Origin of the sequence: Pseudomonas sp. UBA4617 (assembly GCF_002386445.1) — a bacterium.
In the GTDB taxonomy this organism is placed as follows: Bacteria; Pseudomonadota; Gammaproteobacteria; order Pseudomonadales; family Pseudomonadaceae; genus Aquipseudomonas.
On sequence record NZ_DGIR01000005.1, the window covers coordinates 55,889 to 112,203 of the forward strand.

At 62.8% G+C, this 56,315-nt stretch carries 52 protein-coding genes (2 of these 52 running past the window's edge); 17 read left to right on the forward strand and 35 right to left on the reverse strand.

Features of this window, described 5'->3' with window-relative positions:
• Positions 1–803 carry the 5' end (the start) of a TonB-dependent receptor gene (locus B4L76_RS01310; RefSeq protein ID WP_296229952.1) on the reverse strand. It extends 1,237 nt beyond the left edge of the window, so the window shows 803 of its 2,040 coding nt (coding positions 1–803); the start codon lies at positions 801–803; the stop codon falls past the left edge of the window.
• Positions 804–967: 164 nt separating this feature from the next.
• On the opposite strand from B4L76_RS01310, the gene B4L76_RS01315 reads away from it, so the two are divergent.
• Complete coding sequence (locus B4L76_RS01315) at positions 968–1,189, forward strand: VF530 family protein (protein WP_296229953.1); 222 nt, start codon at positions 968–970, stop codon at positions 1,187–1,189.
• 1 nt (position 1,190) lies between these two features.
• The gene (locus B4L76_RS01320) at positions 1,191–1,832 is read left to right on the forward strand and encodes a Pr6Pr family membrane protein (RefSeq protein WP_296229954.1); all 642 of its coding nucleotides are present in this window, start codon (positions 1,191–1,193) and stop codon (positions 1,830–1,832) included.
• A gap of 90 nt (positions 1,833–1,922) precedes the next feature.
• Here B4L76_RS01320 and B4L76_RS01325 read toward each other — a convergent pair whose 3' ends face one another.
• The 3 genes from B4L76_RS01325 to B4L76_RS01335 form a co-directional block, all read right to left on the reverse strand.
• Positions 1,923–2,684, reverse strand: a complete 762-nt coding sequence (locus tag B4L76_RS01325) for a siderophore-interacting protein (RefSeq protein WP_296229955.1) — start codon at positions 2,682–2,684, stop codon at positions 1,923–1,925.
• Positions 2,677–3,222, reverse strand: coding sequence for a PadR family transcriptional regulator (locus tag B4L76_RS01330; RefSeq protein WP_296229956.1), 546 nt, complete (start codon positions 3,220–3,222; stop codon positions 2,677–2,679). Before B4L76_RS01330 ends, B4L76_RS01325 begins: the two co-directional genes overlap by 8 nt.
• A gap of 88 nt (positions 3,223–3,310) precedes the next feature.
• Positions 3,311–6,460, reverse strand: coding sequence for a transglycosylase domain-containing protein (locus B4L76_RS01335; protein ID WP_296229957.1), 3,150 nt, complete (start codon positions 6,458–6,460; stop codon positions 3,311–3,313).
• A gap of 162 nt (positions 6,461–6,622) precedes the next feature.
• On the opposite strand from B4L76_RS01335, the gene B4L76_RS01340 reads away from it, so the two are divergent.
• On the forward strand, positions 6,623–6,832 hold the full coding sequence (locus B4L76_RS01340; RefSeq protein ID WP_296229958.1) for a hypothetical protein: 210 nt from the start codon (positions 6,623–6,625) through the stop codon (positions 6,830–6,832).
• A gap of 20 nt (positions 6,833–6,852) precedes the next feature.
• A complete protein-coding gene (locus tag B4L76_RS01345; protein WP_296229959.1) occupies positions 6,853–8,271 on the forward strand; it encodes an amino acid permease in 1,419 nt (472 codons plus the stop codon).
• Positions 8,272–8,311: 40 nt separating this feature from the next.
• Here B4L76_RS01345 and B4L76_RS01350 read toward each other — a convergent pair whose 3' ends face one another.
• Entirely contained in the window at positions 8,312–9,931 is a 1,620-nt protein-coding gene (locus tag B4L76_RS01350) for an FMN-binding glutamate synthase family protein (protein WP_296229961.1), read from the reverse strand.
• A gap of 139 nt (positions 9,932–10,070) precedes the next feature.
• Positions 10,071–14,345 (reverse strand): Lhr family helicase, encoded by a 4,275-nt coding sequence (locus tag B4L76_RS01355; RefSeq protein ID WP_296229962.1) that lies wholly within the window; start codon positions 14,343–14,345, stop codon positions 10,071–10,073.
• 132 nt (positions 14,346–14,477) lie between these two features.
• Here B4L76_RS01355 and B4L76_RS01360 point away from each other — a divergent pair, with 132 nt between their 5' ends.
• On the forward strand, positions 14,478–14,891 hold the full coding sequence (locus B4L76_RS01360; RefSeq protein WP_296229964.1) for an NUDIX hydrolase: 414 nt from the start codon (positions 14,478–14,480) through the stop codon (positions 14,889–14,891).
• Here B4L76_RS01360 and metR read toward each other — a convergent pair.
• Positions 14,875–15,792 (reverse strand): transcriptional regulator MetR, encoded by a 918-nt coding sequence (gene metR, locus B4L76_RS01365; protein ID WP_225779011.1) that lies wholly within the window; start codon positions 15,790–15,792, stop codon positions 14,875–14,877. The genes B4L76_RS01360 and metR overlap by 17 nt on opposite strands.
• Positions 15,793–15,988: 196 nt before the next feature.
• Here metR and B4L76_RS01370 point away from each other — a divergent pair, with 196 nt between their 5' ends.
• The gene (locus B4L76_RS01370; protein WP_296229967.1) at positions 15,989–16,984 is read left to right on the forward strand and encodes an alpha/beta fold hydrolase; all 996 of its coding nucleotides are present in this window, start codon (positions 15,989–15,991) and stop codon (positions 16,982–16,984) included.
• 42 nt (positions 16,985–17,026) lie between these two features.
• Here the strand turns inward: B4L76_RS01370 and B4L76_RS01375 are convergent, their stop codons facing one another.
• The 7 genes from B4L76_RS01375 to B4L76_RS01405 all read right to left on the reverse strand — a co-directional run bounded on the left by B4L76_RS01375 (position 17,027) and on the right by B4L76_RS01405 (position 23,900).
• Complete coding sequence (locus B4L76_RS01375; RefSeq protein ID WP_296229969.1) at positions 17,027–17,362, reverse strand: GlpM family protein; 336 nt, start codon at positions 17,360–17,362, stop codon at positions 17,027–17,029.
• Between the two features lie 26 nt (positions 17,363–17,388).
• Positions 17,389–18,717 carry a sigma-54-dependent transcriptional regulator gene (locus tag B4L76_RS01380; RefSeq protein ID WP_296229971.1) on the reverse strand — a complete coding sequence of 443 codons (1,329 nt, stop codon included), beginning with the start codon at positions 18,715–18,717 and terminating at the stop codon, positions 17,389–17,391.
• Positions 18,714–20,618, reverse strand: a complete 1,905-nt coding sequence (locus B4L76_RS01385) for a sensor histidine kinase (protein ID WP_296229973.1) — start codon at positions 20,616–20,618, stop codon at positions 18,714–18,716. The genes B4L76_RS01380 and B4L76_RS01385 overlap by 4 nt, the downstream gene beginning before the upstream one ends.
• A 72-nt stretch (positions 20,619–20,690) precedes the next feature.
• Complete coding sequence (locus tag B4L76_RS01390; protein WP_003258023.1) at positions 20,691–21,425, reverse strand: amino acid ABC transporter ATP-binding protein; 735 nt, start codon at positions 21,423–21,425, stop codon at positions 20,691–20,693.
• Positions 21,422–22,093 carry an amino acid ABC transporter permease gene (locus B4L76_RS01395; RefSeq protein ID WP_296229975.1) on the reverse strand — a complete coding sequence of 224 codons (672 nt, stop codon included), beginning with the start codon at positions 22,091–22,093 and terminating at the stop codon, positions 21,422–21,424. Before B4L76_RS01395 ends, B4L76_RS01390 begins: the two co-directional genes overlap by 4 nt.
• Positions 22,094–22,840 (reverse strand): amino acid ABC transporter permease, encoded by a 747-nt coding sequence (locus B4L76_RS01400; RefSeq protein ID WP_296229976.1) that lies wholly within the window; start codon positions 22,838–22,840, stop codon positions 22,094–22,096.
• Between the two features lie 142 nt (positions 22,841–22,982).
• Positions 22,983–23,900, reverse strand: a complete 918-nt coding sequence (locus B4L76_RS01405) for a glutamate/aspartate ABC transporter substrate-binding protein (protein WP_296229977.1) — start codon at positions 23,898–23,900, stop codon at positions 22,983–22,985.
• 336 nt (positions 23,901–24,236) lie between these two features.
• On the opposite strand from B4L76_RS01405, the gene B4L76_RS01410 reads away from it, so the two are divergent.
• A complete protein-coding gene (locus B4L76_RS01410) occupies positions 24,237–28,529 on the forward strand; it encodes an NEL-type E3 ubiquitin ligase domain-containing protein (protein ID WP_296229978.1) in 4,293 nt (1,430 codons plus the stop codon).
• An 18-nt stretch (positions 28,530–28,547) separates the two neighbouring features.
• On the opposite strand, the gene glpD is transcribed toward B4L76_RS01410, so the two are convergent.
• The 4 genes from glpD to B4L76_RS01430 form a co-directional block, all read right to left on the reverse strand.
• Positions 28,548–30,086, reverse strand: a complete 1,539-nt coding sequence (gene glpD / locus B4L76_RS01415; RefSeq protein ID WP_296229979.1) for a glycerol-3-phosphate dehydrogenase — start codon at positions 30,084–30,086, stop codon at positions 28,548–28,550.
• A 252-nt stretch (positions 30,087–30,338) separates the two neighbouring features.
• Positions 30,339–31,094, reverse strand: coding sequence for a DNA-binding transcriptional repressor GlpR (gene glpR / locus B4L76_RS01420; protein WP_186685127.1), 756 nt, complete (start codon positions 31,092–31,094; stop codon positions 30,339–30,341).
• A gap of 185 nt (positions 31,095–31,279) precedes the next feature.
• Positions 31,280–32,779, reverse strand: a complete 1,500-nt coding sequence (glpK, locus tag B4L76_RS01425) for a glycerol kinase GlpK (RefSeq protein ID WP_296229981.1) — start codon at positions 32,777–32,779, stop codon at positions 31,280–31,282.
• 50 nt (positions 32,780–32,829) lie between these two features.
• On the reverse strand, positions 32,830–33,681 hold the full coding sequence (locus B4L76_RS01430) for an MIP/aquaporin family protein (protein WP_296229983.1): 852 nt from the start codon (positions 33,679–33,681) through the stop codon (positions 32,830–32,832).
• 303 nt (positions 33,682–33,984) lie between these two features.
• On the opposite strand from B4L76_RS01430, the gene ybaK reads away from it, so the two are divergent.
• The gene (gene ybaK, locus B4L76_RS01435) at positions 33,985–34,455 is read left to right on the forward strand and encodes a Cys-tRNA(Pro) deacylase (RefSeq protein ID WP_296229985.1); all 471 of its coding nucleotides are present in this window, start codon (positions 33,985–33,987) and stop codon (positions 34,453–34,455) included.
• A 36-nt stretch (positions 34,456–34,491) separates the two neighbouring features.
• Here the strand turns inward: ybaK and B4L76_RS01440 are convergent, their stop codons facing one another.
• Both B4L76_RS01440 and argF read right to left on the reverse strand, forming a co-directional pair.
• Positions 34,492–35,601 carry an ABC transporter ATP-binding protein gene (locus B4L76_RS01440; protein WP_296229986.1) on the reverse strand — a complete coding sequence of 370 codons (1,110 nt, stop codon included), beginning with the start codon at positions 35,599–35,601 and terminating at the stop codon, positions 34,492–34,494.
• The gene (argF, locus tag B4L76_RS01445; RefSeq protein WP_296229987.1) at positions 35,598–36,518 is read right to left on the reverse strand and encodes an ornithine carbamoyltransferase; all 921 of its coding nucleotides are present in this window, start codon (positions 36,516–36,518) and stop codon (positions 35,598–35,600) included. The genes B4L76_RS01440 and argF overlap by 4 nt, the downstream gene beginning before the upstream one ends.
• A gap of 378 nt (positions 36,519–36,896) precedes the next feature.
• Between argF and B4L76_RS01450 the strand changes: the two genes are divergently transcribed.
• Together B4L76_RS01450 and grxD are read left to right on the forward strand one after the other, a co-directional pair.
• Positions 36,897–39,005 carry a molybdopterin-dependent oxidoreductase gene (locus B4L76_RS01450; protein WP_296229988.1) on the forward strand — a complete coding sequence of 703 codons (2,109 nt, stop codon included), beginning with the start codon at positions 36,897–36,899 and terminating at the stop codon, positions 39,003–39,005.
• Between the two features lie 91 nt (positions 39,006–39,096).
• Complete coding sequence (grxD, locus tag B4L76_RS01455; RefSeq protein WP_003254949.1) at positions 39,097–39,432, forward strand: Grx4 family monothiol glutaredoxin; 336 nt, start codon at positions 39,097–39,099, stop codon at positions 39,430–39,432.
• Between the two features lie 54 nt (positions 39,433–39,486).
• On the opposite strand, the gene bfr is transcribed toward grxD, so the two are convergent.
• A complete protein-coding gene (gene bfr, locus B4L76_RS01460) occupies positions 39,487–39,960 on the reverse strand; it encodes a bacterioferritin (protein ID WP_296229989.1) in 474 nt (157 codons plus the stop codon).
• A 200-nt stretch (positions 39,961–40,160) separates the two neighbouring features.
• The gene (locus tag B4L76_RS01465; protein WP_003254947.1) at positions 40,161–40,379 is read right to left on the reverse strand and encodes a bacterioferritin-associated ferredoxin; all 219 of its coding nucleotides are present in this window, start codon (positions 40,377–40,379) and stop codon (positions 40,161–40,163) included.
• A gap of 223 nt (positions 40,380–40,602) precedes the next feature.
• Here B4L76_RS01465 and B4L76_RS01470 point away from each other — a divergent pair, with 223 nt between their 5' ends.
• Entirely contained in the window at positions 40,603–41,205 is a 603-nt protein-coding gene (locus B4L76_RS01470; RefSeq protein ID WP_051100332.1) for a peroxiredoxin, read from the forward strand.
• 92 nt (positions 41,206–41,297) lie between these two features.
• On the opposite strand, the gene rnt is transcribed toward B4L76_RS01470, so the two are convergent.
• Both rnt and pyrC read right to left on the reverse strand, forming a co-directional pair.
• Positions 41,298–41,972: a ribonuclease T gene (gene rnt / locus B4L76_RS01475; protein WP_296229990.1), complete on the reverse strand. Its 675-nt coding sequence runs from the start codon at positions 41,970–41,972 to the stop codon at positions 41,298–41,300.
• Positions 41,969–43,015, reverse strand: a complete 1,047-nt coding sequence (gene pyrC, locus B4L76_RS01480; RefSeq protein WP_296229991.1) for a dihydroorotase — start codon at positions 43,013–43,015, stop codon at positions 41,969–41,971. The genes rnt and pyrC overlap by 4 nt, the downstream gene beginning before the upstream one ends.
• A 130-nt stretch (positions 43,016–43,145) precedes the next feature.
• On the opposite strand from pyrC, the gene B4L76_RS01485 reads away from it, so the two are divergent.
• Complete coding sequence (locus B4L76_RS01485) at positions 43,146–44,099, forward strand: flagellar protein MotY (RefSeq protein ID WP_296229992.1); 954 nt, start codon at positions 43,146–43,148, stop codon at positions 44,097–44,099.
• A gap of 136 nt (positions 44,100–44,235) precedes the next feature.
• On the forward strand, positions 44,236–45,453 hold the full coding sequence (locus B4L76_RS01490; protein ID WP_296229993.1) for an argininosuccinate synthase: 1,218 nt from the start codon (positions 44,236–44,238) through the stop codon (positions 45,451–45,453).
• A 69-nt stretch (positions 45,454–45,522) separates the two neighbouring features.
• Here B4L76_RS01490 and B4L76_RS01495 read toward each other — a convergent pair whose 3' ends face one another.
• Positions 45,523–46,005, reverse strand: a complete 483-nt coding sequence (locus tag B4L76_RS01495) for a hypothetical protein (RefSeq protein WP_296229994.1) — start codon at positions 46,003–46,005, stop codon at positions 45,523–45,525.
• Positions 46,006–46,367: 362 nt separating this feature from the next.
• On the opposite strand from B4L76_RS01495, the gene B4L76_RS01500 reads away from it, so the two are divergent.
• Positions 46,368–46,991, forward strand: coding sequence for a response regulator transcription factor (locus tag B4L76_RS01500; protein ID WP_296229995.1), 624 nt, complete (start codon positions 46,368–46,370; stop codon positions 46,989–46,991).
• Between the two features lie 57 nt (positions 46,992–47,048).
• Here B4L76_RS01500 and B4L76_RS01505 read toward each other — a convergent pair whose 3' ends face one another.
• From B4L76_RS01505 to metG, 7 genes are all read right to left on the reverse strand, one after another.
• Positions 47,049–47,225, reverse strand: a complete 177-nt coding sequence (locus tag B4L76_RS01505; protein WP_225778990.1) for a PA3496 family putative envelope integrity protein — start codon at positions 47,223–47,225, stop codon at positions 47,049–47,051.
• 104 nt (positions 47,226–47,329) lie between these two features.
• Complete coding sequence (gene nth, locus B4L76_RS01510) at positions 47,330–47,968, reverse strand: endonuclease III (RefSeq protein ID WP_225778989.1); 639 nt, start codon at positions 47,966–47,968, stop codon at positions 47,330–47,332.
• Between the two features lie 4 nt (positions 47,969–47,972).
• A complete protein-coding gene (locus B4L76_RS01515; RefSeq protein WP_296229996.1) occupies positions 47,973–48,497 on the reverse strand; it encodes an Rnf-Nqr domain containing protein in 525 nt (174 codons plus the stop codon).
• Positions 48,490–49,092: an RnfABCDGE type electron transport complex subunit G gene (locus B4L76_RS01520; protein ID WP_296229997.1), complete on the reverse strand. Its 603-nt coding sequence runs from the start codon at positions 49,090–49,092 to the stop codon at positions 48,490–48,492. The genes B4L76_RS01515 and B4L76_RS01520 overlap by 8 nt, the downstream gene beginning before the upstream one ends.
• On the reverse strand, positions 49,089–50,063 hold the full coding sequence (locus B4L76_RS01525; RefSeq protein WP_296229998.1) for an RnfABCDGE type electron transport complex subunit D: 975 nt from the start codon (positions 50,061–50,063) through the stop codon (positions 49,089–49,091). Before B4L76_RS01525 ends, B4L76_RS01520 begins: the two co-directional genes overlap by 4 nt.
• Positions 50,060–50,593: an Rnf-Nqr domain containing protein gene (locus B4L76_RS01530; RefSeq protein WP_296229999.1), complete on the reverse strand. Its 534-nt coding sequence runs from the start codon at positions 50,591–50,593 to the stop codon at positions 50,060–50,062. Before B4L76_RS01530 ends, B4L76_RS01525 begins: the two co-directional genes overlap by 4 nt.
• Before the next feature lie 166 nt (positions 50,594–50,759).
• Positions 50,760–52,799: a methionine--tRNA ligase gene (metG, locus tag B4L76_RS01535; RefSeq protein WP_296230000.1), complete on the reverse strand. Its 2,040-nt coding sequence runs from the start codon at positions 52,797–52,799 to the stop codon at positions 50,760–50,762.
• 158 nt (positions 52,800–52,957) lie between these two features.
• Between metG and apbC the strand changes: the two genes are divergently transcribed.
• A complete protein-coding gene (gene apbC, locus B4L76_RS01540; protein ID WP_296230001.1) occupies positions 52,958–54,052 on the forward strand; it encodes an iron-sulfur cluster carrier protein ApbC in 1,095 nt (364 codons plus the stop codon).
• A 97-nt stretch (positions 54,053–54,149) separates the two neighbouring features.
• On the opposite strand, the gene B4L76_RS01545 is transcribed toward apbC, so the two are convergent.
• Positions 54,150–54,359: a cold-shock protein gene (locus tag B4L76_RS01545; protein WP_003254922.1), complete on the reverse strand. Its 210-nt coding sequence runs from the start codon at positions 54,357–54,359 to the stop codon at positions 54,150–54,152.
• Positions 54,360–54,686: 327 nt separating this feature from the next.
• Between B4L76_RS01545 and dcd the strand changes: the two genes are divergently transcribed.
• On the forward strand, positions 54,687–55,253 hold the full coding sequence (dcd, locus tag B4L76_RS01550; protein WP_003254920.1) for a dCTP deaminase: 567 nt from the start codon (positions 54,687–54,689) through the stop codon (positions 55,251–55,253).
• Positions 55,254–55,345: 92 nt separating this feature from the next.
• On the forward strand, positions 55,346–55,573 hold the full coding sequence (locus B4L76_RS01555) for a hypothetical protein (RefSeq protein ID WP_296230002.1): 228 nt from the start codon (positions 55,346–55,348) through the stop codon (positions 55,571–55,573).
• Positions 55,574–55,579: 6 nt separating this feature from the next.
• Here the strand turns inward: B4L76_RS01555 and pdeM are convergent, their stop codons facing one another.
• Together pdeM and B4L76_RS01565 are read right to left on the reverse strand one after the other, a co-directional pair.
• Positions 55,580–56,233, reverse strand: a complete 654-nt coding sequence (gene pdeM, locus B4L76_RS01560) for a ligase-associated DNA damage response endonuclease PdeM (protein WP_296230003.1) — start codon at positions 56,231–56,233, stop codon at positions 55,580–55,582.
• Positions 56,230–56,315, reverse strand: partial view of a ligase-associated DNA damage response DEXH box helicase gene (locus tag B4L76_RS01565; RefSeq protein ID WP_296230005.1) — the 3' end only. It continues 2,368 nt past the right edge of the window; the window shows 86 of its 2,454 coding nt (coding positions 2,369–2,454); its start codon lies off the right edge, out of view — the gene reads right to left on this strand; the stop codon is at positions 56,230–56,232. Before B4L76_RS01565 ends, pdeM begins: the two co-directional genes overlap by 4 nt.

The following is a 56,315-nucleotide window of genomic DNA, read 5'->3' on the forward strand; positions in this document are numbered from 1 at the left end:
CGCACGCCAGGCTCGGCCACCGAGCCATAGTTGCTGTCGTAACGGCTGTACGACAGGCCTGCATAACCGTGGTCCCAATGGTAGGCGCCACCCACCGCACCACCGTCCTGGCGGCCGTCGCTGTTTTCCAGTCGATGTTTGCTGCCCGGCTCGTCCATGTCACGCACCTTGGAGCTGCGGGCGTAACCGGGGATTCGCAGGTCATTGAAGTGGCGGCTATTGGCATCCAGGTGCAGGGCGAAGGCACCGTTGCCAGCCTCAAGCTTGCCGGCGCTGCTGCGGGTGGTGTCGGCGCCACCGTAGCGCAGTTCGCCGGCACCGTGGATGCCATCGATGGGGGCGTCCGGGATGCGGTTGTCGAACGTGTTGACCACGCCACCGATTGCGTTACCGCCGTAGAGCAGGGCGGCCGGACCGCGCACGATCTCGACCCGATCGACGGTGACAGGGTCCAGCGGTACGGCGTGGTCGTAGGACAACGACGAAGCGTCTAGGGCGCCGACGCCATTGCGCAGGATGCGAATGCGATCGCCGTCCAGGCCTCGGATTACCGGGCGACTGGCGCCAGGGCCAAACCAGGTCGAAGCGACACCAGGCTGCTTGTTCAGGGTTTCACCGAGGCTGCCGTGCTGCTGTTGCAGCAGGTCGTCACCTTCAAGCACGGTGGCGGGGGCGGCCAGTTGTCGGTTGCCAAGCGGGTTGGCGGTAATGACCTGAGGTTCGAGTTCGACGGCCTGGCTGGGCGAGGCGGCCAGCCAGAGGGCGACGGCGAGGGGCGAGAGGCGAAGCGGTGTGTACAGCATGGGATGGGGCGTTCCTTGGCGAGTGCTTATGTAATGTTACAACATAACATTTTAATTTCAGCACACCGCTTTTGTCCCTGGCCAGCGGTTTTTCAGTTGATACGACTGATCCCGCCCGCCACTACACTCGTGTAAGGTGCGCATCTTTCCCACGGAGCACTGGCATGAGCACGGCCCAACACAACGCGCTGCACGGCAAGACCCTTGAACAGATCCTCACTGAACTGGTGGCGCACTACCAATGGCAGGGCCTGGCCGAGCGCGTCGATGCGCGTTGTTTCAAGAGCAACCCGAGCATCAAGTCGAGCCTGACCTTCCTGCGCAAGACCCCCTGGGCGCGGGAAAAAGTGGAGCAGTTGTACGTGAAACTGCAGCGCAACGCCTGACATGCCGCGCCGTCCCTGGCTGACCGGCATGGCCGTGCTGGGCTGGTTCGGCCTGACCGTGCAGGTGTACCTGGTGCTGCTGGCGCGTTGGCAGGAACAGGCCAGCCTGATTGGCGGCTTGATCAACGTATTCGGCTACTTCACTGTATTGACCAATACCTTGGTGGCGACGGTGCTGAGTTACGCAGCGTTTGGTCGCGAAGGGGCTGGCAAACGCTTTTTCCTCTCGCCGTCAGTGAGTTCGGCGGTGGTCACCAGTATCGTCCTGGTGGCGCTGGCTTACAGCGTGTTACTGCGCCACTTGTGGCAACCGCAGGGTTGGCAGTGGCTGGCGGACGAGTTGCTGCACGACGTGATGCCGGCGCTGTTTGCCTTGTACTGGTGGGTTGAGACGCCCAAGGGCACGCTGCGATTATGGCACCTTGCGGCTTGGGCATTGTACCCGGCGGTATATTTTGCCTATGCGTTGTGGCGCGGCAGCGAGATTGGCGTGTACGCCTACCCGTTCATCGATGTGGCGGGCCTGGGATATGCGCAGGTGCTGCTCAACGCCCTCGGCGTGTTGGCGGGGTTCTGGGGCATCGGGCTTGTGGTGTTGGGGCTGGATCGGTGGATCGGCGTGCGCCGGCCATCAGCTGGGTGAGCCGGCTCCTGAGGGAAAAGCGCAGGAGCCAAGGCGTGCACGTCCGCATGGGGGCTTGCCCGCGAAGACGCCAGGACCGGCGACAACCCTTCAGTCGTCGTCCACAGTCCCATCGGCACGCCAGTAGGCCGCGGCCTTCAGTGCATTTTCAGGTACCCCCTTTTCCAGCAACAGCGCCTTGGCCTGGCGGGTCAGGGTTTTCTCAAGTGCCACCCAGCCGTACAACCGGCCTGGCGGCAAGCTCAGGTTCTTCACCAGGGCCAGCAGGTCCTCCTGGTGCCGACGTACCCAAATCACCTCCACCTGTGCCTTGCTCGGCAGTGGCTGGCGTTCCTGTTCGTCCTCGATCTGGATGAGCGCCAGCACCTGGCGACCTGCGGGCAATTCCTCCAACCGGCGGGCAATGGCCGGAATAGCGGTTTCGTCCCCAATCAGCAAGTAGCTGTCGAACATATCCGGCACCACCATCGACGCCCGCGGCCCGGCGATGTCCAGCGTATGCCCGGGTGCGGCCTGAGCGGCCCAGGTCGAGGCAGGGCCGTCGCCGTGCAACACGAAATCGATGTCCAGTTCGTTGGCCACCAGGTCGACGCGCCGGGGCGTGTACTCGCGCATGGTCGGCCGTGCTCCACCGTCCTTGCCGAGGCTACGGGCTTCGATGCTCTGCACTTGCTCGGGCGTTTCGGCGAACAGCAGTTTGATGTGGTCATCGCTGCCCACGCTGGTGAAGCCCTGCAGCTCGGCCCCGCCCAAGGTGATACGGCGCATGCGTGGGGTCAGTTCGGTGACCCGCAATACCTGCAGGCGGCGTTGGCGGATCTCGTGATTGACGCGATAGATGGTGTCACTCATGGGGTGTCTCCCTGACAGGCTCGGTCGGCCCGGAGGCGATGGCTTTGGCGGCGTGGTTGAGCAGGTCGCGGACCCGCTCGATTTCTTCCGGCGTCCAGCGGCCACTGTGCATGTGCAGTGCATGGCGCAGGTTGCCGACCGCTTCGTGGATCTCGGGCGGGCGGTCGTGGCCGCGCAGGGCGCGTTTGCTGACCTCGATGCGCATGCGTACGCCATCCAGGGCAACAGCCTGTTCGGCCAAGGCGGTGCGGCCGGCATCGGTGATGGCATAGAGACGTTTGCTGCCCTGCACCTGGCCGGCGATCAGCTCGGCCTCCTCGAGGAAATTCAGCGTTGGGTAGATCACACCGGGGCTTGGGCTGTAGCTGCCATCGAACAGATTCTCGATCTGGCGGATCAGGTCGTAGCCGTGGCCGGGCTGCTCGGCAAGCAGGGCCAGCATCAACAGTTTGAGGTCGCCAGGGGCGAATACGCGTGGGCCGCGTTCGCCGCGGCCGGGGCGTCGCTCGAACAGGTCGTGGGGGGAATGTTCGCGCATGTGGGCTGGGCTCCGTCGTTTGCGATATATCGCAAGATATTACTCAAGATATATCTAAAGACAAGCCATAACTGCGGATGATTATCATCTAATTATTCGATGTACTTTTATCCGACTGGCCGCGCTGCGCTGCCACCTGCGGCACTCTGCACTCGTTCGGATTACCTGGTTGCAGGTATGGCAGGAGGATGGGGGCCATGCCCTTGAGCACCTGCACCGGCAGTGCCGAAGTGAACGTGAATGCTTCTGCCGAGCGCCCGGGCACGAACGCGGTCAAGGTGCCGAAGTGGTTGTCGCCCAGGAAGAACACGAACGTGGCGGTACGGTTGAGCGAACGCGAGCCGATCAGGCGGCCACCGGCGCCGAAACTTTCGATGCGGTTGTCACCGGTACCGGTCTTGCCGCCCATGACCAGCGGCGTACCGTCCTGCAACTTGAAGCTGCCGGAAATACGCCGCGCAGTGCCTGCATCCACCACTTGTGACATGGCGCCTTTGAGGGCGCGCGCCACTTCCACCGGCAAGATCCGCACGCCCCGGTCCGGGTCGGTGATCAGCTTGGTCTCGTACGGCGTGTTGGCGGCGAAATGCAGGGTGTCGATGCGCAAGGTCGGCAGGCGTACGCCGTCGTTCTGGATGATGCCTACCAGTTCGGAGAGGGCGGCGGGGCGGTCGCCCGAGCTACCGATCGCAGTGGCCAGCGAGGGCACCAGGTGGTCGAAGGGATAGCCCACACGCTTCCAGCGCTGGTGAATGTCGAGGAATGCTTCGATTTCCACCATGGTGCGAATGCGGCTGTCGCGGGCCCCCTGGTGGCGGCTCTTGAACAACCAGCCGTACACCTCCTGGCGTTCGAAGCGGCTGGCGTTGACCATTTCAGTCAAGGTCGAGCTGGGGTTCTTCAGCAGGTAGCCGAGCAGCCACAAGTCCAGGGGGTGCACCTTGGCGATGTAGCCCTGGTCAGGCAAGTCATACTTGCCCGGCCCGTAGGCGTCGTACATCTCCGACAGCCGGCCGTCGGTCAGTTTGCCCAGGGCGGCCTTGTCACCCTTGAGGTGGGCGCGGACGAAGGCGTTGAAGGTTTCCTGCCCGGCCTCGGGGAACAGGTAGCGGTGCACCGCAGCCAGCCGTTGCGGGGTGACGCGCATGCTGTCGAGGAAGGTGTCCAGGCGTTGTTGCGAGGTCTTGCGCTGGTATTTCTTCCAGAAGCGCATCAGGTAGTTGGTGCCTTCCTTGTCGGCGAAACGGGCCAGGTATTCCTGGCGGCGCGGGTCGCTGTCGTCCTTGAGCAACGGCAGGCGGTTGTATGGCTGCTGGTAGGTCACGTAACGCACCAGGTCGCGCATCAGGCGGATGAACGGCAGGTTGATCGATTCGCGCAACGCGTCCTTGAGGGTCGGGTTGCGGCTGTTGTCTTCCTTGCGGAAGTTGTTGAATACATGCATACCCCCACCGGTGAAGAAGGCTTCGCCGGTGTTGGCCGAATACTTGCGTTCCAGCGCGGCATCGAGCATGGCGTCCAGGCTCTGGTTCTTGCTGTTCTGCGCGAGCCATTCCAGCGACCACTGGGTGATGCGGTCGAGTTCGGCGACTTCGACTTTCTTCAACTCGGCGGCAGGTTTGCCGGCGTACTTGTCGTGCAGCTCGGCGATGATTTCCAGGTAGGTGGTGAGCACGCGCAGCTTGGCGGTGGAGCCCAGCTCCAGCTTGCTGCCTTCGTTGATGTCGAAAGGCTGGTCGGTGCTGTCGGTTTGCACCCGTACCCGCGAGCCATCGGCAGTGCGCTCGAACAAAGTGAAGCTGTAGCTCACCTGGTCGGTGGTCTTGGTCGTCAGCAGGCGCTCACCAATCAGGCCAATCTGTGCGGCGAACGCGGGGTCGGCAAGGTTCTTCAGGTACTGGCTGACCTGTACCTGGAGGTCAGCCTGCAGGGTGCTGGTGGCCGACAGGTCGAGGCGGTCAAGGTCGTACAACGGGCGGTTGAGCATGGCCGCCAGGCGGTTGCGCGCCAGGCTGATGCCCTTGTTGGTGACGATCGGCACGATGGTCGGTTGCGCTACCCAGTCGCGGTAAACCACCTTGCTGGCCAATGCGGCGTTAGCCAGCGGCTGTTCGATGACCTTGTTGGCAGCCAGTACGCGAATGTGCGCATCGGTCAGCTCCGCCAGCTCGATCCGCCCCTTGGACAGGTAGTGCGAGGGGCGGCGCTGGGCAATCATCAATGACAGTACCTGGCGCAGCGCCAGACCGCGCGCGGCCATGCTTTCGGGGTCACTGGCGGTGGACATCAGGGCCTGGTTGACCTGGTCGAAATCGGCGCCGTACCACACCCGCAGGCCTTCGGCCATGCCATGCACTTCGCCATGCCCTGGCACTGCCGACAACGGCACACTGTTGAGGTAGTCACGCACGATACGCTGGCGTGCCTCGGTGGTGTCGGGGCCACCCTGGTAGGCTCGCACGCTGGCAGAAATCATCTGGCGAATCTTTTCGGCGCCCGAGACGGTCAGGCCGTCCGGTGAATGTCGGTACTTTTCCAGCTGCGTAGCCAGGGTGCTGCCACCCGCGGACTGGCCGGGCAAGGCCAGGTACTTGGCCACCTGGCTATAGGCAGCCTTGGCGAAGCGCGGCCAGTCCACGGCCGGGTTGTTGCGTGGGTCCTTGGTGTCGAGCAGGTCGCGGTTTTCGATGAACAGCAGGCTGTTGACCATTACCGGCGGTATCGCGGCAAAGTCCGGATACAGGTATTGCGGGTACTTGTACTGGTACAGCGTGTCGCCGCGGCAGTCGGTAATCGATAGCCCGGCCTGGATCTTCTCGATGTAAGGGGCGAACAAACCATGCTCGACGTAGTTCATCAGCGCCGGCGAGAACCGCACCTGCTCGCTGATCAGGTAGTCGCGCTTGAGCAGGCGCGGCAGGAACTCCCCCAGGGCGCTGTAGCCCAGGCGTTTGTCAAACGGGCCTTCACCAGGGTAGACGATGGCATCGCTGGGGCCTGGCTGCAGCGAATAGGTGAGGGTAGTGGCCAGCTTGCTGAATTCCCGCGACTGCAGGTTGGAGGTGCGGAACTCGTCGTACGCAGCGAAGCCAATGGCCACCAGCGCCACCAGCAGGATAAGAATGATCAGCCGCCACCATAGCCGGCGTTGACGGGGGGACTTGGGTTGTGGCGTCTCGGCCGGAGGTAGGTCGGGTGCTTCCGTTCTGGTTGGTTCCGATTGCCACAGTGCGCCCATAGTCTTCTATCCGGCCAAGTGTTTTCGTCTTGCTTGTCTGAAGCTTAGACGTTGAGCGGGGCAGGTGAAAAATTTGTAGGAAGCCGAGAAAAGTGCATTGGGACTATGCGGCTTTGGTGTGGGTTTCTTCGTCGGACGATGTTGCTATGGTGCCAGGCGGCGATGTCCAAGACCGCCGTATGCCCCGGAAAACTCGCTGATTATTTCGGTATATATAGCGAAAATCCCTACAGCGGTGTTCCTATACTGCTTGCCCCTTCGACCTGCCGGACGCTCTATTCCGGCACTCGAGCCGGCCCACAAGGCCAGTTCGGCAAGCCAACGCTCGGCCTATCGGCCTGGCCGGTGCTGCACGAAGGTCAAATCCAATAACAAAACGAGGTTGTATTGCTATGCCAGTCGGCAACCACCCTGCCCACGGCCATGCCACTGATGGCGGCCCGCTCAAGCGTGAACTGGGCGAACGGCACATCCGTCTGATGGCGCTGGGCGCCTGTATCGGCGTCGGTCTTTTCCTCGGTTCGGCCAAAGCCATCGAAATGGCCGGCCCCGCCATCATGCTGTCCTATATCATCGGTGGCTTGGCCATTCTGGTGATCATGCGCGCCCTTGGTGAAATGGCCGTGCACAATCCCGTCGCCGGTTCGTTCAGCCGCTATGCCCAGGACTACCTCGGCCCGCTGGCGGGCTTCCTTACCGGCTGGAACTACTGGTTCCTGTGGCTGGTGACCTGCGTGGCGGAGATTACCGCGGTAGCCATCTATATGGGCATCTGGTTCCCCGACGTACCGCGCTGGATCTGGGCCCTGGCGGCGCTGGGCAGCATGGGCGCGGTCAACCTGGTGGCGGTCAAGGCGTTCGGTGAATTCGAGTTCTGGTTCGCTTTGATCAAGATCGTCACCATCATCGCCATGGTCCTTGGTGGCATTGGCATCATTGCCTTCGGCCTGGGCAATGACGGCGTAGCGGTGGGTATCTCCAACCTGTGGAGCAACGGCGGCTTCATGCCCAACGGCGTGACCGGCGTGCTGATGTCGCTGCAGATGGTGATGTTCGCCTATCTGGGCGTGGAAATGATCGGCCTGACCGCTGGTGAAGCACGCAACCCGCAGAAGACCATTCCGCACGCCATCGGCTCGGTGTTCTGGCGCATCCTGCTGTTCTACGTCGGTGCGCTGTTCGTGATCCTGTCGATCTACCCGTGGAACGAAATCGGCAGCCAGGGCAGCCCGTTCGTCATGACCTTCGAACGCCTCGGCATCAAGACCGCCGCCGGCATCATCAACTTTGTGGTGATTACCGCCGCGCTGTCCTCGTGCAACGGCGGCATCTTCAGCACCGGGCGCATGCTCTACAGCCTGGCGCAGAACGGCCAGGCCCCGGCCGCCTTCGCCCGTACCTCGAAGAACGGCGTGCCGCGCAATGCGCTGCTGCTGTCGATCGGCGCGCTGCTGCTGGGCGTGCTGGCCAACTACCTGGTGCCGGAGAAGGTCTTCGTCTGGGTGACTTCGATCGCCACCTTTGGTGCGATCTGGACCTGGGTCATGATTCTGCTGGCGCAATTGAAGTTCCGCGCCGGCCTCGGCAGCGCCGAGCGCAACGCACTGCAATACCGTATGTGGCTATGGCCGCTTAGCTCCTACCTGGCCCTGGCCTTCCTGGTGCTGGTGGTTGGCCTGATGGCGTACTTCGAGGATACCCGCGTGGCGCTGTATATCGGCCCGGCGTTCCTGGTGCTGCTGACGGTGCTGTACTACGCCTTGCGCCTGGCGCCGAAAGAAGCGCAGGGCGCGGCAGGCACGGTTTCCTGATCCAGGGTTCCTGGGGGCGCTTTGCGGCCCCAGGGGCCCATCAGGCCGCCATTTCACTGTTCGGTTCAAAGCTGTCCGCGCGCGCCAGCTGCCACATGCGCGAATAGAACTGGCCATTCACCTCGCCGGTCAGCAGTTCACCCGGTTTCAGGAACACATGCATCTGCGAGAACAGCTTGATCTCGGTAGCGGAGATGCGCCGCACCAGGTGCTTGGCTTCCAGCTGTGCTGGATGCTCCAGGCCCGCTGCCGCGAGCATCTCGGCCAGCGCACGCAAGGTGTTGTGGTGGAAATTGAATACCCGCTGGGCCTTGTCCGGCACCACCAGCGCGCGCTGGCGCAGCGGGTCTTGCGTGGCCACGCCGGTCGGGCACTTGTTGGTGTGGCAGCTCTGCGACTGAATGCAGCCGATGGCGAACATGAAGCCGCGCGCCGAGTTGGCCCAGTCGGCACCGATGGCCAGCACGCTGGCGATGTCAAAGGCGCTGACAATCTTGCCGCTGGCGCCAAGCTTGATCTTGTCGCGCAGGTTCAGGCCAACCAGCGTGTTGTGCACGAACAGCAGGCCTTCGCGCAACGGTACGCCGATGTGGTCGGTGAACTCCACCGGCGCGGCGCCGGTGCCGCCCTCCTTGCCATCGACGACGATGAAGTCGGGCAGGATGCCGGTTTCCAGCATGGCTTTGGCGATGCCCATGAACTCCCATGGGTGGCCCAGGCAGAACTTGAAGCCCACTGGTTTTCCGCCAGACAGTTCACGCAGCCGGGCGATGAACTGCATCATCTCGATGGGGGTGGAGAAGGCGCTGTGACGTGACGGTGAAATGCAGTCTTCGCCCATCAGTACACCACGGGTCTCGGCGATTTCCCGGGTCACCTTGTGCTTGGGCAGGATGCCGCCGTGGCCGGGCTTGGCACCCTGGCTCATCTTGATCTCGATCATCCGCACCTGCGGGCTGCGTGCCTGGGCGGCGAAACGTTCGGGGTCGAAGCGCCCATCCGGCGTGCGGCAGCCGAAGTAGCCGCTGCCCAGTTCCCAGACCAGGTCGCCACCGTGTTCGCGATGATAGGGGCTGATGCTGCCTTCGCCGGTGTCATGGTGAAAATTGCCTAGCTTGGCGCCCTGGTTGAGCGCGCGAATGGCGTTGGCACTGAGCGAGCCGAAGCTCATGGCCGAAATGTTGAAGATCGACGCCGAATACGGCTGGCTGCACTGCGGCCCGCCGACCACAACGCGGAAGCTTGCCGGGTCGGCCAGTGGCGCCGGGCGCATGGAGTGGCCGATGAACTCGAATCCGGACGCGTACACGTCGATCAGGGTACCGAACGGTTTGTCCGAGGCTTCGTTCTTCGCCCGCGCATACACCAGCGAGCGCTGGGCACGCGCGAACGGCAGGGCATCGCTGTCGGCCTCCAGCAGGTACTGGCGGATCTCCGGGCGAATGGCCTCGACCAGGTAGCGGATGTTGCCCAGGATCGGGTAGTTGCGACGTACCGCATGGCGTTGCTGCAGCAGGTCGAACAGGCCGATCAGGCTGAGGACGGCGCTGGTCAGGGTGAATGGCCACAACCATTCATGGTGGATGAACGGCAGGCTCGCCAGGGTGAACAGCACACAGGCGGCGAAAAAGGCATAGCGGCTGAGAAGTGACAGGCTCATACAGGGTCCTTGCGATGGCGCGGTCAGGCTCGGGGCCTGGGGCAAACCCCGACCATAGCCAAGTTGCAAGGCTGTGCAAAATTAAATCGAGGTAGCGAGAAGCATTCCCGCGTTGCTGCAGATTGGTCCTGGCAACGCTTCAACGCGGGGCGCGCAGCAGTTTCTGCCGCCAGCTTTCCTGCTCCTGGGCTGGCGCCTCGACCAGGAACGAATAGCGTCCGGCCACCCGTACTGCCACCGCTACCCCATCGCGATACAGCAGGCGGTTGCCAGTGACCGCCGGCACCTTCGCCCCCGGCAACAATGACCCGATCAGGTTCAACGGGTCACTGGCACTTACTGCTACCAGCGCCCCGTCCTGCTCGCGGCGGCGTACCTGGCGCAGCTGCGCTACCGCCTCCGGCAAGGCGAACTGTTCCCCCGCCAGCCCGGCGATGAAGCGCCCGCCACGAATCTCGCCGCGCGCCTCGAGCCGGTGGTAGCAACGCAGCAGCTCGCGCCATGGCGGCAGCACGTCGCTTTCGCGCTCCAGCAGGCGCCAGCAGACCACACCATAGCGTCTCAACAGGGCCCGGGCGATGTGCTCCAGGCGCTGGCTTTCTTCCACTTCACCGCGGCGCAACAAGGCCCAGCGCCCGGCATCGGACATGCTGCTGGACAGCGGCGGGTGGCCACGTCGGCTGTTGCGGGATGTGCGCTTCGCCGCCGGGGTGATCAGGCTGCGCAGGCCGGTGAAGCTGTCTGCCCCGGCTAGACCGGCGCCCACCAGCTCCTGCAGGGCCGTCTCGAGTTCGCTGGGCAGCAGGTGGGCATCCTGGATCAGTTCCTCGAAGAACAGCGCGCCGTGTGCCTGCAATACTTCGTGCACGCGTTGCGCCCGCGCGCCGAGGCTTTCCAGGGCGGGCACCGGGGCGAGGCTGCGCCATACGTTCAGGTGCTGGCGTGGTAGCAGCACCAGCGGCGTGCTGGACAAGGTACTGCTCGACACCGTCGTCGCCAGGCGGCTCCAGGCAAACTGCCCGCTGCGGCAGGCATCGTCGAGCCAGTGCGGGCTGTAGTCCTCGATGCGGGCCGGCAGCAGTTCAGCCTCCCAGGCGCCAGCCGCGCTCGGAAAGCCTTGCAGCTGGCCCAGCACCTCGGCAACGGCGGCCGGTCCGCGCAGGCGGTGGCCATCGGCCATGTGCTGCCAGTCGAACAGAAAGCGCATGAAGTCCTGCAGGCTGACCGGCTCGATTTCCCGGCGCAGGCGTTTGACCGTGTAGCGGTGGATGCGCGCCAGCAAATGGCGCTCGCACCACTGCAGGTCGCTTGTGCCCGGGCTGAAATGGCCGCGCAGTACATAGCCTTCGGCTTCCAGACGGGCCAGGGCCTGTTCGATGGCCTGCGCCGGCTTGCCCAGCGGTGCGGCGATCTGTGCCTGGGTCAGCGGGCCGTGGCCGCTGAGACGGGCGCGCAGCAGTTCGGCAAGCGCGTCGTCCGCGTCGGTAGCCTGAGCGAAGCCGGGCAAAACCGCCAGCGCCGGCTCCAGCCGGGCACCGGGGTACAGCGTGTGCAACAGGCTCAAGCGTTCGCGCGCCAGCCACAGCCCTTCTTCCACCAGGCGCATGGCCCGCCCGGCTCTGGCCAACTGGCGCAATAGCATGTCCCAACTGGCGTTTTCCCGCACTTCGTCCTGGCTGATGGCGCCCAGCCCCATCAACGCTTCATGCATTTCGTCGGCATTAGCGGGCTGCGGCCAGGCCTCCGCGGCCACCGCAGCAATCGCCTCGGCATCCAGCGCGCCCAGGTCGTCGCCGCTGTGTACCTCGTTCCAGCGCCGACTGAGCACGGCCTGGGTGCGCCGTTCTTCCAGCGGGGCGTCATCCAGGAAGGCATAGGGCCGGGCATTGAGAATGGCCGAAGCCAGCGGCGAAGGCGCCGGCAGGTCGCGGCACAGCAGGCGCACCGAGCCGCTTTCCATGCGCCGTAGCAGTGCCAGCCAGCCTTCGCTGTCCATCGCTTCGTGCAGGCAGTCATCCAGGGTTTGCTCGACCAGCGGGTGATCGGGAATCTGCCGCTCGCCGGCGATGTTTTCCAGGCAGGCGATCTGGTCGGGGAACACGGCGGCTACCAGGTCTTCGCTCTTTATCCGCTGGATCTGTGGCGCCACCTTGCGGCCGCCGACGAAGCGCGGCAAGGCCATGGCCACGCTGGCGTTCCAGCGCCAGCGTACGCCGAACAACGGCGCATCGAGCAGGGCCTGGACGAGGATCGGTTCGGCGCTGCGGCTGTTCAGGTAACGCCATACCTCGTCCAGCTCGAAACTGTGGCTGGTGGACAGCGACAGCACGATGGCGTCCTCGCTGGCGGCTGCCTGCAACTCGAAGTTGAAAGTACGGCAGAAGCGCTTGCGCAGCGCCAGGCCCCAGGCGCGGTTGATGCGGCTGCCATAGGGGGAGTGGATGATCAGCTGGGTACCGCCGGATTCATCGAAGAAGCGCTCCATCACCAGCGTCTCCTGCGAGGGCAAGGCACCCAGCACTTCACGGGTGCGGGCCAGGTAGTCCAGCAGCTGGCTGGCGCAGTCCTCGCCCAGGTCGAAGGTTTCCTGCAACCACGCCAGCACTGCGGCCAGGTTGCCGCCGGCCTGCGCCAGGCGCTGGTCGATCTGCGCCTGCAGCCGTGCCACTGCGGCAGACAGCTCGTCACTTCGCCCGGGCGCCTCGCCCAGCCAGAACGGAATGGTCGGCGGCAGGCCTTGCGCATCTTCCACCCGCACCCGGCCCGGTTCCACGCGCAAGATGCGGTAGGAGGCGTTACCGAGCTGGAAGATATCGCCGGCGATGCTTTCCACGGCAAAGTCTTCGTTGACGCTGCCGATGTTCAGCGCCTGTGGCTCGAGCAACACGGCGTAGTCGGCATTGTCGGGGATGGTGCCGCCACTGGTCAGAGCGGTCAGCTGGCTGCCACGGCGGCCGCGCAAGGTGCCGCTGACCGCGTCGCGGTGCAGGTAGGCGCTGCGTACGCCCTGACGGCCGTTATAGCCTTCGGCGAGCATGCGCAGCAGGCCCTGGTAGTGTTGCAGGTCAAGTTCGGCGTAGGGCGTGGCCTGGCGCAGGCAGTCGTACAAGGCCTGTTCGTGCCACGCCTGGTTGCTGGCCTCGGCAACGATCTGCTGGGCGAGTACGTCCAGTGGCGCCCGGGGAATATGGAGTTCGTCCAGCTCGCCGCGGCGGACGCAGTCGAGCAGGGCTACGCATTCGATCAGGTCATCGCGCGAGGTCGGGAACAGCCGCCCCTTGGGCACGCCATCAACCTGGTGGCCGGCGCGGCCAACCCGCTGCAGGAAGGCCGCGATCGAGCCTGGCGAGGCGATCTGGCAGACCAGGTCGATGTCGCCGATGTCAATGCCAAGCTCCAGCGACGCGGTGGCCACCAGCACCTGCAACTGGCCACGTTTCAAGCGTTGCTCCGCATCCAGGCGCAGCTCCTTGGCCAGGCTGCCGTGGTGCGCGGCCACCGCCTCCTTGCCTAGCCGATCGCTGAGGTGGCGAGTGATGCGTTCGGCCAGGCGCCGGGTATTGACGAACACCAGGGTGGTACGGTGCTGCCGTGCCAGCGCGGCCAGGCGGTCGTAGACCAGACCCCAGACATCGGTGGCCATTACCGCGCCAAGCGGTACCGGAGGCACTTCGATGGCCAGGTCGCGCTGCCGTGCATGGCCAACATCGACGAGTGCGCAGGGACGCCCGGTGCCGACCAGGAATTGCGCCACCCGCTCGACCGGGCGTTGCGTGGCCGACAGGCCGATGCGCCGCAGTGGTCGCCGGCACAGGGCCTGCATACGCTCCAGGGTCAATGCCAGGTGGGCGCCGCGCTTGTTGCCAGCCAATGCGTGGATCTCATCGACGATCACCGTGTGCACGCTGGCCAGGCCCTCGCGGCCCGAAGCCGAGCCCATCAGCACGTAGAGCGATTCGGGTGTGGTCACCAGGATGTGCGGTGCCAGCCTGCGCATGGCGGCGCGTTCCTTTTGTGGCGTATCGCCGGTGCGCACGGCCGTGGTGATGCGCGGGGCGCTGAGGCCCTGTTCGACAAGGGCCTGGCTGATGCCTTCGAGCGGGGCCTGCAGGTTCAGGCGGATATCGTTGGACAGCGCCTTCAGGGGCGAAACGTAAACCACCTGGGTTTGTGCAGGCAGCCCGCCCTGGTGCTCCAGGCCCTGGCGGAACAGTTCGTCGAGCACGGCCAGGAATGCGCTGAGGGTCTTGCCTGAGCCGGTCGGCGCCGCCAGCAGCATTGACTGGCCTGCATGGATCAACGGCCAGGCCTGTGCCTGGGCATCGGTCACCGTGGCGAAGTGACGACGGAACCAGGTGCGCACGGCGGGGTGGAACCGTTCGAGCACCGGGTGGTGTTTGGCGGGCAGGTTCATGTGGTGGTTATGGCGGGTGCGGGGCGGGTTGGCAAGGGGCCGTTCGTCAGGCCGGTAGAGGAAACCTTGGCCTTGTCAGTACAACCGCCCCATGGGATTCTCCCCGGCCCCTGATTCGAGTGAGCCGAACCCATGCCCAACACCATCCGCATCGCCGCCGCCCTGCTCATCGACCCCCAGGGCCGTACCCTGCTGGTACGCAAGCGCGGCACCCAGGCCTTCATGCAACCCGGCGGCAAGATCGATGCTGGCGAAACCCCGGTTCAGGCCCTGGTGCGCGAGCTGCATGAGGAACTGGGCCTGCGCATCGACCCGGCCCAGGCGGTGCACCTGGGCCAGTTCAGCGCCCCAGCCGCCAACGAGCCCGGCTTCGAGGTGCAGGCCGAACTGTTCCGTGTCGACAGCGCCGCAGCCGTGGTCCCGGCTGCAGAAATCGAAGAGGTGGCATGGCTGGCCGCTGACCAGACACCCACCATGCCGCTGGCCCCCTTGACCCGCGACCTGATCCTGCCGATGTACCACCAGGCGCTCAACGCACCGCGCTGACGCCATCGAGGGTGGCGAACGAGGTGTCCTTGGCGGTCAACAGGAAGTCACGCATGTACGGCGCATCGAGCATGTCGGTGCGCACCGCGGCATAAAGCGTGGCGAACAGGCCTTTTTCGCCCAGGCGCTTGCCCTTGACGTAGCCGCGCGAGCTGTATTCGTGCAGCGCCCAGTGCGGCATGCCACACACGCCCCGGCCGCTGGCCACCAGTTGCATCATCATCACCGTCAGCTCCGAGGTGCGTACGGCGGCCGGCTCGATGTCGGCTGGCTCCAGAAAGCGGGTGAAGATATCCAGGCGGTCACGCTCTACCGGGTAGGTGATCAGCGTCTGGTCGAGCAGGTCCTGTGGCACGATATAGGGCTTGCTGGCCAATGGATGCTGGTTGGCCACCGCCAGCATTGCCTCGTAGGTGAACAGTGGCACGTAGGTGATACCCGCCAGGTCCACCGGGTCGGAGGTCACTACCAGGTCGAGGTCGCCACGGGCCAGGGCCGGCAGCGGGGCGAAGGCAAAGCCGGAGGCGAGGTCCAGTTCCACTTCCGGCCAGGCATCCCGGAACTGGTCGATGGTCGGCATCAGCCACTGGAAGCAGCTGTGGCATTCGATGGCCATGTGCAGGCGCCCGGCGGTGCCGCCGGCCAGGCGGGCGATGTCCCGTTCGGCGCCACGCAGCAGCGGCAGGGTGGCATCGGCCAGTTGCAGCAGGCGCAGCCCGGCGCTGGTGAAGCGGATCGGCTTGGTCTTGCGCACGAACAGCGGCATGCCCAGGCGCTCTTCCAGCTCCTTGAACTGGTGCGAAAGTGCGGACTGCGTCAGATGCAGGCGTTCGGCCGCCTCCACCAGGCTGTCGGCCTCGCGCAGGGCATGAAGGGTTTTCAGGTGACGGATCTCCAGCACAGCCGACTCCGGTGATTCTATTTGGGAAGACAAGGTATGAGTTGAGTTTCCCTCATGTTGCAAACGCTGTCGACCGGGCGGTTGGTCACACCGCCTGGCGGGCGTCATCAAACTGTCACCGAACTGTGGCAGCGCGCCCGAACAGAATTCATCAGAATCGCGCTCTACTGGGGATCTGCATTCTGGTATTTCTTTCATGCGGGCTTTTTGGCTATTTGTTTTCTTCGTGCTCGGCGTACCTGCTGGCTTCGCCGAGCAGCACTGTGATGCCCGGGTGCCGGTGCAGCGCGCCGAGCTGGGGGCGGTGAGCCTGGTCTACCAGAGCGTCGGCGCGCCGCGCGACCCTGCCTTGCTGCTGGTCATGGGCCTGGGCGGGCAGCTCATCCATTGGCCGGACGACGTGGTCGAGGCGTTGTGCCGCCAGGGTTTTCGGGTGATTCGCTACGACAACCGCGATGTCGGCCTGTCACGCTGGAACCAGCTGCCAGCGTCGGCCAACCTCACGGTCGAACTGCTGCGTTACAAGCTGGGGCTACCGGTGGCTGCGCCCTATACCCTGAGCGACATGGCGGACGACGGCTTGCACCTGATGGACGCACTGGGGGTGCGCCAGTTCCATGTGTTGGGGGTCAGCATGGGTGGCATGATCGCCCAGCACCTGGCAGCCATGGCGCCGGGGCGTGTACGCAGCCTGACGCTGGTTATGTCCAGTTCCGGGGCGGCGGGGTTGCCGGCGCCGGCTCCGGCGTTGGTGCAACTGCTGGCCCGGCGCAGCGCAGCGAGCCGCGAAGTGGCCATCGAGCAGCAGGCCGACCTGCTGGCTGCGTTGGGCAGCCCTGAGGTGGCAGATGACCGTGCCGCCTTGCTGCAACAGGCGGCGGAGGCCTACGACCGCGCCTTCAACCCCGAGGGGGCCAAGCGTCAGATCATGGCGATACTGGCCGAGCCGAGCCGGGTCGAGCTGCTCAACCAGCTACGGCTGCCTACTTTGGTGGTGCACGGCACCGCCGATCCACTGCTGCCAGTGATGCATGGCGTGCATCTGGCGGCACATATTCAAGGTAGCCAGTTGCGTTTGATACCAGGATTGGCGCACCGCTTCCAGGAGCCGTTCAAGGCGCCGTTGCTGGGGGCGGTGTTGCCCTACCTGCAGGCGCACCGGCAGGATGTCACGCACATCGCAGGGCTGTGAATTTCCATCCTTCAATGCTGGTGCGCTCCTGCAAGGCCTGCGTCAGTGCATCCGCACCCACAAGGTCACCAGCACGGTCGCGGCCATCAGCCAGGCTATCGTGGCCAGGGCCAGCGAGGCCTCCAGGCGCATGCGGTCGACCAGTACATACAAGGTCGCCAGGTACACGAAGTACGGAATGATCGACCACATGCCAAACAGGATGGTGGTCTTCAGGTCGGCGATACTGCGCCCCTTGCCGACGATGTAATGGGCGATCAGGGCAAAGGTGGGAAACAGCGGTACCAGCCCGGCGATGTAGTAGTTGCGCGTTTTTGACAGCACTGCCAGCAGCACTACCACACCCGCACCGAGTGCGGCCTTGAAAAGCAGATCCACGTTGTCTTTCCCGTTGCGGTTTGAGGTCAGCCGAGGCCGTATTTCTTCACTTTGTCGAACAGCGTGGTCTTGGCCATGCCCAGCTCCTGGCTGGCCTGGCTGAGGTTGCCGCCTGTACGTTGCAGCGCGTCGCTGAGCAGGTTGCGCTCGAACGCTTCCACCGCCTCGGCAAAGCCCAAGCCCTGGCTGGCGCCGCCGCTGGGGCCCTTCTTGAACGCCGGCAGGCCAAGGGCATAGCGTTCGGCCACGTTGCGCAACTCGCGCACATTGCCCGGCCAGTCGTGCGCCATCAGGCGCGACAGGGTCTGGCTGTCCAGCGTCGGTATCTCACGGTCGAAACGCAGGGCCGACTGCTGCAGGAAGTGTTCGAACAGTTGCAGGATATCTTCGCGGCGCTCGCGCAACGGCGGCAACTCCAGGGTCACCACGTTCAGCCGGTAGTACAGGTCGCTGCGGAACTGGCCGCTCTGGCCCATGGCATCCAGGTCGGACTTGGTCGCAGCGATCACCCGGCAATCCACCGCAATGCTCTGGTTCGAACCCAGCCGCTCCAGGGTGCGTTCCTGCAGCACGCGCAGCAGCTTGATCTGCAGGTTGATCGGCATGCTTTCCACTTCGTCGAGGAACAGCGTGCCACCATTGGCGTGTTCGATCTTGCCGATGCGCCGTTTGCCGGCACCGGTGAAGGCGTTGGCCTCGTGGCCGAAAATCTCGCTTTCAAACAGGTTCTCCGGCAGTCCACCACAGTTCAGGGCCACGAACGGCTGGCCGTGGCGGCGGCTGAAATCGTGCAGGCAGCGGGCGACCAGTTCCTTGCCGGTGCCGGTTTCGCCTTCGATCAGCACGTTGGCCGAGGTATCGGCCACGTTGGCAATCAGCTCGCGCAGCTGTTGCATGGCCGGCGAGCGGCCGATGATGCGCCCCTCGAGGCTGCTTTGCTCCGCCAGCTGGCGACGCAGCGCCACCACTTCACGCGACAGCCCGCGCTGTTCGAGGGCGCGGCGCACCACGTCGACCAGCCGCTCGGGGGAAAATGGCTTCTCCATGAAGTCGTAGGCACCGTTGCGCATGGCACCGACGGCCATGTCGATATCGCCGTGGCCGGTGATCAGCACCACCGGCAGGCTGCGGTCGCGGGCCTTGAGACGGTTGAGTAGCTCCAGGCCATCGATGCCCGGCAGGCGGATATCGCTGACGACGATGCCGGCGAAGTCGTCGCCGATGCGTTCCAGCGCCTGCTCGGCGCTGCCTACGCCTTCACAGGCGATGTCTTCCAGGGCCAGCGCCTGCTGGCAGCCGAGCAGCACATGCGGGTCGTCTTCGACGATCAGGACGGTAAGGGGCGCTTGGTTCATGGGTGCTCTGCCGGTTCGCTAGGGGGGGAGACCAGTGGCAGGGCCAGGATGAAGGCCGTACCGCCGCTGGCGGGATGCTCGACGTTGAGACTGCCCTTGGCGGCGGCGGCGAGGCTCGCCGACAGGGTCAGGCCCAGGCCCAGGCCGTGTTCGCCCGGTTTGGTGGTGAAGAAAGGTTCGAACAGGTGCTTGCGCGCCTCGCTGTCGATGCCATGGCCGTTGTCGCGCACCTGTAAACGGTACTTGTCACCCTGCAGTTCACCTTCGAGCCACAATTGCGGCAATGGCTGCGCCGCCATGGCATCCAGGGCATTACCGATCAGGTTGACCAGTATCTGTTCCAGGCGGGTCTGGTCAATCGCCAGTTGCTGATCCTCGAACTGGCTGTGCACCTGCAGGTGGCAGGCGCTGATGCGGTTGGCCAGCACTTGCAAGGTGGCGTCGACCGCCTTGGCCAGCGAGGCCTGGCCACTGTCGTCGCTGCGTCGGGCAAACGAGCGCAGGCTGGCGGTGATGCGGCCCATGCGGTCGATCAGGTCGTTCATGGTGCGCAGGTTGGTGCTCGCGGTTTCCAGCGCCCCGCGCTCGAGGAAGCGCACGGTGTTGCCGGACAAGGTGCGCAGCGCCGCCAGCGGCTGGTTCAGTTCATGGGCAATGCTGGTGGACATCTGCCCGATGGCGGCCAGCTTGCCAGCCTGTACCAGTTCATCCTGGGCGTGGCGCAGGGTCTGCTCGGCATGCCGGCGCTCGCGAATCTGGCCCTTCAGGCGTTCGTTGCTGGCGCGCAGGTCGGCGGTGCGCTCGGCAATCCGTCGCTCCAGCTGGCTGTTGGCTTCCTGCAGCGCCTCGCGGGCTGCCAGGCGGGTGGCGATCACCTTGCGTCGCTCGTTCCAGGCAATGCCGAGGATCGCCAGCAGGGCGAACGCCACGCCCACCAGGATACCCTGCACCATGGATTCGCGGCGCAGGTCCTGCAACGGGGTCAGCAGGGTGAAGTGCCAGGGTGTATCGGCCAGGCGCCGGGTCTGGGCCAGGTAGGCCATCTCGCGGGTCTTGCCCTGTGCGGTCTCGCTGTTGGCCGGGAAGGTCAGTTTTTCCACGCCATCGGCCAGGATTTCCCGGGCCAGCGGTTGCAACTCGTTCAGCGGCCACCAGTAGTATTGCAGGCTGCGCGCCAGCCGCTCCTTGATCTGTGGGGTCAGCGGGCGCACCGACTTCAGGCGCCGCGCCGGGTCGCTGGAAAGGATGATGATGCCGTTCTCATCGCTGACGAACGCTTCCAGGCGGGCACGTTGCCAGCGCTCTTCGAGAGTATCCAGGCGCACCTTGATCACGGCCACGCCAATGATCTTGCCGTGCTCTTCCAGGCCATGGGCCAGGTAGTAGCCGGCTTCGCCGGTGGTGCTGCCGATGCCGTAGAAGCGCCCGGGCTCGCCGCGTACGGCAGTCTGGAAATAGGCGCGGAACGACAGGTCCTCGCCGAGGAACGAGTCGGCATCACGCCAGTTGCTGGTGGCCTGCACCCGGCCATTGGTGTCGAGCACGAAGATAGCCCGACTGCGGCTGCGCCGGTTCAGGCCTTCGAGGTATTCGTTGACGGTCTGACGCGAACCGCCGTCAGGGTCGGTGAGCAACTGCGAGACGCTGTCTTCCAGTTCGAGCAGGCTCGGCAGGTAAGTGTACTTGCTGATTTCGCTTTCGACCGTGCGTGCGTGCAGCTCCAGCTGGCGCTCGCCATTTTCGCTGAGGATGCGGATGCCGTTGCTCTCGCTGATCAGGTAGCCAGCCAACCCCAGGCCGACCATCAACAGGATGATCAGCGGCGGCAACAGCAATTGACGAAGCAGGCGGGATTTCACGGCAGGCTTGGCAGGGAGAAGAAGCGAAGGATCGCATTTCATCACAGTGGCCTTGTCACGACCAGCGCCACTGCCGGAAAGGGCAGCGGCGCCGACCGGTTCAATGAAGCAAAATCAATGCTGCAGGATCTTGCTGAGGAAGTGCTGGGTACGCTCGTGGCGGGCGCTCGGGTTACCGAAGAAGTCTTCCTTCTGGCAGTCCTCGATGATGTTGCCCTTGTCCATGAAGATCACGCGGTTGGCCACTTTGCGGGCGAAGCCCATTTCGTGGGTCACGCACATCATGGTCATGCCCTCATGGGCCAACTCGACCATCACGTCCAGTACTTCGTTGACCATTTCCGGGTCCAGCGCCGAGGTCGGCTCGTCGAACAGCATGACGATCGGGTCCATCGACAGGGCGCGGGCGATCGCCACGCGCTGTTGCTGGCCACCGGAAAGCTGGCCGGGGTGCTTCTTGGCGTGGGCACCGAGGCCGACGCGGTCGAGCAGGGCCAGGCCCTTCTTGGTCGCTTCCGCCTCGCTGCGGCCAAGCACCTTGCGCTGGGCGATGGTCAGGTTCTCGGTGATCGACAGGTGCGGGAACAGCTCGAAATGCTGGAACACCATGCCAACCCGTGAACGCAGCTTGGGCAGGTTGGTCTTGGGGTCGGCGATCGAGGTGCCGTCGACCACGATGTCACCTTTCTGGAACGGCTCCAGGGCGTTGACGCACTTGATCAGGGTGGACTTGCCCGAGCCCGACGGGCCGCAGACGACCACCACTTCACCTTTCTTGACCTCGGTGCTGCAGTCGGTCAGTACCTGGAAGTCCCCGTACCACTTGTTGACGTTCTTGATGGAAATCATACGGCGATCCTTTTTTGCAGGCGCTTGACCAGCCACGAAGCGGAGAAGCTGATGAGGAAATACACGACCCCGGCGAAGATGAGGAACTCATGGGAGCGCCCGATGATGTCACCGTTGGAGCGTGCCGAGTTGAGGAAGTCCACCAGGCCCACGGTATATACCAGCGAGGTGTCCTGGAACAGGATGATGCTCTGCTGCAGCAGCAGCGGGGTCATCTTGCGGAAGGCCTGGGGCAGGATGATCAGGCGCATGGTCTGGCCGTAGGTCATGCCCAGTGCCTGGGCCGCGCCCATCTGGCCCTTGGAGATCGACTGCACGCCGGCACGGACGATTTCGCAGAAGTACGCGGCCTCGAACATCATGAATGCCACCACGCACGAGGTGAAGGCACCGACCGGGGTGTCCTCGCCGGTGATCCAGCGCAGCACGAACGGCACCGCCAGGTAGAACCAGGTGATGACCAGCAGCAACGGGATCGAGCGGAAGTAGTTGACGTAGGCACCGGCCAGGTTCGACAGCAGCTTGTTCGACGACAGGCGCATCAGGGCCAGTATGGTTCCCAGCACGATGCCGCCGATCACGCCCATGATCATCAATTGCAGGGTCATGACCATGCCTTCCCACAGGGCGGGCAGGGCCGGGATGATTTCGCTGAAATCCATGTCCATTTATTTGCCCCCTACGGAAATCAGGCCGGGCACCGAGACTTTCTTCTCGACCATGCGCATCAGCAGCATCAGGCCCATGTTCAGGGTGAAGTAGATCAGCGTGGCCAGGGTGAAGGCCTCGAACAGGTTGGCCGAGAATTCGGCGGTCTGCTTGGTTTGTGCCAGCAGCTCCATCAGGCCGATCAGGGACGCTACCGAGGAGTTCTTGAACACGTTCAGGAATTCCGAGGTCAGTGGCGGAATGATGATCCGGTAGGCTTGCGGCAGCAGCACATTGGTGTAGATCTGCGGCAGGCTGAAGCCCATCGCGCGGGCAGCGGCTTCCTGGCCGCGGGGCAGCGCCTGGATACCGGTTCGCACTTGTTCGCAGACACGGGCGGCGGTGAACAGGCCCAGGCAGATGACCACGCTGATCAACGCCGAAGTGGTCGGGTTGAGGTCCTGCTTGAACCATTCCTGCAGGCCCTCTGGCAGCAGGTCTGGCACCAGGAAGTACCAGATGAACAGTTGCACCAGCAGCGGCACGTTGCGGAACAGTTCGACATAGGCGGTCGCGATGCCTGATACCAGACGGTTCGGCACGGTACGCATGACGCCCAGGATCGAACCCAGCAGCAAGGCGATGATCCAGGCAGAGATGGCAATGGCGATGGTCCAGCCCAGACCGGTGATGTACCAGTCCAGATAGGTTTCGCTGCCCACGCCGGTGGACTTGAAGAACACGCCCCAGTCCCAGTTGTAATTCATCGGGATTTCCCCTCAGACGGTTGTTTCACGGGCACCTTCCAACATCCGAGGGCACACCGCCCTCGGATGAAAGGTTAGACACTAACGGGTGGCCTGCCGGTTTAATTCGCGCTTTGCAGCGCTACAGGCCACAGGCTGGGGGTCAGGATTTCTTCTCGTCGGCGGCTTTGTCGGTCGGCTCGGCGATCAGTTTCTTCAGCTCTTCGCTCATCGGGAACTGCAGGTTCAGGCCCTTTGGCGGGATCGGCTGCTGGAACCACTTGTCGTAGCTCTTGTTGACTTCGCCCGACTTGAAGTAAGCGATGATGGCGTCATCCACCGCTTTCTTGAACGCTGCGTCATCCTTGCGCACCATGCAGCCATAGATTTCGTACGACTGAGGGGTACCGGTGATGACCCAGTCCGACGGCTTGCGCGCCTTGGCCATTTCGCCGGCGAGCAGGGCGTCGTCCATCATGAAGGCTACGGCACGGCCGCTTTCCAGCATGTTGAAGGCTTCACCGTGGTCCTTGGCGGAAATCACGTTCATCTTCATCTGCTTGTCGGCGTTCATCGCCTTGAGGATGCGTTCGGAGGTGGTACCGGCGGTGGTCACCACGTTCTTGCCGGCCAGGTCCGCGAAGTCCTTGTAGGCTGGCTGACCATCCTTGACCTTGGTCAGCAGACGGGTACCGACTTCGAAGATGCCGACCGAGAAGCCGACTTGCTGCTGGCGCTCGACGTTGTTGGTGGTAGAGCCGCACTCGAGGTCCACAGTGCCGTTCTGCACCAGCGGGATGCGGGTCTGGGAGGTGACGAGGTTGTAGCGGACCTTGATGTCCGTACCCAGTTGCTTCTTCAGGGCCTCGACGACAGCCAGCTGGATGTCATGCGAGTAGCCCACAGGCTCGGGTTTGCCGGCCAGGTAGGAAAACGGGATGGAGGAGTCGCGGTGGCCCAGGGTGATGGTGCCCGAGTCCTTGATCTTCTTCAGGGTGCCGGTCAGCTCTTCGGCCATGGCCGGCGAAGCGATCACGGCAGCCGCGATGGCGGCGCCCAGCAATTGACGAACGATGCGCATCAAATTTTCCTCGACGTGTTTGTTTTTTTTATGGAGCCGTTGGCGGACTCTTCGTTCAACGAATACAGCAAGAAGCGAGTGCATTCGGCTCCAAGTGTAGAGCATGAGTCGTGCCAAGCTCCCGATATCGATCATACCCCTTGATAAAACAAGCGGATGAACCTTTTTAGGCGAGCTGAGGCGTAACCATGCGTTCGGAAATCCGTATGGATTGAAACGTCTCGTTCGGTAATCCGATTGGGTGCGCAAAGGGAACGGCCGGCAGCAAGAATTAATTACCGTTTGGTTGCGGCGCGTGGGTGCTCTGCTGGGCTTCTTTTGTCAAGAGATCCACCAATGCCTCAGTTGATTCGCTCCGACTCCGTTGACGCCCTGATCGCCCGTGGCCTGCCAGCCTGGATCTGCGCGGCCTCGCAAGACCACTTGCTCGCACTCCGTCGTGCCATGTTGCACGAACAGGCTATTGACCATCAGGTCGCCCAGTTGCGGCATGCCATTCCCTCTCTCGACACGTTCGCCAGCGGGCTGCTGCAGCAGGCACTGGCAGGGACGCCTTTGAACGGTATCGACGTGAACAAGTCGACATTGAAGGTCGTCACGTTGATCACGCTGCCCACCGCCTCGCCGAGGTTGCCGCCCCCCCAGGTGAAACAGGTGATGGCCCATGATCTGCTGTCGGCAGCCCTGCAGAACTTTCACGAAAGCGAGACAACGCCCAGCATCTTTCGCGAGGCAAGGCTACTAGGGCCCGACAAAGCACCGTTGAATATGAGTTTCGAGCGCTTCGCTCATCTTTGTCGGCAGCTGGACATCGGCCAGCGTTACCAGGCTTTGCTGCGCCAGAAGCTGCAACCTGGCAACCCGGATGCAGCACGGGAATCGGTCGACAGGCTGCTGGAAGAATCGTTGCGCGCACGGTTGGAGGTCGCCGTGCGCCTTGCGCTGCTGAAGGGGCATATTGATGAGCGCAGCTACCTGCGCATGTTGCCACTGTGCGCTGCCAAACCGATCGTGCCGGCAGATACGGCCACAGTGATTCCACGGCAATTGTACCTGCTGGGTAAGCCTGTCCAGGGAGTGGTGACTGTTGAAGTCCGGCTTTCCGGGATGGAAGAGGTCGACAGCGTCATCGCCTGGCTGCCAAATGAGCCACAGACGCCGGTGCAACGCCATGACGGCTGGGCTTCGTTGTACCAGGCGCTGTGCCAAAAGCTGCGAAGCCAGGACTACGCTCGTTATTTCAGTCGCTTTATCGGCGAGCGCGACCGGGTTGAATTCAGTTATTCATTGAAAAAACGCCACGCCGCCGGGCCCGAAGCTTCTGAGCTCGATGGCCGGAACCTGGCGCTGGATACCCCATTGTTCGCCCATTTGCGCAGTCAGCAGTTGGCAAAATGGTTTGACGATGCAGCGGTGCTGGCGGTACCCACCGAAGCGGTGGATGAACTGGACCGCCGTCGACGCTTGACCGCATACAAACAGTTTGGCCTCGACCTGCTCGGCCTTGCCGGCCTGTTCGTGCCTGCACTGGGCTGGATGATGCTTGCCCTCACAGCCGAGCAGGTCGTGGAAGATATCTATGAGGGATACAAGGATTGGCAGATCGGTGATCGCCAGGCAGCGCTGGAGCATATGTTTGCGGTCGCCGAAGTCGTGGTCGGCGGCGCTGTGTTCGCTGCGGGCGCTGAACTGGCAGGCAATGCGCTCAGGCGTGTAGCGGCTGTCGACGCCCTGACGCCGGTGTGCACATCCGATGGTGCGATACGTTTGTGTCAAACGGACTTACCAGGGTATGCCTTGCCCGACAGCGACCTGGGAATTGGCCAGCGCGAGACGTTGGAGGGCGTACAGCGCATGCGCCTGCATGACGCCACCTATGTCGTCGAGGAACGCGCCGAAGGTTGGGTGCTGTGCCACCCGTCGCGTAGCGAAGCGCAGCCGATCGTGTTGGAGCACAACGAGGTCGGAGGCTGGCGGCATGACCTGGAGAGCCCTCACCATTGGCAAGGTAGCGGGCATCTGCTGCGCCGCCTGGGCAGTGCCTTGGCCGAGGTACCGGACGAGCTTGCCGAGAAGTTGTCGTTGATCACCGGTCATGATCAGGCGCGCCTGAGACGCTTGCACCTGGAAGGCGCAAAGCCTCCAGCACGCCTGCTTGACGCCCTGCTGCGGTTTCGTCTGCACGAGCAATTTCCAAGGGTCAAAGGCGCTGCCTTCGAGGAGCTCGTTGCGCTACGTCAACCGCACGCGCAAGAGGGCGCGCTCCTGCTCATGCGGGATTTTCCCGGGCTGACCTCGCGCTGCGCCAATGAGCTGCTCGAACTGGCGGACGACGCCCTGGTAGAGCGCCTGATCGAGCGAAAACGTGTGCCGTTGGCACTTGCCGAGCAGGCACGTTGGGCTGTGCGAGATAGCCGGCTGGACCGTGCCTGTGCAGGATTGCTACAGGCGCAAGCAGTCAACGACGACTGCGAGCGTCTGGCGTTGGCGCTTTGCTACAGAAGCGGCAAATGGCCTGCAGACACCCGTGTGGAAATCCGCGAGGCACATGGTAGTGGGGTAAAGCTCGCATCCAGCGGCGAGCCTGATGCATCGCGACTGCTAGTCATCGTCAAGCAGGCCGACCGATATCGAATTGAACAGTCAGGCCAAGCTCCGGGCGATCTGCTGGCAACCTTGCAAGCCTTGGTCGAGGGGGCGCACAGCGAAACCGACGCAGCCGGACAATGGCACATGGACCTGGCCCGCCAAGCGGCGCAATCGCGCGACAGCACCGCGGCCATGATCGGCCTGGCACCACCGTTAGGTCGAGTTCGGCCTCTGGTGCGACTGGGTGACGGACGTGCGGGCTACCCGCTGAGCGGACGTGCCGAGAGCTCTGGCCAAGCGTTGCGGCGGGGGATACGGCAGATCTATCCAACCATGAGCGATGCGCAATACGACAGGTTCCTTGCAGACCTGCGCGCGCGTGGCATAGAGCCCTGGGGGCACTTCGCTGCGCTGCGTACACAATTGGCGGCCTTGCGGGAAAGCTTGCGCCGTTGGGAGCAGGAGGCAGGCGGACCACTGGATCGCTTGCGCCGCAGACGCCTGGCTAGCCGGCTGCGTCGTTGCTGGCGGCGCAAAAGCAATATGGGCACAGAGGATGGCTATATTCTCCATGTCGAAGGCGCCCGAGTGGGCAGCTTGCCCGAGCTGCCACCTGGCCTGGATTTTTCTCATGTCACCCAGCTGACCTTGCGAGGCCTGGGGCTTGAAGAATTGCAGCAAGCCTTTATCAGCCGCTTCCCCAACGTGGTTGAACTGGACTTGCGCGGCAATCGGCTGTCGATGATTCCTGTTGGGGTGGAGGGTCTTGTCAAGCTGCGTGAGTTACGTCTGAGCCACAATCGAATCGTCCTTGATGCGCAGGGTGACGCACGTCTATCGGCCCTGACGCGCCTGGAGCGCTTGCATCTGGATAACAATCCGCTTGGCCAGGCACCCACTGTCAGTGGGCTGCCGAGGTTGCGCGAGCTGTCGTTGCGCAACACTGGCCTGGAGGATCTGCCTGCGAGGGTGCAGACTCCATGGCGCGGTTTTACTGATTTTCGAGATAACCAGTTGCGCCAGTTGCGCGTGGAGCTCGTTGGCTTGCGCGAGCGCATTCGGCGCATGGCCTTGCACGACAACGCGCTGGAGGATTTCAACGAGTCGGAACTCAGCGATAGCTCAGCGTCGTCGCAGGAAGGGGGGCGAGGGCTGTCCTACCGCCATGCGCTGGTTGACGAGACAATCCGCCAGCAATGGCTGGCAGGCGCCACCGGGGCGCTGCGCGCTCACCGCGAGGCACTTTGGACCGGGCTGCAGGAGGAGCCGGGAGCCCGTGACTTTTTCCGCTTTCTCGCTGATCTCGCTCATTCCTCCGATCTGGCACGTCACCCTGGTTATTATCGGGCGCGGGTGTGGGAAATTATCGAAGCCTGTGCATACGATACTGACGTGCGTAGCGTGCTGTTTGCACAAGCCAGTGGGCCGCGTACGTGTGAGGATCGCCTGCTGTGGACGCTCAGCCAGCTCGAAACACGTGCTTCGGTGGTCAAGCTGACCCGCGACTTGCATGACGAAGGTGCACAGGCTGCCCTGGTTCGGCTCGGGCGTTCCCTGTACCGCCTGGATCAGCTCGATCGGATCGCAGCCCGCCACGTGCAGCGAATGACCGCTGAGCCCGGGTTGTTCGTCGATGAACTTGAAGTTTACCTGACATACCGGGTGAATCTGGCCGACACGTTGCAATTACCACCGCAACCGCGCTCGATGCACTACCGCAGCCACAGCGGTGTAAGCAATGCCGACCTCAACGCAGCGCGTATCCAGGTGAGGCAGGCCGAAAACCCCACGGCGCTCAGCGAAGCGTTGGCTACCCAGGACTTCTGGGAGGCGCATGTGAGGCGGCGCCATGCTGATCGATTCGAGCGCTTGGTAGAGCCCTTTTATGAACGCCTGGCGCAGCTCGAAGCGCGTGCCGAGGACACTGGCGAGTTGGTTTATCTGATGGGCAGCAATGAGCTCCGGGATGAGCTGCTTGAAGCTGAACGGCGGCTGATTCGCACATTGGCCCGTGCCGCCCATGGGTTGCCGGAAGACTGAACTTCCGGCAGCAGTCCCTCAAGCGGCGCGGCCTTGGCCGCCCTGCGCCTGGCTGAGCTGAAGGTATTCGCGCAATGCCCGTTGTTCGGCCTCGCTGGTGAACAACCCAAGCTTGGTCCGGCGCCAGAGAATATCGTCGGCCTCCGTGGCCCATTCGACCTCACACAGGTAGTCGACTTCGCGGCCGAACAAGCCGCCCCCGATCGCCTGGCCGAGGTCTTCGGGGCCGTTGACGCCATCGAGCAATTGCCACACGCGGCTGCCGTAAGTGACCGCCCAGCGCTTGGCGATATCCACCGCCAGCCAGCCGTGGCGGGCCAACAGCTGGTCTACCAGTGCTTGCGCTGTACTCATTTGCTCGCCGCCCGGCAGCGGTGCTGTGGCTGTCCAGCTGCCCCGCATTTTTTCGAAGAACGGCTTCAGCTCGGCCATGGCCGATTCGGCCAGCTTGCGGTAAGTAGTCAGCTTGCCACCGAATACCGACAACAGCGGTGCCTGGCCAGGGCTGGCCGACAACGCCAAGGTGTAGTCGCGGGTCACCGCCGACGGGTTGTCCGACTCGTCGTTGCACAACGGGCGCACCCCCGAGTAAGTGTGCAGGATGTCGGAACGGTTCAACGGCTGGTTGAAATGTTCGTTGACGACCTTGAGCAGGTAGTCGGTTTCTTCCTCGGTGATCGCTACCTTGGCCGGGTCACCGCTGTACTCGCGGTCGGTGGTGCCGATCAGGGTGAAGCGCTCCAGGTATGGAATGCAGAAGACAATACGTTGATCTTCGTTCTGCAGGATATAGGCATGCTCGCCGTCATACAGGCGCGGCACGATGATGTGGCTGCCCTGGATCAGGCGAATGCCGTAAGGAGCATCGAGCTTGAGGTCGTCCTTGATGAAACTGGCTACCCATGGGCCAGCGGCGTTGACCAGGGCGCGGGCATGAATGCTCTGCAGGCTGCCATCGGCATGTTGCAGTTGCACCTGCCACAGGCCGTCCACGCGTTCGGCGCGCAAGCAGCGGGTACGGGTGTGGATATGCGCGCCGTGTTCGCGCGCCGCCATGGCGTTGAGCACCACCAGGCGGGCGTCATCGACCGCACAGTCGGCGTACTCGAAGCCGCGGGTGATAGCCGGCTTGAGCGGATAGCCCGGGCCGAAGCGCAGGCTGCGCGATGCACCCAGGCGCTTGCGCTTACCCAGGTGGTCGTAGAGGAACAGGCCGGCGCGGATCATCCAGGTCGGCCGCAGGTGCGGGCGGTGCGGCAGCACGAAGCGCATCGGCTTGACGATGTGCGGGGCTTTGCCCAGCAGCACTTCGCGTTCGGCCAATGCTTCGCGCACCAGGCGGAATTCATAGTGCTCCAGGTAGCGCAAGCCGCCGTGGATCAATTTGCTGCTGGCCGAGGAGGTGTGCCGGGCCAGGTCGTCCTTCTCGCAGAGGAATACCTTGAGGCCGCGCCCGGCGGCGTCGGCAGCGATGCCCACGCCATTGATGCCGCCGCCGATCACGGCGAGGTCATAGCAGTCGGCGAGCGGGGGCTGGGACGAAACGGGCTGGGACACGGGCAAGGCCTCCTGGGCACTGTTCACATCGAATATGAACATTGATGTTCGTTTTCGAAAATACTAGCGCAATGGAAAGGCGGTCGCCAGTCAGTCTTTATAGAAAAAACTGATCAGATGACAATAAAGTGAACATTTACGAAGATGTTGGCGATCGGTTTGGGTTTTGCAGCGCCTGTAAAAACAAGCGCCGCGCGGGCGGCGTTCGCACTAACAGGCGACATAAGGCTCATGGCATGCGCTCAGTGGCCCTCACACCACCTCGAGGCGGATCTTGTACTGGTTCAGCAGTTGCGTCAGCGCGGGGGTTGGCGCCTGGTCGGTCACCAGGCAGTCGACCAGGCTGATCGAGCCCAGGCGTACCATGGCATTGCGCCCGAACTTGCTGGAGTCGGCGGCGAGAATCACTTGCCGGGCATTGGCGATGATGGCCTGGGAAACCCGCACTTCCTGATAATCGAAGTCGAGCAGGCTGCCGTCTTCATCGATGCCGCTGATGCCCACCAGGGCAAAGTCGACCTTGAACTGGTTGATGAAGTCGACACTGGCCTGGCCGACCACGCCGCCATCGCGACGCACCGTGCCCCCCGCCACCAGAACTTCGAAATCATCCTTGGCGGCAAGTATGGCGGCGACATGCAGGTTGTTGGTGATGACTTTCAGGTGGTTGTGGTTGAGCAGTGCGCGGGCGATGGATTCGGTGGTGGTGCCGATGTTGATGAACAGCGAGGCATGGTCGGGAATCTGCCGAGCCACGGCTTCGGCGATGCGTTGCTTCTCGTCGCGCATCTGGTCGGCGCGCATGGCGTAGGCGGTGTTCTCGATGCTCGAATCATAGGCGGCGCCGCCGTGGTAACGGCGTAGCAGGTTGAGTTCGGCAAGCTGGTTGATATCACGGCGGATAGTCTGCGGAGTGACGACGAACAGCTGCGCCATTTCCTCGATACTGACGTAACCGCGTTCGCGTACCAGTTCGAGAATTTGTTGTTGGCGAGGGGGCAGATTCATGGGCGGTCCTTTGGGGCTGCCGGACAAATGCTGCAATGATGCCGCAGGACGCGAACTACGGCCAGTGGACTGTCGGGCTGGCCGTGGAGCATAGCTGCAAAGCTGAAAGGGCGGGTCCGCTGCGCGGCCCTATCGCGACACCAGACCCGCTGCTACAGAGACCGCGTCATCCTGTTGATGGGCAATCAAGCCTCGTGGTCTTCCCAGTCGCGCGTGCGCTCGACCGCCTTTTTCCAGCCGGCATACAGCTTCTCCTTCTGCGCTTCATCCAGCTGCGGACTGAACTCGCGCTCAATGATGGCCTTGTCGCGCAACTCGTCCAGGCCGCTCCAGAATCCACAGGCCAGGCCCGCCAGGTAGGCCGCACCCAACGCAGTGGTTTCGCGCATTTTCGGGCGTTCCACGCAAGTGCCCAGGATGTCGGCCTGGAACTGCATGAGGAAGTTGTTGGCCACTGCGCCGCCATCCACGCGCAGCTCGGAAAGGCGCTGGCCGCAATCCTGCTGCATGGCATCAAGCACGTCGCGGGTCTGGTAGGCGATCGACTCCAGCGCGGCGCGGATGATGTGGTCCACCTTCACGCCACGGGTCAGGCCGAACAGCGCGCCGCGGGCATACGGGTCCCAGTACGGTGCACCCAGGCCGGTGAAGGCCGGCACCAGGTATACGCCATTGCTGTCCTTGACCTTGCTGGCGAAATATTCGGTATCCAGCGCATCGTTGACGATCTTCAGCTCGTCACGCAGCCACTGCACGGTGGAGCCGCCGTTGAACACCGCGCCCTCCAGGGCGTAGGCCACCTCGCCGCGCGGACCACAGGCGATGGTGGTAAGCAGGCCATGGGACGACTTTACCGCCTGGTCGCCGGTGTTCATCAGCAGGAAGCAGCCGGTGCCATAGGTGTTTTTGGCCTGGCCCGGTTCGACGCACATCTGGCCGAACAGCGCCGATTGCTGGTCGCCGGCGATACCGGCGATGGCAATACCGCTTTTCGTGTGGCCATACACCTCGGAGGACGGGCGCACTTCGGGCAGCATCTGCCGCGGGATGCCGAGGATCTCCAGAAGCCGCTCATCCCACTGCAGGCTGTGGATGTTGAACATCAGGGTGCGCGAGGCGTTGGTGTAGTCGGTCACATGTACCTTGCCACCGGAGAATTTCCAGATCAGCCAGGTATCGACCGTGCCGAACAGCAGTTCGCCGCGCTCGGCACGTTCGCGTGCACCTTCGACGTTGTCGAGGATCCACTTCAGCTTGGTACCGGAGAAGTACGGGTCGGTGACCAGGCCGGTGGCCTCGCGGATGTAGGCTTCATGGCCGTCACGCTTGAGTTGGGCACAGATCTCGGTACTGCGGCGGCACTGCCAGACGATCGCGTTGTACACCGGGCGGCCGGTTTCCTTGTCCCACACGACGGTGGTTTCGCGTTGGTTGGTGATACCCAGCGCAGCCACCTGGGCATGGCTGATGCCTGCCTGGGCCAGCGCCTCGACCATGGTTGCGCTCTGCGTGGCAAAGATTTCCATCGGGTCGTGCTCGACCCAGCCTGCCTGTGGGTAGTGCTGGGCGAACTCACGCTGGGAGGTGCCCACCACGTTGGCGTCACGGTCGAAAATGATCGCTCGTGAACTGGTGGTGCCCTGGTCCAGGGCGATGATGTAGTTCTTATCCTGGGTGTCTTTCATGGTCGTAGGCCTTGCGCAATTGGGGGGTCAGGGCGGGCATGGTGCCGGCATCAGTTGACTTGAGTATCGCCCTGGCGATTGTCGTTTGTCTCAGCTTCCACGGCGGCTGCTGTCGGCAGGTTCCGGGCGATCAGGCCGCGATAGGTCGCGGCACCCAGGCAGGCGCCAAGTATCGGTGCGAACACCGGAACCAGGAAATAAGGCATGTCTCGACCGCCAGTGAAGGCGATTTCGCCCCAGCCGGCCAGGAAGGTCATGAGTTTTGGCCCGAAGTCACGGGCCGGGTTCATGGCGAAGCCGGTCAGCGGGCCCATGGAGCTGCCGATCACGGCGATCAACAGGCCAATCAGCAAGGGAGCCATGGCGCCACGCGGCAGGCCGTTGTTGTCGTCGGTCAAGGCCATGATCACGGCCATCAGCACGGCGGTGATGATCACTTCGACGAGGAACGCCTGGCCAGTGGACAGTGACGGATGCGGGTAGGTGGAGAATACCGAGGCCAGTTCGAGGCTGGCTTCGCTGCCGCGCAACATGGCGTGGGCCTGTTCGAAATCGAAGAACAGGTTGCTGTACAGGGTGTAGACCAGCGCCGCGCCACAGAATGCGCCGCACACCTGGGCCAACATGTAGAAGGGCAGCTTGCGCTTGTCGAAACCGGCGAACAGGGTAAGGGCAATGCTCACTGCCGGGTTCAGGTGTGCGCCGGAAATGCCGGCGGTAAGGTAGATCGCCATGCTGACGCCTACACCCCAGATGATACTGATTTCCCACAGGCCGAAGCTGGCGCCCGCGACCTTGAGCGCTGCGACGCAGCCGGTACCGAAGAAGATGAGCAGGGCGGTGCCGAGGAATTCGGCCAGGCACTGGCTGGACAGCGTGGGTTGGCGTAGAGCAGTCGTCATGTATGACCTCGTTTTTGTTTTGTTGTGAGGCGCGTGGCGCTCGACAGCAAAGCCCGGAGTCTATCCCCATTGAACCCAGGCTGATGTGGGAAACGCACCTTAAAAGTGCATCATTTATTCAGAAACGAAAAAATATAGACAAGAAACGCTGATGTCAAAGGTCGAAAGTGAACGGTCGGTCACGATATGGCTGATTGTTTGAGGTGCGGATACCGTGCTAGACGGGCGCGTTTGCCATACGCTGGCTGCGCTGCGGGAATTACCCTAAAGTAGCCGCCGAGCCGTTCTGACCGGAGCCCCTGCATGACCCCCGCCCTAGACCTGTTGAAGAAACACCGCGCGGAACACCGTGTGCACAGTTACGAACATGACCCCAAGTCGACGTCGTACGGCCTGGAGGCGGCGGAAAAACTAGGACTCGATCCGCAGCAGGTGTTCAAGACCCTGCTGGCAAGCAGCGAGAAGGGCGAGTTGCTGGTGGCGGTGGTGCCGGTGGTCGGCACGCTGGACCTCAAGGCCCTGGCCCATGCTGCCGGAGTGAAGAAGTGCGAGATGGCCGACCCGGCGGTGGCACAGCGGGCTACCGGGTACCTGGTGGGTGGCATCAGCCCGTTGGGGCAGAAGAAGCGCCTGCGCACCTTTATCGACGATTCGGCGCAGCAGTTTGCAACCATCCATGTCAGTGCTGGGCGGCGTGGGTTGGAGGTAGAGCTGGCGGCGGCGGTATTGGCCGAATATACCCGGGGCCAGTTTGCCGGTATTGGTCGGGGCTGAGAAACCTGGGGCCGCAAGGCGGCCCCAAACGCTGTATCAGGTCGCCGAACTGTACCGACGAACACCATTCTCCTGCTGCGGCAACTGTGCCGCCACGCTGCCCGGTACCGGGAACAGCACCAGGTGGTCGGCCTTCACCGCAATCCCTACATCGTCACCGACCTGATGGTCGCTATGGCTGGGGAATATCGCTTCCAGCTGGCTGCCGGTGGGCAGTTGCAGGCGGTAGAGGGTCGATGCCCCGAGGAAACTCTTGCCGACGATATTGGCTTGCAATGGGCTGCCAGGTGCATGAACGATGTCGTCAGGCCGCAGCAGTACATCCACCCAGCTGCCCGGGGCCATGATGTAGGCCCGGTTGCCGCGCAGTTCACCCAGTTCGGTATTGACCGCCTCGTGGCTGCTCATCTGCCCACGGATGAAATAACCCTGGCCGATGAAACTGGCCACGAACGGCGTCTGCGGCTCGTGGTAGAGGTTGTAGGGGGTATCCCATTGCTCCAGGCGGCCTTCCTTGAACACGCCGACCTGATCGCTGACGGCAAAGGCTTCTTCCTGGTCATGGGTAACCAGGATGGCGCTGGTGCCACGGCTCTTGAGGATGTCGCGAACTTCATGGCTCAGGCGCCGGCGCAGCTCGACATCAAGGTTGGAAAACGGCTCGTCGAGGAGCAGCAATTGTGGCTCTGGGGCCAGTGCGCGGGCCAGTGCGACCCGTTGCTGTTGCCCACCGGACAGTTCATGCGGGTAGCGCCCACCCAGGCCACCCAGCTTGACCAGTTCGAGCATCTCGTCGATGACTTCAGCCTGGCGCGGGTGCTTGGCGATGCCGAAGGCAATGTTCTGCGCCACGGTCAGGTGCGGGAACAGTGCGTAATCCTGGAACACCATGCCGATGCGGCGCTTTTCCGGGGCCAGGGTGAAGCCGGCCCGGGAAATGACCTCGCCGGCCAACTGGATCTCGCCTTCGTGCACCGGCTCGAAACCGGCGATTGCGCGCAGGGTGGTGGTCTTGCCGCAACCGGAGGACCCCAGCAGGCAACCGATGTCGCCTGCGTTCAGGTGCAGGTTGAGGTTCTGGACGATGCGCTGGTCGCCATAGCCGCAGGCGAGGTTGCGCAGGTTGAGCAGTAGGGGTTGACTCATGCGTGGTGGTAAGCCGGTTCGACAAGGAATTCGAGAAGGGCCTTCTGTGCATGCAAGCGGTTTTCAGCCTGGGCCCAGGCGACCGAACGTGGGTCGTCGAGCAGGTCATGGCTGATTTCCTCACCACGATGGGCTGGCAGGCAGTGCATGAACAGGGCGTCGGGTGCCGCCAGGTCGAGCAGTTCGCGAGTGACCTGGTAAGGCGCGAAATGCGCCAGGCGCCGTGCAGTTTCCTCCTCCTGGCCCATCGAAGTCCAGACATCCGTGGTCACCAGGTGGGCGCCGCGCACGGCTTCCTTGGGGTCGCGAACGATCTGCACGCGGTCGCCGCCGATGGCCATGAAGCGTGGGTCCGGCTCGTAACCTTGTGGGCAGGCGATGCGCAGCTGGAAGTCGAACTGCCTGGCCGCCTCGATATACGAGTTGCACATGTTGAAGCCGTCGCCGATCCAGGCCACGGTCTTGCCCTGGATCGCCCCGCGCTGTTCGAGGAAGGTTTGCATGTCGGCCAGCAGCTGGCAGGGGTGCGACTCATCGGACAGGGCGTTGATCACCGGCACGCGCGAATTCGCGGCGAACTCGGTAAGGGTACTGTGGGCATGGGTACGAATCATCACCACGTCGAGCATGCTCGACAGCACGATGGCGCTGTCGGCGATCGGCTCGCCGCGGCCCAGCTGGGTGTCGCGCGGGGACAGGAAGATGGCCTGGCCGCCGAGCTGGATCATGCCGGCCTCGAACGACACCCGGGTGCGTGTCGAGGATTTTTCAAAAATCATGCCCAGCACGCGGTTCTTCAGGGGCTCGAACAGCACGCCGCGCTTGCGCAGGTCCTTCAGCTCGATGCCGCGGCGGATCACCCCGAGCAATTCGTCGGTGGTGAAGTCCAGCAGGGAGAGAAAGTGCCTAGCGCTCATGATTGACTACCTTATCTGCAACGGTATGCAGGTCGACCGTATGGTTTTTTTTGACAACGGGAGTGACCTGCGGCGTAAGCCGCACGGAGGCGGACGAAATAGGGAAAGGCGCAATACTATAAGTAAATGTCGCCTGAAGCCAAGAGGGGAAACAGTCGCTCGGTGGCCAAGGGTGTTGCCAGGAGTGTATTGGCCGACGGGCAGTGCTGTTCTTTATTTGCTACAGAGGGTTGTACACGGCTTGCTGGCAGGTTGGCAAATGGCTGTCGCAAATCGTGTGCATGATGTCGGTGGATTCATGCCGCGAAGTGCGCTGGTCGGGAACCGGGCCCAGGCGCATAGTCGCGGTTCGTCCATCACAACAAGGCAGAGGCGGCCATGACCAAGACCCTGCATCACCGTGCCTGTCACCTGTGCGAAGCGATCTGCGGGCTGAACATCGAGGTCAGCCATGAGGAAGGTGGGCAGGCGCTGATCAGTTCGATCAAGGGCGACCCCCTGGACCCGTTCAGCCGCGGCCATGTCTGCCCCAAGGCGGTTGCCTTGCAGGATATCCAGAACGACCCTGACCGGTTGCGCCAGCCGCACAAGCGGGTAGGCGAGCGCTGGCAGGCCATCGGCTGGGAAGAGGCCTTCGCCTTCGCCGCCGACAGGCTGTGGGCGGTCCAGCAGGCCCACGGGCGCAATGCCGTGGCGGTGTACCAGGGCAACCCGAGCGTGCACAACTACGGTTTGATGACCCACAGCAACTACTTCCTCGGTTTGCTTAAAACCCGTAACCGCTTTTCTGCTACCTCTGTGGACCAGCTGCCGCAGCACCTAGTCAGCCATCTCATGTATGGCCATGGCCTGCTGTTGCCGATCCCGGACATCGACCGTACCGGCTTCATGCTGATCCTCGGCGGCAACCCGCTCGCCTCCAATGGCAGCATCATGACCGTGCCGGATGTGGAAAAACGCCTGAAGGCCCTGCAGGCCCGTGGCGGGCGCCTGGTGGTCGTGGACCCGCGGCGCAGCGAAACCGCGGCCATGGCCGACCAGCACCTGTTCATCCGCCCGGGCGGGGATGCGGCGCTGTTGTGCGGCTTGCTCAATACCCTGTTCGAAGAGGACCTGGCCCGCGGCTCGCATTTGCCGGTCGCGGGGCTGCAACAAGTGCGCGAAGCGATCGCACCCTTCAGCGCCGAGGCCATGAGCGCGCACTGTGGCATCGCTGCGCCAGTCATCCGCCAACTGGCTCGGGATTTCGCCGCCGCCGACAAGGCCGTGTGCTACGGCCGCATGGGCGTCTCGACCCAGGCTTTCGGCAGCCTCTGCCACTGGCTGGTGCAATTGATCAATCTGGTGACCGGCAACCTTGACCGTCAAGGCGGTGCGTTGTGCACCGAACCTGCAGTCGATCTGGTGGCGACTACCTCCGGTGGCCATTTCAACGCCTGGCAAAGCCGTGTGTCGGGCTTGCCGGAATACGCCGGCGAGCTGCCCGTGGCGGCCCTGGCCGAAGAAATCCTCACTCCAGGCGATGGGCAGGTGCGTGCGCTGGTGACGGTCGCCGGCAACCCGGTTTTGTCCACGCCTAACGGCCGCCAGCTGGATGACGCGCTGCAGCAGCTGGAGTTCATGCTCTGCATCGACTTGTACATCAACGAGACGACCCGCCATGCCGACCTGATCCTGCCTTCGACTTCGGCGCTGGAGAACGACCACTACGACACCACGTTCAACCTGCTGGCAGTGCGCAATGTGACCCGTTTCAATCGCGCGATCCTGGCCAAGCCGGAAGGGGCATTGCACGACTGGGAGATCTTCGTCGGCCTGGCGCAGGCCTTTGCCAGGCGCGCCGAACTTGAATTGAAGCCAACCCTGGCACCGGCGCAGATGATCGACCTGGCCTTGCGCAAGGGGCCATATGGCGAAACAACCCCCTGGCAGCTTTCCTTGGATACCCTCGACCAGCACCCGCACGGCCTTGACCTGGGGCCATTGCGTGGCAACCTCGTCAGGCGCCTGAAGACTGCCAGCAAGGCAGTCGAGGTGGCGCCGCAGGTGCTCCTGGATGACCTGCAGCGCCTGGCGCAGCAGCCCGCACCGGAGCCAGACCAACTGCTGCTGATAGGCCGCCGCCACGTGCGCAGCAACAATTCGTGGATGCACAACTTCCACCGTCTGGTGAAGGGCAAGCCGCGCCACCAGTTGCTGATGCACCCGCAAGACTTGCAGCAGCGGCAGCTGCAGGATGGCCAGCGGGTACGCATTCGCTCGCGCACTGGCACGCTGGAGGTCGAAGTACAGGCTTGTGACGACATCATGCCTGGCGTAGTCAGCCTGCCCCACGGTTTTGGCCATGCGCGCCATGGCGTGCAGCTGCAGGTGGCCCGGGCGCAACCGGGCGTGAGCGCAAACGACCTCACCGACGAGCGCCTGCGTGACCCTGTTTCCGGCAATGCCGCGCTCAATGGCGTACCGGTGCAGATAGAGGCCGCGTAGGGGACGGTAAGGCCGAGCATGCTGCTCGGCTTTCCGTTACAATGCCTCACCGTGCCGACGACCGCGTCGGAAAGTTAAGCCGAGGTGCTACATGGATATCATCGAAACGATCAAAGAGCAGATTGCCAACAACACCATTCTGCTTTACATGAAAGGCTCGCCGAACGCCCCGCAGTGTGGCTTCTCTGCGCGTGCATCGCAGGCCGTGATGGGTTGTGGCGAGAAGTTCGCCTACGTCGACATCCTGCAGAACCCGGAAATTCGCGCCAACCTGCCCAAATACGCCAACTGGCCGACTTTCCCGCAACTGTGGGTGGCCGGTGAGCTGGTTGGTGGCAGCGACATCATGCTGGAAATGTTCGAGAAGGGTGAGCTGCAGACCCTGATCAAGGAAGCGGCTGCCAAGGCCAAGGCTTCTGAAGCCTGATATTCCGCAAGCATGAAAAAACCCGCTGATTGCGGGTTTTTTCATGCGCCGAATTTATTCTTCGCCCATCTGCGACTGCAGGTAGTTTTCGATACCGATCTTGTCGATCAGCCCCAACTGGGTTTCCAGCCAGTCGATGTGTTCTTCCTCGGACTCGAGGATATCTTCGAGCAAGTCACGCGAACCGAAGTCGCCAGCGGTTTCGCAGTGTGCGATGGCTGCCTTGAGATCGGCCAAACCTTTCTGTTCGATCTTCAGGTCGCATTCGAGCATCTCTTTGGTGTGCTCGCCGATCAGCAGCTTGCCCAGGTCCTGGACGTTGGGGATTCCTTCGAGGAAAAGAATACGCTTGATCAATTTGTCAGCGTGCTTCATCTCGTCGATGGATTCCTTGTACTCATGCTTGCCGAGTTTGTTCAGGCCCCAATCTTCGTACATGCGTGCGTGCAGGAAGTACTGGTTGATCGCGACCAGCTCGTTTCCGAGGATCTTGTTGAGATGCTGGATGACGCTTACGTCGCCTTTCATGTCGGGTTCCTGCCCTGTAGAAGTGTGCCAATACACTGAAGTTTGAGCCTGATACCCAAGTGTGTCAAACCTAAGTTGTTGAATAATAAATGAAAATTAATAGGAATAAGAATGTTTGTGAACCGCGTTGGAACGCTAACCTATTGAATTTCAGGCATAAAAAAACCGGACACTAGGTCCGGTTCTTCGAATTCTGGGTTTCAGGCGGCGGTAAATTCTACCGGGTAGGGCAGGGCGGCCTGGCTGACCTGAAGCTCGGTGAGGGTTTCGCGCACTACCTGCTTGGCCACGCAGGCGCATTTGCCACATTGGCTGGCGACATTGGTCGCGGCTCGCACTTCCTTGTAACTGCAGCATCCTTCGTAGATCGCATCGCGGATCTGTCCGTCGGTAACGCCGACACAAAGACACACATACATAGAGGCTGACCATCGTTGCTGGGCTCGATGGGGTGGAGCTTAATGCTAATGAGAATGCTTGTCAAAGGAGTTTCTGGAACGCCTGCGCTTGAGCGACCGGCGGTTACTTCGTCGTTGGAGTCGGCCTGTCACCAGAAGCCGTGTATGATGGTTGGCCTTTGTTGGATGTCGGGCAGGCCCGTCTGGCCCGGCAAACGTTTTTCACCCTCATCAGGAGATTACAATGAGCGTACTCGTTGGTAAGAAAGCCCCCGATTTCACCGTGCCGGCTGTGCTGGGCAATGGCGAAATCGTCGACAGCTTCAACCTGGCTTCGGCCATCAAGGGCAAGTACGGCCTGGTGTTCTTCTACCCGCTGGACTTCACCTTCGTCTGCCCGTCCGAGCTGATCGCCCTGGACAACCGCATCCCTGATTTCCAGGCGCGCAACGTCGAAGTGATCGGTGTGTCGATCGACTCGCACTTCACTCACAACGCCTGGCGTAACACCCCGGTCAACAACGGCGGTATCGGCCAGGTCAAGTACACCCTGGCTGCCGACATGACCCACGAAATCTGCAAAGCCTATGATGTCGAGTCCGAAGGCGGCGTGGCCTTCCGTGGCGCCTTCCTGATCGACACCAACGGTGTTGTCCGTTCGCAGATCGTCAACGACCTGCCACTGGGCCGTAACATGGACGAGCTGCTGCGTCTGGTCGACGCCCTGCAGTTCCACGAGGAGCACGGCGAAGTCTGCCCTGCCAACTGGAAGAAAGGCGACAAGGGCATGAGCGCTTCGCCAGAAGGCGTTGCTGCCTACCTGAGCGAGAACGCTGGCAAGCTGTAATTGCCGCGCGCATGAAAAACCGGCCCTTTGGTGGCCGGTTTTTTTTTGCCGTGCTGTGCCGGACTCTTCGCGGGGTTCCCGCGATTACGGGCTCAATCGTTGAAGTCGCGCCAGCCGCCCATCTCTTTCCAGCGGTTGACGATGCCGCAGAACAACTCAGCGGTCTTCTCTGTATCGTAACGCGCCGAGTGCGCCTCACGCCCGTCGAAGTCGATGTCGGCGCTCTGGCAGGCCCGCGCCAGTACGGTCTGGCCATAGGCCAGGCCTGCCAGGGTAGCGGTGTCGAAGCTGGAGAACGGGTGGAACGGGTTGCGCTTGAGGTCGTTGCGCATCACCGCTGCATTGAGAAAGCCAAGGTCGAAGCTGCTGTTGTGGCCGACCAGGATTGCCCGCTTGCAGCCATTGGCCTTGAGCGCCTTGCGGACGCCGCGGAAGATGTCGGTCAGCGCGCTTTCTTCACTCACCGCCATGCGCAGCGGGTGATCCAGCTTGATCCCGGTGAACTCCAGTGCGGCTGGCTCGATGTTGGCGCCTTCGAACGGTTCCACCCGGTGGAAGTAGGTGTGCTCGGGGAACAGGAAGCCCTTTTCGTCCATGCCGATGGTGACTGCGGCAATTTCCAGCAGGGCGTCGGTAGCGCTGTTGAAGCCACCGGTCTCCACATCCACCACTACCGGCAGGTAGCCGCGGAAGCGCTCGGCCATCGGGTGACGCGACCCGCTGCTGCCCTGGGTATCGAGTTCGTCTTCGTACAGGTCTTCGCTCACGCGTTCTCCTCCAGCAGGCGCCAGCGCAGTTTTTCGCCGGCGCGCAGCGGGACTACGGTTTGCTCGCCAAACGGCAGGCTGTCCGGGGCAGTCCATTCTTCGCGAACCAGGGTGATGGTGTCGGTGTTCGCCGGCAGGCCGTAGAAAGCCGGGCCGTGCAGGCTGGCAAAGCCTTCCAGCTTGTCCAGCGCGTTACGCTGTTCGAACGCTTCGGCGTACATCTCGATGGCCGCGTAGGCGGTGTAGCATCCGGCGCAACCGCAGGCAGCTTCCTTGGCATGGCGGGCATGCGGGGCCGAGTCGGTACCCAGGAAGAACTTCGGGTTGCCGCTGGTGGCAGCGTCCAGCAACGCCACCTGGTGGGTGTTGCGCTTTAGGATCGGCAGGCAGTAGAAGTGCGGGCGAATGCCGCCGACCAGCATGTGGTTGCGGTTGTACAGCAAGTGTTGCGCGGTGATGGTCGCGCCGACGTTGGCCGGTGCCTCGGTGACGAACTGGGCGGCATCGCTGGTGGTGATGTGCTCGAATACCACCTTCAGCGTCGGGAAGCGTTCGACCACACGGCGCATGTGTTCGTCGATGAAGCGCTTCTCGCGGTCGAACACGTCGATCTCGCTGCGGGTCACTTCGCCGTGCACCAGCAGAGGCATGCCGACTTCCGCCAGCGCCTCGATAGCCGGGAAGATATTATCGATGCTGGTCACGCCCGAGTCGGAGTTGGTGGTAGCGCCGGCCGGGTACAGCTTGGCGGCGTACACGAAGCCGCTGGCCTTGGCCATGCGGATGTCCTCAGGGCTGGTGCGGTCGGTAAGGTACAGCACCATCAGCGGTTCGAAGCGGCTGCCGGCCGGCCGGGCGGCCAGGATGCGCTCACGGTAGGCGCCGGCTTCGACGGCATTGCGAACCGGTGGAACCAGGTTGGGCATGATGATGGCACGGGCGAAGGTACGCGCCACGTCGCCAACGGTATGGGGCAGGACGGCACCATCGCGCAGATGGATGTGCCAGTCGTCGGGACGCAGGAGGGTCAGGCGATCGGACATTGGGGATTCCAGGCGGGTCGAACTCAAGCCCCAATGCTACCGGAAATCCCTGGGTGGAGCACGGCTATCAAGTTTTCCGGCTGGCGTCCGATAGCCTGCAGGTAAGCCGTCAGAATTTGTGGAGCCGCCCGTGCGCCAGCGTTACCTAGCCCTATTGACCCTGTTCGCCAGTCTGCCGGCTGGTGCGCTGACCTTCCAGACGCGCATGGAAAATATCGCCTGGAAGGTCGAGGGTGACCAGTTCGAGTGTCGGCTGGTGCAGCCGATCGACGGCTTTGGCACTGGTGAGTTCGTGCGCCGAGCGGGCGAAAAGCCGGTGTTCCAGCTGCGTTCGGACAGCAACGCGCTGGGCGCCGGCACCGCTACCTTGCTGGCAGCCGCTGCACCGTGGCAACCCGGGCGCAGCGACATCAACCTGGGCAGCGTGCGCATGGCCCGCACTGGCGTGTTGTTCAGCTCGTCGCAGGGCCAGGCCAGCCGGCTGATCAATGGTCTGCTCGACGGCCGCAGCACCGTGGTGCGCAACTATGCCGGCGAGGCGGGCAGGCCGATGGAAGTGCGAGTGTTGCCGGTCAGCTTTGCCAAGGCCTACAGCGACTACCAGGCCTGTGCCGGCAAGCTGCTGCCAATGAACTATGACCAGGTGCGCCAGACCCAGGTCGGCTTCCCTGGCGGCGGTTTTGAACTGGATCAATCGGCCAAGGCACGGCTGGATGTGATCCTCGACTACATGAAGGCCGACCCGACAGTGAACCATGTCGAGCTCAACGGCCATTCGGACAACAGCGGCAACCGCCTGACCAACCGTGACATGTCGCGCCGCCGCGCACTGGCGGTGGCTGATTACCTCAAGGCCAATGGCGTGCCGGAAGAGCAGATCAGTGTGCGCTTCCATGGCGAGCGTTATCCGTTGGCAAAAAACAACAGCGCGGCGAACCGGGCGCGTAACCGTCGCGTGAACATTGAACTGGATCGGGTCGCGGTGGTCGAGAAACCGGTGGAAAAGCCGGCTGAACCGACACCGCAAGCCGTGGCTCCGGCCCCGGCACCAACCAGCCCGGCGGCGGGCACAAAGGCTCCCTGACATTTCCTGTCGCATATGCCGTCGCCCTTCCGACAGTTCCTGTCGCTTTGTCGTCAGAAGCTGTCGCCCCACTGTAAATTTACTCGCAAGGTCGTTAGAATCGACGCTTTTCCGTACAACCCCGTGGAGTGATGGCATGGCGGACGTAAAAAAGGTCGTACTGGCGTATTCCGGCGGCCTTGATACTTCGGTGATTCTCAAGTGGCTGCAGGATACCTACAACTGCGAAGTGGTGACCTTCACCGCAGACCTGGGGCAGGGTGAAGAGGTCGAGCCGGCCCGCGCCAAGGCCCAGGCAATGGGCGTCAATGAGATCTACATCGACGACCTGCGCGAAGAGTTCGTGCGTGATTTCGTGTTCCCGATGTTCCGCGCCAACACCGTCTACGAAGGCGAGTACCTGCTGGGTACCTCCATCGCCCGCCCGCTGATCGCCAAGCGCCTGATTGAAATTGCCAATGAAACCGGCGCTGACGCCATCTCCCACGGCGCAACCGGCAAAGGCAACGACCAGGTACGTTTCGAGCTGGGCGCCTACGCCCTGAAACCAGGCGTCAAGGTCATCGCCCCATGGCGCGAGTGGGACCTGCTGTCCCGCGAGAAGCTGATGGACTATGCCGAGAAGCACGGTATCCCGATCGAACGCCACGGCAAGAAGAAGTCGCCGTACTCGATGGACGCCAACCTGCTGCACATCTCCTACGAAGGCGGGGTCCTGGAAGATACCTGGACCGAGCACGAGGAAGACATGTGGCGCTGGAGCGTTTCGCCAGAGAACGCCCCGGACCAGGCGACCTACATCGAGCTTACCTACCGCAACGGTGACATCGTTGCCATCGATGGCGTCGAGAAAACCCCGGCCACCGTGCTGGCCGACCTGAACCGCATCGGTGGCGCCAACGGCATCGGCCGCCTGGACATCGTCGAGAACCGTTACGTCGGCATGAAGTCGCGTGGTTGCTACGAGACCCCTGGCGGCACCATCATGCTCAAGGCCCACCGTGCCATCGAGTCGATCACCCTGGACCGCGAAGTCGCTCACCTGAAGGATGAGCTGATGCCGAAGTATGCCAGCCTGATCTATACCGGTTACTGGTGGAGCCCGGAGCGCCTGATGCTGCAGCAGATGATCGACGCCTCGCAGGTCAACGTGAACGGCGTGGTGCGCCTGAAGCTGTACAAGGGCAACGTCACAGTGGTTGGCCGCAAGTCGGACGATTCGCTGTTCGACGCCAACATCGCCACCTTCGAGGAAGATGGCGGCGCTTACAACCAGGCGGACGCTGCCGGCTTCATCAAACTCAACGCACTGCGTATGCGCATTGCCGCCAACAAAGGCCGTTCGCTGCTCTGATTGCTGGCGTATGCCACGGAAGCCCCGGCCCAGCCGGGGTTTTTTTTGCCTGATGGAAACCTGCTGCGCTCATTCGCCCTGGGGCGTGGCATCTTCCTCCAGCGGGCTGACCGACAATTGTGCACACTGGCGTTTATCCAGGTTGCAAAAGCGCCATGTCCTGGGTGTTTGCAGCGGTTGGGCCAGTGCACGCAGCAGTTGTTGTTCCATCAACCGGTAAGCATCGGGCCCGGAAAACATGATCGTGACAGGTTCGCCATGTTCGGCCTCGCTGAGCTTGTGAGGTGCGCTTGGCGTGCTTCTGGTACTTTGCGTAGATGGAGTATCGCTTGCCGTGTTATCCGACGACGGGTTGTAGAACGACTTGTAGTTGAAGTTGAGTGTCAGAAAAAACAGTGCTGTCAGAAAAAACGGAAATCCAACCAGAAACCACGTATAGAGGTTCTGGCTGGCTTCGCTGAGAAACGGCAAGGTAGCAAGTGCGGAGGATTCGATGATGCCCGCGAAGATGGCAATGATCGTCAGCGGGGCGACAGGTTGTCTTTCGGGCATGAGGGCTGTCTCCGGCGTTTTCACCCCATTGTTGCCTTACTATGCCGCTCAACTAAAGACTGGACTGTTTCCCAGGCGACGAATCAGCGCTGTCCCGCGCGGTGGCGAGGATCTTTCAAGGCCCGGATTGAAACTTCAAAGGGAAGCGTTGCCGTGAATAGGCGTGCGTTGAAAGATGGCCAATAGTAGTTACTTCCTGGTTCAGGAAGTTTGTTGTTACAGGCGTAGTAGTTATGTGTAGGAAATTTCTGTAAGTGTTGTAGGTTTTATCTGTTCATCTGTTTCTTCGGCAATTCGTCGCGCCATCCGGCGTTCTGTCGGTTATCGTGGCGTGCCAAAGCAGAACAATGAATGGATATCGCATGAATAAAGTGCTTATCGTGGATGATCACCCGGTCATACGCCTGGCCGTACGCATGCTGATGGAGCGGCATGGTTATGACGTCGTCGCGGAGACTGACAACGGCGTGGCTGCACTGCAGCTGACGCGGCAACACCTGCCGGATATCGTGGTGCTGGATATCGGCATTCCCAAACTGGACGGCCTGGAGGTGATCACCCGCATGACAACCTTCAGCCCGGGCAGCAAGGTGCTGGTGCTGACATCGCAGGCACCTGGCAACTTCTCGATGCGTTGCATGCAGGCAGGGGCGGCAGGGTATGTATGCAAGCAGCAGGAACTCACGGAGCTGTTGAGCGCCATCAAGGCCGTATTGTCGGGCTACAGCTACTTCCCCAACCAGGCTCTGCATGCGTCACGTGGCAAGGGAGGAGGAAGCGAGACCGATATGGTCAACCGCCTCTCGGCGCGCGAGATGACTGTGTTGCAACAGTTGGCACGAGGGCGTACGAACAAGGAGATTGCCGATAGCATGTTCCTCAGCAACAAGACGGTCAGTACCTACAAGTCACGCCTGTTGCTGAAGCTGAATGCGCGCTCGCTCGTCGACCTGATCGAACTGGCGCAACGTCAGGGCCTGAATTGATCGCCAGGCCGTAAAGCCTCCAGCCAGGAGGCTTTGCCAGCGCTGAAGGCCTTGGACCTACAGGTCGTAGTCGAAATCGGCCAGCTGTTTCTGCAGGCGCCTTTCTTCCAGCATGTTATCGATGGTGCGGCGTTTGCTGAGGTTGGTCTTCGCAATTTCCACCACGGGCTCCGCTTCATCCTCTGCGGCAACAAAATCATCTTCGATCGACAGGTCGTCTTTATCGCTACTCATGAGTCGCTCCAAGCCAAGGGGCCATTGGCCGTCCTTATAACCAGAAAGCAGACGCTGGTAAAAAAGATTTTTTCAATCGTTAAGGGTGGTTTTCGCCTATCGAATCAATCGTCGGAAGTCTTGTGCTTGTACTCGCACAAATCCTCGATCCGGCAGCTACCGCAGCGTGGCTTTCGGGCCTGGCACACGTAGCGACCGTGCAGGATCAGCCAGTGGTGGGCGTCGAGCAAATATTCCTTCGGGACGAACTTGATGAGCTTTTTCTCCACCTCCAGCACCGTCTTGCCCGGCGCGATGCCGGTACGGTTGCTGACCCGGAAGATATGCGTGTCCACCGCCATGGTCGGCTGGCGGAACGCGGTATTGAGCACCACGTTGGCGGTCTTGCGGCCCACTCCGGGCAGCGCCTCCAGGGCTTCGCGCGTTTGCGGCACCTGGCTGCCATGGCGCTCGATCAGCAGCCGGCAGGCCTCGATGACGTTTTTCGCCTTGCTGTTATACAGGCCGATGGTCTTGATGTACTCGCTCAGGCCTTCGACCCCCAGGGCATGGATGGCTTCGGGGGTGTTGGCGACCGGAAACAGGCGGGCAGTGGCCTTGTTGACACCCACGTCAGTGGCTTGCGCGGACAGAGTGACGGCAACCAACAGCTCGAATGGCGTGGTGTAGGCCAGTTCGGTCTTCGGCTCGGGGTTGTCTTCGTGCAGCCTGCGAAAGATCTCCAGGCGTTTGGCGGCATTCATGAAATCAGGGCGTTCCTTGACGACGTGGGTGGGCAGGGCCCGTACACAGACGATTGTACAAGGCCAACAGCAGTCCGAGCAGTATCAGCGCACCGGGTGCCAGGCTGGCCAGGTGCAGGCCAGCAACTTCGCCTAGCCATTGCCGGCCGGCACCGAGCAGCAGGCAGGCGCCCAGCACCGCGGCAAGGTACCTTGCAAGCAGGCGCCAGCGCCCGTGGTTGGGCAGCATGTGATCAGTGGCCAGGCATTGCAGGCAGAGCAGAGCGGGGTAGTGGCCGAGGGCGAGTGCCATTGGTAGCCACCATGCCCGCAGCGCCAGTTGCAAGCAGCTGGCCAGGGCTGCCAGCAGCAGCAGGCTGGCCAGCGTGAACGCCCAGCTGGCCAGCCTGTGGCGCAGGGGCGTCAGCATTAACTGGTGCAGGCCGCCCATCAGCACCGCGCACACGCCAATGGTGGCGCCTTCGCTCAGTGTCCGGCTGGCACCCAGCAGCGGCACCAGGCTTGCGCCCAACAGATGGAACCTATTCATGCGTGGTGCCCTCCAGCAGCACGCTGCGCTGCTCGTCGAAATAACTCAAAGCCTCCTGCAGCGCGCTGATCACGGCCCGAGAAGTCACGGTTGCGCCGCTCAACTGGTCGAAGTCACCGTGATCACGTCGCAAGGCCCAATGGTTGCCCAAATGCCGATTCGCGAACTGCTGCAGCCAATTTACTTGCGCGTCCCCCAGGCGAGCGCCCAGCCCGGGGCTTTCCTGTTGTTCGACCACCTGGCTGCCGATCAGCCGACCGTCTGTGGCAATGGCGATGCTCAGCACGATCGGGCCGGCATAGCCTTGAGTCCGCGTGATGACAATGATGGCGGTCGGGGTTCCCGCCAGCTCGGCCCGATACGCTGCCAGGATACGGCTGGTTGGCCGTTGTGCGACGGGCGTCGGCAGCGGGTGGTCCAGTGGCTGGTTGTCGTAGCTACCGTCAGGGAGTACCGCCAGCTGTTCACGGCTCTGCAGCTGTTTTGCAGCGTCGACGATGGTCGGGCTGGTCCAGTGCCGCCAGGCCAAGGTAGCCGACAACGCCAGTGCTGCAACCATCAGCAACAGCCCGGCATCACGAACCAGGCGACTCATGGGGCAGCCTGCTGGCGTGGCGCCGCCAGGCGTTCGAGGCTGGGCGCCAGAAGGTTCATCAACAGGATGGCGAACGCCGTGCCATCCGGATAGCTGCCCCAGGTGCGAATCAGGTAGATCAACACCCCCGCGCCGACGCCGAACAGCAGTCTGGCCCGCTCATGTCGTGGGCCGGACACAGGTTCGGTGGCAATGAAAAACGCCGCCATCATGGTCGAGCCGGAAAACAGGTGCAGCAAGGGGGACCCGTTTGAGTCCGAGCCCGACCCGTTCCAGGCCAGCAGGCTGAACAGAAACAGCCCTGCCAGCAAGCCGGCCGGCGCATGCCAGCTGATTACCTTGCGCTGCAGCAGGAACAGGCCGCCGAGCAGGAACGCCAGGTTTACCCATTCGTTGCCTCGCCCACCCATGCTGCCAAAGCCTGGATGGCTGGCGAACAGCTCATCGATGGTCAGGCTGCGGTTGTGGCGCAGGCCGTCGAGCAGTGTTGGTCGGGCCCAGGCATCGATCTGGTCGCCAGCGGTGAAGACCTGTTGCAGGCTGTCGAGCAGGCCGGGTGCCGGTCCGGGCCAATGGTTCATTTGCAACGGGAAGCTCAGCAGCACGAAGGCATAGCCGACCATGGCCGGGTTGAACGGGTTGTGCCCGACCCCACCGAAGGCCTGCTTGCCGATACCGATGGCCACGCTGGCGGCAGTCACCGGTAGCCACCACGGCGCCAGGCTGGGCAGGGCGGCAGCCAGCAGTACGGCAGTCACCAGAGCGCTGCCGTCGCTCAGCGCCGTGCCCGGCGGTTGCCCGCGCAGCAACACCAGGACTGCTTCGCACAGCAGCGCAGCACCGGCACACAGCCCCATGTTCAGCAGCAGCCCCCAGCCGTGCAGCCACGTCAGAACCAGCAAGCCCGGTACGCATGCCAGCAACACCAGGCCCATGCTGGTGCGCAGCCGTGGATCAGGCCTGACGCTCATTGGCTGAACAACCCGTTGAAGCCGGAAAATGCCAGGGTCATTACCCCGACAGCGAGCAGTTCGACTGGCAGGCCGCGCAGGATGCCCGGGATCGCGGCATGGCTGCAGCGCTGGCGCAGGTCGGCGAACATCACGAGTGCCAGCCAGAAGCTGCCGCCGGCCAGCAGCCCTTGCAGCAAGGTGGCGAACACTGTGTATTCGGCGTTTGCCTGTTGCAGGATCAGCCCGAGCACTACCGCATTGCTCGACAGCAGCGCGGGAAGCTGCACCACTGGCCAGGCGGGTTGCCAGCGTGCCAGTAGCCAGGGCAACCCCCAGGCGAGCAGCGCCATCCAGGGCAACAGCAGGAACAGCTCAAGGTCTCCAACCAGCAGCGGCATCAATAGCCGCGCACCGAGCACACCCAGGGCGATGCACAGAGCGCAGGCAAGGCCATGTACATGCAGATGCAGCCTGGAGCACGGCCTGGGTGACCGGCACAGGTGATTGACCAGCGAGGCACTGATCAGGACCAGAAGGTAATCGCTCATGACATGACGATAGCGGGAATCGTGGCGATTGTCCGGGTTGGGTGGAGCGCTGTGGGTGCCGCTTTGCGGCCCATCGCGACACTGGCCGCTCCTTCAGGGAAACGTGACCTCCTGGAGGGGCGGCCTTGTGTCGCGATGGGCTGCACAGCAGCCCCGGCAGGTGCGGTTACTTGATGCGCTGGCCTGGCTTGGCGCCGCTGTCCGGGCTCAGCAGGTAGATTTCTTCACCGCCAGGGCCCGCCGCCATGACCATGCCCTCGGAGACGCCAAAGCGCATCTTCCGTGGCTTGAGGTTGGCCACCATCATGGTCAGGCGACCTTCCAGCTGGGACGGGTCAGGGTAGGCCGACTTGATGCCCGAGAACACGTTGCGGCGCTCGTCGCCGATGTCCAGGGTCAGTTGCAGCAGCTTGTCGGCACCCGGTACGGCTTCGGCCTTGACGATAAGGGCCACGCGCAGGTCGACGGCAGCGAAGGTATCGAATTCGATTTCCGCCGACAGCGGGTCCTTGGCCAGTTCGCCGTTGCCGGCCGGGGCCTTGGTTTCGGCGGCCAGCAAGTCTTCCTTGCTGGCGGCGACCATGGCTTCGACCTTGGCGGGTTCGATGCGGCTCATCAGCGCCTTGAACGGGTTCAGCTGGTGGTTTTCCAGGCGCGACAGGTGGTCGTTCCAGGTCAGCGGAGCCACGTTGAGGAAGGCTTCGGCGTCGGCAGCCAGCACCGGCAGTACCGGCTTGAGGAAAATGACCAGCTGGCGGAACAGGTTGATGCCCTGTGCGCAGATGGCCTGTACCTCATCCTGCTTGCCTTCCTGTTTGGCCAGCGACCACGGCGCCTTCTCGGCGATCCAGGCGTTGGCGCGGTCGGCCAGCGCCATGATCTCGCGCATGGCACGGCCGAAGTCGCGGCCTTCATAGGCCTCGGCGATCGACGGGGCGGCCGCCAGGAAGGCTTCGGTCAGCTCCGGTGCGGCATCGCCAGCCACCATCACCCCTGCATTGCCCTTGTGAATGAAACCGGCGCAGCGGCTGGCAATGTTGACCACCTTGCCGACCAGGTCCGAGTTGACCTTCTGCACGAAGTCTTCCAGGTTCAGGTCCAGGTCATCGACGCCACGGCCCAGCTTCGCCGCGTAGTAGTAACGCAGGTATTCGGGCTGCAGGTGGTCGAGGTAGGTGCGGGCCTTGATGAAGGTGCCACGCGACTTGGACATCTTGGCGCCGTTCACCGTCAGGTAGCCATGGACATTGACCGCAGTCGGCTTGCGGAAACCCGCGCCTTCGAGCATGGCCGGCCAGAACAGGGCGTGGAAGTTGACGATGTCCTTGCCGATGAAGTGATACAGCTCGGCCTTGGAGCCCTCGTTCCAGAAGGCATCGAAGTCCAGCTCCGGGCGGCGTGCGCAGAGGTTCTTGAAGCTGGCCATGTAGCCGATCGGTGCATCCAGCCACACGTAGAAGTACTTGCCCGGCTCGCCCGGGATCTCAAAGCCGAAATACGGCGCGTCACGGGAGATGTCCCACTCCTGCAGGCCCGAGTCCAGCCATTCGGCCAGCTTGTTGGCCACCGCGTCCTGCAGGGTACCGCTGCGGGTCCACTGTTGCAGCATGGCCTGGAAGTCCGGCAGCTTGAAGAAGAAGTGCTGGGAATCACGCAGTACCGGGGTGGCTCCGGAGATGGCCGACTTGGGGTTCTTCAGTTCGGTCGGGGCGTAGGTAGCGCCGCACTTTTCGCAGTTGTCGCCGTACTGGTCTTCTGCCGCGCACTTGGGGCAAGTGCCCTTGATGAAGCGGTCGGCCAGGAACATGCCCTTTTCCGGGTCGAAGTACTGGGTCACCGAGCGGGTGGCGATGTGCCCGGCTTCACGCAGGCGCGTGTAGATCAGGCTCGACAGCTCACGGTTCTCTTCGCTGTGAGTGGAATGGAAGTTGTCGAAATCGACCAGGAAGTCGGCGAAGTCGCTGCTGTGCTCGGCCTGGACGTTGGCGATCAGCTGTTCCGCAGTGATGCCTTCCTTCTCGGCGCGCAGCATGATGGCCGAACCGTGGGCGTCATCGGCGCAGACATAGATGCACTGGTTGCCACGCAGCTTCTGGAAGCGGACCCACATGTCTGTCTGGATGTACTCGAGCATATGGCCAAGGTGGATCGATCCGTTGGCATAGGGCAAGGCGCTGGTGACGAGAATCTGACGTGGCTCGGACATGGTGGCTCGGCTACTTATCTGGCGACGGGGTAAAAATGAGGTTGATCGGCCACTATAAAGGGCTGGCGAAGATATTTCACCCCGCATGCACATCTGCTGACGATTGACGGGTTAGGATAGGCGCCTGTTTGACATTCAGTTTGCCAATGGGAGTCTCCATGAGTGCCGTCACCCGTGCCGCCGTCGAAGGCGTGCTTCGCCAGTACACCGACCCCTACCTGAACCAGGACCCGGTCAGCGCCGGCTGCGTGCGCGCCATCGATATCCAGGGCGGGCAGGTCAGCGTGCAGTTGCAGCTGGGTTATGCCGCAGGGCTGTTCAAGAATGGCTGGGCCCAGGTGCTGCAGACCGCCATCGGCAACCTCGAGGGCGTCAGCGGTGCCCTGGTGTCGATCGACTGCGTGGTCGCCGCGCACAAGGCCCAGGCCCAGGTACCGGCCATGGCCAACGTCAAGAACATCATCGCCGTGGCGTCGGGCAAAGGCGGGGTGGGCAAGTCGACCACCGCGGCCAACCTGGCCCTGGCCCTGGCCCGCGAAGGTGCGCGGGTGGGTATTCTCGATGCCGACATCTACGGCCCCAGCCAGGGCGTGATGTTCGGTATCGCCGAAGGCACCCGCCCGCAGATTCGTGACCAGAAGTGGTTCGTGCCGATCAAGGCGCATGGCGTGGAAGTGATGTCCATGGCGTTTCTTACCGACGACAACACACCGATGGTCTGGCGCGGGCCGATGGTTTCCGGTGCGCTGCTGCAACTGGTGACCCAGACCGCCTGGGACGACCTGGACTACCTGGTGATCGACATGCCGCCGGGTACCGGTGATATCCAGCTGACCCTGGCGCAGAAGGTGCCGGTGGCAGGCTCGGTCATCGTCACTACCCCGCAGGACCTGGCCCTGCTGGATGCCAGGAAGGGCGTGGAGATGTTCCGCAAGGTCAATATCCCGGTGCTGGGGGTGGTGGAAAACATGGCCGTGCACATCTGCTCGAACTGTGGCCATGCCGAGCACCTGTTCGGCGCAGGCGGTGGCGAGAAGCTGGCCAGCCAATATGGCGTCGACCTGCTGGCATCATTGCCGCTGTCGATGCTCATCCGCGAGCAGGCGGACAATGGCAAGCCGACCGCCATCGCCGAACCGGAAAGCCAGATCGCCATGGTCTACCAGGAACTGGCGCGCCAGGTAGGAGCGCGGATCGTGCTGCAGGAAGCGGCTGCACCCGCGATGCCGAGCATTACCGTCAGCGAGGATTGACCTGCCAGACCGAGGCCAGGCGCCTCGGTCTGTTTTTCAGGCATGAAAAAACCCGCCAGAAGGCGGGTTTTTTGAAAGCCAGGAAGCTTCGATCGACTTAGGCGATCTGAACTTCTTCAGCCTGCATGCCTTTCTGGCCGCGAGTAGCGACGAAAGTAACAGCCTGGCCTTCTTTCAGGGTTTTGAAGCCGTCAGCTTGGATGGCTTTGAAGTGCACGAACAGGTCATCGCCCGACTGAGGGGTGATGAAGCCGTAGCCTTTCTCATCGTTGAACCACTTAACAACACCGGATTGACGGTTGGACATTTTTCTGTCTCCTTGGACAATTTGATAACGGTCAGGAAAAACCCTGCCCGGGACTGAGCGCAAAGAGAGCAGAAAATTCAGCGATGGGCCGATCAGGATCGTGCATCAAACTAGAGATTCTCGGTGTCACGTGCAGCACAGTGGCGTCACCTTACCCCACTTTCCGCAACCTGCCAATGGTCAGAAGGCGCTTTAGGCGAATTCGGATCGACGGCGGCGCAACCCCCGCCCGACGCGGGATGAGGCGTGGAACTTTAACCTGGGCGCAGGGACCGGTAAGATGCGCGTCTGGTTTTTCCCCCTCGCAACCCTTCTAGGACACCCGCCATGAGCATCAAATCGGACAAGTGGATTCGCCGCATGGCGCAGGAACACGGCATGATCGAACCGTTCGTCGAGCGCCAGGTGCGCGGCGAACAGGACAACCGGGTGATTTCCTTCGGCGTCTCCAGCTACGGCTACGACGTACGCTGCGCCGACGAATTTAAGGTGTTCACCAACATCAATTCGGCCACCGTCGACCCGAAGAACTTCGATGCCGGTAGCTTCGTCGACATCAAGAGCGACGTCTGCATCATCCCGCCGAACTCGTTCGCCCTGGCGCGCACCGTCGAATACTTCCGCATTCCACGTGACGTGCTGACCATCTGCCTGGGCAAAAGCACCTACGCGCGCTGCGGCATCATCGTCAACGTCACCCCGCTGGAGCCCGAGTGGGAAGGCCACGTGACGCTGGAGTTCTCCAATACCACCACGCTGCCGGCGAAGATCTACGCCAATGAAGGCGTGGCGCAGATGCTGTTCCTGCAGTCCGACGAAGAATGTGAGGTGTCGTACAAGGACCGCGGCGGCAAGTACCAGGGCCAGCGTGGCGTCACCCTGCCGCGTACCTGAGCCGACAGGCGCGGGGAATTACCCGCGCCTTTGGCACTCCAACAGGTAATGCCGGTGCGCACGATGCGCAGCGGCCTTGTCAGGAGCAGCCAATGAAACTCCATCCCGCAATCAGTGCCAAGCTGGCAGTCCTGCAGCCCAACCAGGTGGGGTTGTTGTCCTGGTCACTGCTGGCGCACCCGCTGCCGATGCAGGCGGGGGGCGTACCCCACCAGCCTGACCCCGATACACCACAGCCGCCGGGGCCGGGCGAAACCCAGCCCATGGAGCCGGGCGAGCCGACCCTGCCTGACGAACCGCCTCCGGGGCCCGTCGCCTGAGCGTTGCTAAAGCGCCCAGACACGCCCTGCACCGGCCAGGTACACGCGGCTGGTGGCAGGGGCGGCGATTTCCCAGCCCCCGGTGAATTCACCGAACGCCGGCAGCAGGCTCACCTGGCCATCGACCAGGAAGCACGGCAGGCGCAGGCGCTGCCGCGCCTTGCCGCGCAGGACGAAGACCGGGTGGACATGGCCTGCCAGTACCGGGTGGGTCGGGTGAGGTCGCGGTTCGTGCTGTAGCGCGAAGGGTTCCAGCAGCCAGGGTTCGTCCATCACTTCGATGCCGAGCGAAGCGGGTGGATCGCCGGCGTTGTGGTCATGGTTGCCGCGTATCAGCACGATCCTCAGCGCCCGGTGTCGTTCGCGCCACGCCTGTAGCCTGGCCAGCGTCGCTGGCGCTCGCGCTGCACGCGCATGCAGGAAGTCGCCCAGGACGATCAGTTGCTCGCATGCATGTGCGGCCAACAACGCATCCAGACGGGCAAGCGTCGCTGTGGTGGTGCCACGCGGTACCGGTTGATGCAAGGCGCGATAGCTTGCGGCCTTGCCGATGTGCACGTCCGCCACCAGCAGGGCGCGGCGTGCTGGCCAGTAGATGGCCTTGTCGGGAAGCAGCCAGAGCTGCTGGCCACAGTGCTCGATGGGTAGTAGACCGGTCATTCACCAGCACCCGCTGCACTTTCCAGTTCGGCGACCATCCGTGCAATCCGGTCCGCCAGTTTCTCCGTGCTCAGGGTTTCGC

Bases quoted from the DNA above. Each gene is read 5' to 3' on its own strand.
- B4L76_RS01315 (WP_296229953.1), top strand. From the start codon at position 968: ATGAGCACGGCCCAACACAACGCGCTGCACGGCAAGACCCTTGAACAG.
- B4L76_RS01320 (WP_296229954.1), top strand. From the start codon at position 1,191: ATGCCGCGCCGTCCCTGGCTGACCGGCATGGCCGTGCTGGGCTGGTTC.
- B4L76_RS01325 (WP_296229955.1), bottom strand. From the start codon at position 2,684: ATGAGTGACACCATCTATCGCGTCAATCACGAGATCCGCCAACGCCGC.
- B4L76_RS01330 (WP_296229956.1), bottom strand. From the start codon at position 3,222: ATGCGCGAACATTCCCCCCACGACCTGTTCGAGCGACGCCCCGGCCGC.
- B4L76_RS01335 (WP_296229957.1), bottom strand. From the start codon at position 6,460: ATGGGCGCACTGTGGCAATCGGAACCAACCAGAACGGAAGCACCCGAC.
- B4L76_RS01340 (WP_296229958.1), top strand. From the start codon at position 6,623: ATGTCCAAGACCGCCGTATGCCCCGGAAAACTCGCTGATTATTTCGGT.
- B4L76_RS01345 (WP_296229959.1), top strand. From the start codon at position 6,853: ATGCCAGTCGGCAACCACCCTGCCCACGGCCATGCCACTGATGGCGGC.
- B4L76_RS01350 (WP_296229961.1), bottom strand. From the start codon at position 9,931: ATGAGCCTGTCACTTCTCAGCCGCTATGCCTTTTTCGCCGCCTGTGTG.
- B4L76_RS01355 (WP_296229962.1), bottom strand. From the start codon at position 14,345: ATGAACCTGCCCGCCAAACACCACCCGGTGCTCGAACGGTTCCACCCC.
- B4L76_RS01360 (WP_296229964.1), top strand. From the start codon at position 14,478: ATGCCCAACACCATCCGCATCGCCGCCGCCCTGCTCATCGACCCCCAG.
- B4L76_RS01370 (WP_296229967.1), top strand. From the start codon at position 15,989: ATGCGGGCTTTTTGGCTATTTGTTTTCTTCGTGCTCGGCGTACCTGCT.
- B4L76_RS01380 (WP_296229971.1), bottom strand. From the start codon at position 18,717: ATGAACCAAGCGCCCCTTACCGTCCTGATCGTCGAAGACGACCCGCAT.
- B4L76_RS01385 (WP_296229973.1), bottom strand. From the start codon at position 20,618: ATGAAATGCGATCCTTCGCTTCTTCTCCCTGCCAAGCCTGCCGTGAAA.
- B4L76_RS01390 (WP_003258023.1), bottom strand. From the start codon at position 21,425: ATGATTTCCATCAAGAACGTCAACAAGTGGTACGGGGACTTCCAGGTA.
- B4L76_RS01395 (WP_296229975.1), bottom strand. From the start codon at position 22,093: ATGGACATGGATTTCAGCGAAATCATCCCGGCCCTGCCCGCCCTGTGG.
- B4L76_RS01400 (WP_296229976.1), bottom strand. From the start codon at position 22,840: ATGAATTACAACTGGGACTGGGGCGTGTTCTTCAAGTCCACCGGCGTG.
- B4L76_RS01405 (WP_296229977.1), bottom strand. From the start codon at position 23,900: ATGCGCATCGTTCGTCAATTGCTGGGCGCCGCCATCGCGGCTGCCGTG.
- B4L76_RS01410 (WP_296229978.1), top strand. From the start codon at position 24,237: ATGCCTCAGTTGATTCGCTCCGACTCCGTTGACGCCCTGATCGCCCGT.
- glpR (WP_186685127.1), bottom strand. From the start codon at position 31,094: ATGAATCTGCCCCCTCGCCAACAACAAATTCTCGAACTGGTACGCGAA.
- glpK (WP_296229981.1), bottom strand. From the start codon at position 32,779: ATGAAAGACACCCAGGATAAGAACTACATCATCGCCCTGGACCAGGGC.
- B4L76_RS01430 (WP_296229983.1), bottom strand. From the start codon at position 33,681: ATGACGACTGCTCTACGCCAACCCACGCTGTCCAGCCAGTGCCTGGCC.
- ybaK (WP_296229985.1), top strand. From the start codon at position 33,985: ATGACCCCCGCCCTAGACCTGTTGAAGAAACACCGCGCGGAACACCGT.
- B4L76_RS01440 (WP_296229986.1), bottom strand. From the start codon at position 35,601: ATGAGTCAACCCCTACTGCTCAACCTGCGCAACCTCGCCTGCGGCTAT.
- argF (WP_296229987.1), bottom strand. From the start codon at position 36,518: ATGAGCGCTAGGCACTTTCTCTCCCTGCTGGACTTCACCACCGACGAA.
- B4L76_RS01450 (WP_296229988.1), top strand. From the start codon at position 36,897: ATGACCAAGACCCTGCATCACCGTGCCTGTCACCTGTGCGAAGCGATC.
- grxD (WP_003254949.1), top strand. From the start codon at position 39,097: ATGGATATCATCGAAACGATCAAAGAGCAGATTGCCAACAACACCATT.
- bfr (WP_296229989.1), bottom strand. From the start codon at position 39,960: ATGAAAGGCGACGTAAGCGTCATCCAGCATCTCAACAAGATCCTCGGA.
- B4L76_RS01465 (WP_003254947.1), bottom strand. From the start codon at position 40,379: ATGTATGTGTGTCTTTGTGTCGGCGTTACCGACGGACAGATCCGCGAT.
- B4L76_RS01470 (WP_051100332.1), top strand. From the start codon at position 40,603: ATGAGCGTACTCGTTGGTAAGAAAGCCCCCGATTTCACCGTGCCGGCT.
- pyrC (WP_296229991.1), bottom strand. From the start codon at position 43,015: ATGTCCGATCGCCTGACCCTCCTGCGTCCCGACGACTGGCACATCCAT.
- B4L76_RS01490 (WP_296229993.1), top strand. From the start codon at position 44,236: ATGGCGGACGTAAAAAAGGTCGTACTGGCGTATTCCGGCGGCCTTGAT.
- B4L76_RS01495 (WP_296229994.1), bottom strand. From the start codon at position 46,005: ATGCCCGAAAGACAACCTGTCGCCCCGCTGACGATCATTGCCATCTTC.
- B4L76_RS01500 (WP_296229995.1), top strand. From the start codon at position 46,368: ATGAATAAAGTGCTTATCGTGGATGATCACCCGGTCATACGCCTGGCC.
- B4L76_RS01505 (WP_225778990.1), bottom strand. From the start codon at position 47,225: ATGAGTAGCGATAAAGACGACCTGTCGATCGAAGATGATTTTGTTGCC.
- nth (WP_225778989.1), bottom strand. From the start codon at position 47,968: ATGAATGCCGCCAAACGCCTGGAGATCTTTCGCAGGCTGCACGAAGAC.
- B4L76_RS01515 (WP_296229996.1), bottom strand. From the start codon at position 48,497: ATGAATAGGTTCCATCTGTTGGGCGCAAGCCTGGTGCCGCTGCTGGGT.
- B4L76_RS01520 (WP_296229997.1), bottom strand. From the start codon at position 49,092: ATGAGTCGCCTGGTTCGTGATGCCGGGCTGTTGCTGATGGTTGCAGCA.
- B4L76_RS01525 (WP_296229998.1), bottom strand. From the start codon at position 50,063: ATGAGCGTCAGGCCTGATCCACGGCTGCGCACCAGCATGGGCCTGGTG.
- B4L76_RS01530 (WP_296229999.1), bottom strand. From the start codon at position 50,593: ATGAGCGATTACCTTCTGGTCCTGATCAGTGCCTCGCTGGTCAATCAC.
- metG (WP_296230000.1), bottom strand. From the start codon at position 52,799: ATGTCCGAGCCACGTCAGATTCTCGTCACCAGCGCCTTGCCCTATGCC.
- apbC (WP_296230001.1), top strand. From the start codon at position 52,958: ATGAGTGCCGTCACCCGTGCCGCCGTCGAAGGCGTGCTTCGCCAGTAC.
- B4L76_RS01545 (WP_003254922.1), bottom strand. From the start codon at position 54,359: ATGTCCAACCGTCAATCCGGTGTTGTTAAGTGGTTCAACGATGAGAAA.
- dcd (WP_003254920.1), top strand. From the start codon at position 54,687: ATGAGCATCAAATCGGACAAGTGGATTCGCCGCATGGCGCAGGAACAC.
- B4L76_RS01555 (WP_296230002.1), top strand. From the start codon at position 55,346: ATGAAACTCCATCCCGCAATCAGTGCCAAGCTGGCAGTCCTGCAGCCC.
- pdeM (WP_296230003.1), bottom strand. From the start codon at position 56,233: ATGACCGGTCTACTACCCATCGAGCACTGTGGCCAGCAGCTCTGGCTG.